This window comes from Nonomuraea sp. NPDC003214, from assembly GCF_053590035.1.
Genome location: NZ_JBSFSX010000032.1, coordinates 1 through 50,490 on the forward strand (window position 1 = coordinate 1; position 50,490 = coordinate 50,490).

The window sequence follows — 50,490 nt, forward strand, 5'->3', positions numbered from 1 at the left end:
TCTCCGCCCAGTCCTCCACCTTGATCACCCTCCAGAGAGTGGAGGGGTCAACATTCATCCGTCGCCTGGGGGTCAGTATTCACGCGTCGTCGACAGAGGCGGCGCGCTACCCAGACGCCCCGTGGGCTCCGACCGTCCAGGCCGCCCATGCAGGACTCCCATCGCGCGTAACGGTCCACCTGCGACTGGGAGATCGGCCACCTCTGCCCGTTGCATCGGCCCCGTACCGAGCGACCCGCCCGCATTGACGTACTCCCCCAGCCGATCACGAGGGTCACCGCCGATGGGCCGCAGCGTCACCAGGGCGAGCTCCCAGGCCTCCAGCACACGAGCAAGCGCGTCCTAAACCGCCCTTTCCCTGCCCTGGATGACGGCCAGAGCACGCTCGAGGCGTACGCACGGGCCGACCGTACGACCTTCCGGTCAGGCCGAGTTGCACGGGCCCGTGCCTCCAACGCGGAGTCGTCCACGTAGAGGCGATCCGGCCGCCGGGTCTGGCCGGCGCAGGAAGCTCACAGCCCCGATGCACGAGCCCGAAGGGGGATCAGCCCCCATGCTCGGCCCGAACGCCCCTTAAGCAGCCGAATGCAGCCGGACCCGAGACAGCGCTCGATGCGGGCGGCAGACGGCACGCACACGTCGAACGTCACTACGGGACGGCCGGAACCCTCGGCACCCACCACCGGCACCCACCGTTTCCGCCCCACCGGCACCCCCGAACGCCCGGAACGGAAGGGAAAGCCGCCACCCCGAAAGGGACAAACCGACATGTATCTCCGACCCCGAAACCCGAACCTGAACGTTCCCTGTGAAGATCAGAGCGAATTAGACGGAGCACACGCCAATCCGGTTCCTGTGATCTGAGTCACATTTGACCGGCCACCCTATGCACATGCCCGTTAACGGAACTTCGGCACCATCTGCCACAACCCCGCCATGCCCTGCAAAAACGCATCCAATCGATCACTCGCCGCATTCAGCCTTGACTGGTAACGGAATGGTAACGCGAGTCGGGGCCCCAACCGATCGGGTCATTTCGGCTTTCACCTGCGGAGATCACCGCGCTATGTTCCTTGCTATCCCTTTACTGACGCATGGGTCGCACGTTGCGGCCCACGACAGACCAAGGAGCAGTTCCCTTGAAGCGCATCCTCATCCCCGCCGGCGGCGCCGTCCTCGCCACCGGCCTTCTCGCTGCCGGCCTCGCCGGCTCGGCGACGGCCACGAGCGACATCGCCAAGGACCCGATGGCGACGAGCGCTGCCAACGCCAAGGCCATCGCGGACTTCTGGGCGGACAACAACAACGCTGCCCTCAAGGCCGCTACCCAGTCCAACATCTGGGACAACGCCGACGTCGCCAAGCTGAAGACCGCTGGCGGCTACAGCGCCGACACCAAGCCCGGCTCCGCCGCGCCGATCGGCGAGGAGAAGAAGAGCTCCTCGAAGTCCCAGAACGTCAACATGCCGAAGACCATCGGCAAGGTGTTCTTCGTCAACAAGAAGGGCGAGAAGAAGTGGTGCTCCGCCACTTCTATCCAGTCCAAGTACCGCAACCTGGTCGCCACGGCCGGTCACTGCGTGTACGACACGGCCAACAACGCCGACACGATGGACAAGTGGGTCTTCGTCCCCGGTTACTACCAGGGCAAGACGCCGTACGGCATCTACGTCGGCAAGCAGGCCTTCACCCACTACGACTTCGCCGTCTACGAGGACTACGACCGCGACTACGCGTTCGTGACCGTCTACAACGGCGTGTACCTGGGTGGCGGCAAGGCCAAGCAGGTCTCGAAGTCGGAGTACGACAAGTTCCAGGGCCTCAAGGAGGCCAAGGACGTCGCCATCACCGCTTCCGAGTACCAGAAGTGCGTCGACCTTCACGGTGGCGAGACCCCGGACTGCTGGGCCAAGACGGACACCAAGGTGGACGTCGTCGGCCCCGACTACCCGGGTGCGGTCAAGGCCTTCACCGAGGTGACCAAGGAGCAGTACGACGCCGCTCCCTCGGGCAAGAAGAACGGCACCAAGGCCCCGAGCCAGGTCAAGACCGACTTCGTGACCGAGTCCGAGTACAAGGCGTACAAGGGCCCGGGCTACCGGAAGATCGACAGCAAGGGCAACTACACGATCACGCACTACTTCATCAAGCACTTCGTGAAGAAGACGGACGTGAAGGGCTACTTCAAGACCGTCTTCACGATCGTGGAGGGCTGGGTCAAGGACGCCGGCCGCCTCGGTGACGTCGTGGGCGGCCAGGGCTTCGCCTGGAACCAGCCCACCGGCAAGTACGTGCGCGTGTTCGGCTACCCGGCCTCCGCGCACCCTGACGGCCACAAGAACTACACCGGCATCACGCCGAAGTGGTGCTACGGCAAGACCACCAAGAAGCTGGTGGGTTCCGCGGCCAAGAAGATCGAAGAGCACGTCGCGCTCAAGTGCGCGATGACCGAGGGCGCCGACGGTGGCCCCTGGCTCTACAACTACAAGAACAGCAAGCGTCTCGGTTACGTGAACGGTGTCACCAGCACCTTCAACGACCAGGACGGCAACAACCGCGTCGACTACATCTCCTCGCCGTACTTCGACGGTGAGACGGCGTCCATCTACAAGGCCGCGGCCAACTCCTGGTCCGGCAAGGTCGTCTAAGTAGTCAGCTCGTCACTGTTCGACACTGTTTGACCCGAAGGGCCCGGCATCCGCCGGGCCCTTCGGCATTCCGGCGGGAAAGTGTTGGGCGTTTGGACGCACGGGAGCCTCAGACGGTGCCATCGAAGCAGTGTGATGTGCGCCACATCGCCTCAGGGGAGGGATCGGCGGCGGCACCGGAGGCCCGGTTGTCACGCCAGTATCGCACGGCAAGTGATCTGCGGTTATGCGCCGTAGACGGCCTTTGCCCAGATGATCCGGCACGCTCGTTCAAACATCACAGAACGGTCACGCCCGCCATGTCCCATCTTTTCCTGTCAGATCAGCTACCGGTTCCCAAGATCGACACTGTATGTTCCTGGCTATCCCTTTACTGACGCATGGGACGCAAGAGGCGTTCCACGACAGCGCAAGGAGTTAAAAGTGAAGCGCATCCTCCTCCCCGCCGGTGGCGCCGTTCTGGCCACCGGTCTGCTGGCCGCCGGCCTCGCCGGTTCCGCCACTGCCGCTGCGCCCGACTGGGCGTACGACACGATGGCCAAGGACGCTCCGGCCGCTGTCGAGGTGGCCAAGTTCTGGCTGGCCGCCAACGGTGCCACCAACAACCTCGCCAAGGCGACTCCCTACACCTGGGAGACCAAGGCCACCTCGAAGCTCAAGGTGAGCGGCGGCTATTCGCCCGACACCAAGGCGACGACGGTCGCGCCGATCGGCGAGGAGAAGAAGACCGCGGCTAAGACCAAGAACATCAACCTGCCGAAGACCATCGGCAAGGTGTTCTTCGTCGACTCCGAGGGCGACCTCAAGTGGTGCTCCGCGACCTCGATCCAGGGTAAGTACAAGAACCTGGTCGCGACCGCCGGTCACTGCGTCTACGACGAGGGCAAGAACGCCTCCGTCATGGACAACTGGGTCTTCGTGCCGGGCTACTACCAGGGCAAGACGCCTTACGGCATCTACGTTGGTAAGACCGCCTACACGCACTACGACTACGCCGTGTACGAGGACAACGACCGCGACTACGCGTTCGTGACCGTCTACAACGGCATCCAGGTCGGCGGCGGCGAGCCCAAGGCTGTCTCCCAGGCTGAGTACGAGAAGTTCAACGGTGCGAAGTTCACCAAGAACTACACGATCTCCAAGGCCGAGTACGACAAGTGCGTCGACCTGCACGGCAAGGAGACCGCCGACTGCCAGGCGAAGACGACCGACCTCGAGGACCTGGCCGGCCCCGGCCACCCCGAGGCCGTGATCGTCCGCAAGGAAGTCACCAAGGAGCAGTGGGACGCCGCGCCCAAGAAGGACGCCGGTAACGTCCAGGGTCGTCAGTCCGCCCTGTACCCGCAGGTCGACTACGTCACCAAGACGGAGTACGAGAACTACAAGGGTCTCGGCTACCGGAAGATCGACGACAAGGGCAACTACACCATCACCCGCTACGGGCTGGTGTACTGGGTGAAGCAGTCGAAGCAGGTCGACTACTTCAAGACCGTGTTCTACGTTGTCGACGGCTTCATCAAGGACGTCGGTCGCCTCGGTGACAACGTCGGTGGCCAGGGCATCGCCTGGAACCAGAAGACCGGTTCCAAGGTGTTCGTCTTCGGTTACCCGGCGGACGCCCACCCCGACGGCCACAAGGCCTACACGGGTGTCACGCCGAAGTGGTGCTACGGCGCCACCTCCGGCAAGACCTACGCCTCCGCTGCGTACAAGGCTGAGGAGCACATCGCTCTGAAGTGCGCCATGACCCCGGGTGCCAACGGCGCTCCGTGGCTCATCAAGTACAGCAACGCGAAGCGTCTGGGCTACGTCAACGGTGTCACCAGCCTGTTCCACGACCAGGACGGCAACAACCGCTACGACTACAGCTCCTCGCCGTACTTCGACGGCGAGACCGGTGCGGTCTACGCGCAGGCCGAGAAGAACTGGTCCGGCTCCCTCAAGTAAGCCTTGAGAGAGTCATGAGGGCGGGGGTCCAAACCCCGCACTCACCTTGCGTCACCCGAAGGGTCCGGCAGCAATGCCGGGCCCTTTCGGCATTTGTCACGGTAAATCACAAGACCCCTTAGCCCTGTGACCAGAGTGACGATAGGGTTCTTACGCCCGTTTTGTAAACTTCGTGGAGCACCCCAGTGAAGCGCCTCCTCATCCCCCTCGCCCTCGCCGGACTGAGCGCGGCCACGCTCAGCGCCCCGGCCAACGCCACCGCACCCACCTGGGCCAAAGACCCGCTCGCCCCCAAGCCCGCCGACGCCTACAGCAACGCCTTCTTCTGGCTGGACGCCAACGGCGCCGCCCTCCGCAAGGCCACCCAGTACCGCTGGGACGCCAAAAAAGTGGAGAAGCTCGTCGCCACCGGCAGCAAGACGCCGGACGACGGCAAGCCCGGCATGGTCGCCCCGCCGACCAAGGCCCCCACGCTCAAGGTCAAGAACGTCAACCTGCCGCGCACGATCGGCAAGGTGTTCTTCATCGACCACAAGGGCGAGTACCGCTGGTGCTCGGCCACGTCGGTCCAGTCCCGCCACCGCAACCTGGTCGCCACCGCCGGCCACTGCGTGTTCGAGAACGGCAAGGACGACGTCTTCGACAAGTGGGTCTTCGTGCCCGCCTACTACCAGGGCAGGGCCCCGTACGGCATCTACGCCGGCGCGTACGCCTTCACCTCCTACGACCTCGACACCTACGACGACTACGACGGTGACTTCGCCTTCGTCGCGGTGCACAACGGCTTCCAGTTCGACGGTGACAAGCAGGTCACCAAGGCCGAGTTCGACAAGTGGGCGGGCGACAAGTGGTCCAAGGACGTCGCCATCGACGAGGCGGCGTACAAGAAGTGTTACGACCTGCACGGCGGTGAGAGCCCCGACTGCTGGGCCAAGCTGACGACGACCACCGACATCGTCGGCCCGGACTACAAGGACAAGAAGCGCGCGTACAAGGAAGTCGACAAGGACGAGTTCCTGAAGGCGCCGAAGGGCGACGGCAACGGCACCCAGGAGCCCGCGAAGACGGTCAAGGACAACGTGACCGAGTCGGAGTACAAGGCGTACAAGGGTCCGGGCTACCGCAAGATCGACGAGGCGGGCAACTACACCATCACCCATTACTTCCTGGGCTACTGGGTGAAGGAGAGCGCCAAGACGGACTACTTCAAGACCGTCTTCTACGTCGGGATCGCGAAGGACACCGGGCGGGTCGGGGACGTCGTCGGCGGTCAGGGCATCGCCTGGAACCAGCCGCTCGGCGGCAAGGTCATGGCCTTCGGCTACCCGGCCGACCCGCACCCCGACGGTGACAAGCCGTTCACCGGCGTGACCCCCAAGTGGTGCTACGGCAACACGGCCAAGAAGACGTACCAGGCCAACATGTTCCGGGTCGAGACGCACCAGGTGCTCAAGTGCTCGATGACCGGTGGCGCGGACGGCGGCCCCTGGCTGCTGCGCTACAGCAACAGCAAGCGCACCGGCTACCTCAACGGCGTGACGAGCATGTTCCACGACCAGGACGAGAACAACCGCGTGGACTACATCAGCTCGGCCTACTTCGACGGTGAGGTCGCCGACGTCTACAACAAGGCGAACTACGCCGAGACGAAGAAGATCGTCGGCCCGAACGGCGAGCTCCTCAGCTAGACCGGCGCCTGAGGGAGCCCGCCGCACGGGGGCTCCCTCAGACCGGCGAACCTCACACCGGCACAATCTCAGGCCGGCAAACCTCAGACCGCCGCCAGCTCCCGCGTCCGCTCGTTCAGCGCCCGGACCGCGGGTTCGTTCTTGTACGGCTCCAGCCGCCGGCGCAGGTCGGCCACGTAGGACCGGGACCGGACGGACTGCAGCTCCCCGGCCAGCGTCATGGCGCCGCTCGCCGCCGTGCACGCCTCCTCCAGCTCGCCGCACTGCAGCAGCCCGGCGGCCAGCAGCGACAGGTTGAACATCCGCCCGCGCACGAACCGCCCGTCCATGTCGAGGGAGCGCCGCGCCTGCCGTACGGTGCGCTCGCCCTCCCCCAGGTCGCGGAAGCAGTGGGCGAACTTGGCCGACAGGTAGGCCTCGTCGAAGTAGCCCAGCCAGCGCGGCTCGTCCCCCGGGTTGCGGGTGTCGAAGGCGCGTTCGGCCTCGTGCAGCGACGCGGCGCAGGCGCGGGCGTCGCCGAGCCCGGCGTGCGCGTGCGCCTCCAGGACGTGGCCCGAGGAGACCAGCGTGGAGACGCCCGCGCGGCGGGCCGAGAGCTGGGCGGCGCGCGCCAGGTCGAGCGCGTGCGCCGGCTGGCCCATGTAGATGGCCTGGTGGGCCATCCCGGCGAGGATCTCGCCGCCGAGCGCGTGGTCGTCGGCGCCCCTGGCCAGGCGTAGCGCCTGGATGAGGTAGCGCTGGGCGAGCCCGTGCTGCTCCATGTCGTAGGCCATCCAGCCGGCCAGCCGGGTGAGCTCGGCGGCGGCCGCGGCGAGCTGCCTGCCGGTGGCGTCGCCGTAGGAGCCGTCCTTCAGCAGCGGCGTGACCGCCGTGTCCAGATATTTGACCACGGAGGAGCGGACCCGGCCGCTCCCGAACCTGTTGTCGAGCTCACCGAATGATCGGGTGACCTCGTGGATGGCGGCGATGTCCGCCCTCCCCACGCGGCGGGGGCCCGAGCTGCTCGGGCGCCCCTCCTGTGGTGAGGTCAGCCACCGCACGGCTCCCACGGAGCCCGCGCCGATCGCGAACGTCGAGTCGATCAGGAATCTTCGTCTCTCCACATCGGCCCGCCACAGCGCCGTCACGGTCGCGACCCCCTCCTGCCACGTGTGCGTGAACTCCTGCCCGAGATCGAGGGGTGTAGTGATGGCCGGCATGCCCAGATCTTCAGAACTGATGGGCCTGCCCAACCGTAGTGCGAATATCTCGGTAAGGAGGCACGGCACCGGGTCGCGCGGGCGCTGGCCACCGATCCAGCGCAGCACGGAGCTGTGGTCGTACTTCAGCCCGGGGGTGCCGCGGGCGGCACCCAGATCGTTGAGACGCCTGGCCAGTCCCTTGTGGGAGAAGCCAGCCTCCGCGATGAGCTGCTGTAGCAGTCGGTTGGGCTCGCGTTCCATCGCTCTCCTCATAACGGGAGCCGGCGCCCGCATCCTTACAGAGAGCTATGTTTATAGCACGCCGAGTAAAGAGAGTTTGGTGTTTCCCGGAGCTCGTTTTGACGGATGCGGGCGCCGCGAGGTCAGGCGCGGGCGACGCCGTCGATTCTGGCCTGGGCGGCGACGGCTGCCGTGACGGCGGGGGCGACCCGGGCGTCGAAGGGGCTGGGGATGACGTACTCGGCGGTGAGGTCGTCGCCGACGACGGCGGCGAGCGCGTCGGCGGCGGCCACCTTCATGTTCTCGGTGATCGCGGTGGCGCGGACGTCGAGTGCGCCGCGGAAGACGCCGGGGAAGGCGAGCACGTTGTTGATCTGGTTGGGGAAGTCGGAGCGGCCGGTGGCGACGACGGCGGCGTGCCGGGCGGCGACCTCCGGCAGGACCTCGGGCGTGGGGTTGGACAGGGCGAAGACGATGGCGCCCGCGGCCATGGAGGCGATGGCCTGCTCGGTGACGGTGGAGCCGGACAGCCCGACGAACACGTCGGCGCCAGCCAGGGCCTCCTCGGTTGAGCCGGTGTGGCCGGCCTTGTTGGTGTCGCGGGCCAGGGCCTGCTTGACGGGGTTGAGGCCGTCGCGGCCGTCGTAGATGAGGCCCTTGGAGTCGGAGACGGCGATGTCGCCGATGCCGGCCTCCAGCAGGATGCGGGTGACGGCGACGCCGGAGGCGCCCGCGCCGGCCACGACGGCGCGCAGGTCGCCGAGCGAGCGGCCGGTGAGGCGGGCGGCGTTCTTCAGCGCGGCGAGGGTGACGATGGCGGTGCCGTGCTGGTCGTCGTGGAAGACCGGGATGTCGAGCAGCTCGCGCAGCCGGTCCTCGACCTCGAAGCAGCGCGGCGCGCTGATGTCCTCCAGGTTGATGCCGCCGAACGAGGGCGCGAGCCGGGCGACGGTCTCGACGAGCTCGTCGACGCCGGTGCAGGCCAGGCAGATGGGCACGGCGTCGACGCCGGCGAACTCCTTGAACAGCAGGGCCTTGCCCTCCATGACGGGCATGGCGGCCGACGGGCCGATGTCGCCGAGGCCGAGGACGGCGGTGCCGTCGCTGACGACGGCGACGACGTTGGAGACCCAGGTGTAGTCGTCGGCGAGCGCGGGCGTCTCGGCGATGGCGGTGCAGACGCGCGCCACGCCGGGCGTGTAGGCGAGCGACAGGTCGCCGGCGTCGCGGACGGGGATGGTGGAACGGATCTCGATCTTGCCTCCGCGGTGCAGGGCGAAGGCGGGATCCTGGTCGAGAGATGTGGGTGTGGCAGTCACTGTGACCCCTGTAAGTCGGCGGACGGAAGTGAACCTTCGGCGGACGTGCACGAGGGCTGGCTTCGGTAGGCGCCAGGATCCCCTCGTCAGATCGTCTCGGTGAGGGGTTACGGGGGTCACCCGTTTCTCCATACTGCCACATGCTGAGACGGACACACCCGGTGATCGTGCCCTGGTATCAGGGCCGACGCCGTTCTGTTGACGCATTGTTGCTCACCAGATGACGGACTGCTGCAAAAGCCCATCTAAACTGCACGAAACCCCAACATTCTTGGCATAAACACTGAGGAGGCCACCCATGGCCCTCTGGCCCTTGAACCGCCGAGCCTCCGCCGCCGGCGCGCTCGCCCTCACCGCCGCCCTGGCGCTGTCCGGCTGCGGCAGCGAGTCGTCGTCGAGCGGCGGCACGACCTCCGCCAGCGCCTCGGCGGCCGGTGGCGCCCAGCTGGTGAAGCCCGGCAAGCTCACCGTCTGCACGAACATCCCCTACGAGCCCTTCCAGTTCAAGCAGGGCGCCGACATCGTCGGCTTCGACGTGGACATCGTCGACCTGGTGGCCAAGAAGCTCGGCGTCGAGCAGGAGATCGTCGACATCGACTTCGCCGTGATCAAGAGCGGCGCCGCCATGGCCACCAACAAGTGCGACCTGGCCGCCGCCGGCATGACCATCACCGAGGAGCGCAAGGCCAACATCACCTTCTCGGACCCGTACTTCGACGCCACGCAGGCGCTGCTGGCCAAGAAGGGCACCGGGGCCGCCTCCCTGGAGGACGTCAAGGCCAAGGGTCTGAAGCTGGGCGCCCAGGCCAGCACCACCGGCCTCACCTACGCCACGGAGAAGGGCTTCAACCCGACCGAGTACGCCGACTCGGCCAAGGAGCTGCTCGCCCTCCAGGCCGGCCAGGCCGACGTCATCATCCAGGACCTCCCGGTCGTGCTCACCTGGCTGAAGAAGCCGGAGATCGCCGAGAAGTTCGAGCTGATCGCCAGCCTCGACACCGGCGAGCAGTACGGCCTCGGTCTGAAGAAGCAGGCGGACCCGGTCCTGCTCAAGACCATCAACGAGGAGCTCGCCAAGGCCAAGTCGGACGGCACGTACGAGAAGATCTTCGTGAAGTGGTTCGACAAGAAGCCCGGCGAGCTGGGCTGACCCCATGGCGGACGAGCCGAAGACGGCTGAGCCGGGACGCGCCCGGCTCAGCCCCCGCAAGAGACAGCGGATCAGCCGCGGCGTCCAGTACGCCGTCCTGACCGTCGCCTTCGTCGCCCTGGTCGTGTACGCCGACTGGGGCAGCCTGGCGCAGAACTTCGCTCAGCCGGACGTGGCCGGGCAGATGCTGCCCGAGCTGTTCACGATCGCGCTCAAGAACACGGTCATCTACTCGGTCGGCGGGTTCGCGTTCGCGTTCGTGTTCGGCCTGATCGTGGCGCTGATGCGGCTGTCCACGGTGGGCCCGTACCGGTGGCTCGCGACCCTGTACATCGAGATCTTCCGCGGCCTGCCGGCGCTGCTGGTCTTCCTGATGATCGTCTTCCTGCCGCTGGCGCTGCCCGGCTTCGAGGTGCCCGGCGGCACGTACGGGCAGGCCATCCTCGGCCTGGGCCTGGTCGGCACCGCCTACCAGGCGGAGATCTTCCGGGCGGGCCTGCAGGCGGTCCCCAAGGGGCAGACCGAGGCCGCCAGGTCGCTCGGCATGTCAGCGGCCCGGGCGCAGATCACCGTGGTGATCCCGCAGGCGATCCGGATCGTCATCCCGCCGACGACCAACCAGTTCGTGGCCCTGCTCAAGGACTCCTCGCTGGTGCTGTTCCTGGGCGTCTCGGGAGAGTTCGTGGAGCTGACGAAGTTCGGCAACGACATGGCGTCCACGCACGCCAACGCCACGCCCATCCTGGTCGCCGGCCTGACGTACCTGATCGTCACCATCCCGCTCGGCTACCTGGCGGGACGGCTGGAGAAGCGCAAGGGGACGGCCCGATGACCGAAGCCATCGAGATCGAGGACCTGCACAAGCACTTCGGCCAGAACGAGGTGCTGCGCGGCATCGACCTGACGGTCGGCACCGGCCAGGTCGTCTGCGTGATCGGGCCGTCCGGCTCGGGCAAGTCGACGCTGCTGCGCTGCGTGAACCTGCTGGAGCAGCCCACCAAGGGCACGGTGCGGGTGCGGGGCGTCGAGGTCACCGACCCGGACGTGGACATCGACGAGGTCCGGCGGACCATCGGCATGGTGTTCCAGCAGTTCAACCTCTTCCCGCACATGACCGCGCTGCAGAACGTGATGATCGCCCAGCAGCGGGTGCTGAAGCGGGGCAAGAAGGAAGCCGAGGTCGTCGCCAGGGAGAACCTGGAGAAGGTCGGCGTCGGGGCCAAGTGCGACGCCTTCCCGGCGCAGTTGTCCGGCGGGCAGCAGCAGCGGGTGGCGATCGCCAGGGCGCTGGCGATGAACCCGGACCTGATGCTGTTCGACGAGCCCACCTCGGCGCTCGACCCGGAGCTGGTCGGCGACGTGCTGGCGGTCATGCGCAAGCTGGCCGAGGAGGGCATGACCATGCTGGTCGTCACCCACGAGATGGGCTTCGCCCGTCAGGTGGCCGACCGGGTGGTGTTCATGGACGGCGGTGTCGTGGTCGAGGACGGGCCGCCGGCCCAGGTGATCGGCGATCCGCAGCACGAGCGGACCCGCGCGTTCCTGCACCGGGTGCTGCATCCGGAGGGCTGAGCGCGGGCGGGGCGTCCGGGGATTCCGGGCGCCCCGCCGTTTCGTGTAATACTCCGGCATGGACCTGACCTCTTACGCCGAGTGGGCGGTCCGCCTCGTCAACGATCCCGCTCCCCCGCCCGAGCTGGTGCGGCTGCGGGACGAGCTGGCGGCCGTGTTCGACGCCGCGGCCGACGCCGAGGAGCTGGCCGCCCTGCTCAACGCGCTGCTCGTGCGCTATCCCGTACGCCCGCAGCTCACCGACCACGACGGCCGGGGCTGGCACCTGCACCTGGCCGACCACTCCGGCGCGGCCGCGGTGATGGGCCTGGCCGCGGTCGTGGCCACGCTGGGCGCCGACCGGCTCGGCCGCTGCCTGGAGCCGCGCTGCTCGCGGGCCTTCCTGGACACCTCCTCCAACCGCTCGCGCCGCTACTGCTCGGCCCGCTGCGCCAGCCGCGCCAACGTCGCCGCCTACCGGGCCCGGCGCCGCAGCGGCCAGTAACGCAGCACGACGCGCCCCACGACGTCCTCGACCGGCCCGAAGTCCCAGCTGTCGCGCCTGCCGCCGGCCCGCTGGTTGTCGCTCTCCAGCCACCAGCCGCCCTCGCCGTGCCACTGCGCCCGCTTCACGATCAGCCGGCTCGGGTCGCCGGGCAGCCTCGCCACCACGACGTCGCCGGGGCGCACCCGCGCGCCCCGCCGCACCAGAAGCCAGTCTCCCGGCTCCAGACCCGGCCGCATCGAATCCCCTTCGACACGCACTCTCATCGCCGAGACCCCCTCCTCCACAGGCGTTTGGACCCGAGTAAGGTCGGTACAGGACCAAGCTGATTCGGCATCAAGGAAGGATTTTCTGATGCTCGCACGACTGCTACGACCCAAGCATGTCGCTTCCGCACACTGCGACCTGCCCTGTGGGGTCTACGACCCCGCCCAGGCCCGGATCGAGGCGGAGTCGGTCAAGGCGATCATGGAGAAGTACGCGGGCAACGAGGACCCGGTGTTCCGCGCCCGCGCCATCAAGATCAAGGAGGAGCGGGCCGAGCTGGTCAAGCACCACCTGTGGGTGCTGTGGACCGACTACTTCAAGCCGCCGCACCTGGAGCAGTACCCGCAGCTGCACCAGCTCTTCTGGGAGGCCACCAAGCTGGCCGGGGCCGCGGGCGCCAAGGGCACCGTCGAGGTGGCCAAGGCTGAGGACCTGCTCGGCAAGATCGACGAAATCTCCAAGATCTTCTGGGAGACCAAGGCCGCCTAAAGCGGCACATAAGGCTCTGTGCGGCTACCGCCCGCACAGAGCCTTTTTCGCTGATGGCGAGTCTGAAACCGCCAAGCACCTCCCGGGGGCGGTAAGTTGCAGTAGGCGTCGTATACGCGAGGAGGAACGTGACCGAGGAAACCGAGACGCGTGCGACAGGCGAGGCCGCCATCCGCGACGTGGTGAGCATCAGGCTCCCCGCCGACAGCGCCTACCTGTCCGTGTTGCGTACGGCCACCGCCGGGCTGGCCGCCCGGCTCGACTTCACGCTGGACGAGATCGAGGATCTGCGGATCGCGGTCGACGAGGCGTGCGCCATGCTGCTCAACGAGGCCGTGCCGGGCACCGACCTGACGGCCGAGTTCGAGCTGACCGGGCAGGAGATGCAGGTTCGCGTCGAGGTGGCCACGGTCGGGAGCTCCGCGCCCAAACGCGATGACTTCGCCTGGATGGTGCTGACCGCCCTGGCCGACGACGTCGACGCGGTGACCGACTCCCCCGATCGCATGGCGATCGTCCTGCGTAAGCGCCGAGGCGCGGCGAGGCCGGCGTGACGGAAAGGACTGGAGCCATGGCCACCAGCGAACACGCCGTGCCCGACAGGGTGCGGGCTCGCATGCTCTTCGCCGAGCTGTCCGAGCTCGGCCCCGACGAGCCCCGGCGCCAGCGCATCAGGGACGAGCTGGTCGAGCTCCACCTTCCGCTGGTCGAATACCTCGCGCGCCGCTTCCGCAACCGCGGCGAATGGCTCGACGACCTGACCCAGGTCGCCACGATCGGCCTGATCAAGTCCATCGACCGGTTCGACCTCAACCGCGGCGTGGAGTTCTCCACCTACGCCACGCCCACCATCGTCGGCGAGATCAAGCGGCACTTCCGCGACAAGGGCTGGGCAGTGCGCGTGCCGCGCCGCCTGCAGGAGCTCAAGCTCTCGCTGACGAAGGCCATCAGCGAGCTGTCGCAGCGCGAGGGCCGCGCGCCCACCGTGGCCGAGCTCGCCGCCTACCTCAAGATGACCGAGGAGGAGGTGCTGGAGGGCCTGGAGTCGGCCAACGCCTACTCCACCGTGTCCCTCGACGCGCCCGACTCCGGCGACGACGACGCCCCCGCGGTGTCCGACTCGCTGGGCATCGTGGACGAGTCGCTGGAGGGGGTCGAATACCGCGAGTCGCTCAAGCCACTGCTGGAGCGGCTGCCGCCGCGCGAGAAGCGCATCCTGCTGCTGCGGTTCTTCGGCAACATGACCCAGTCGCAGATCGCCACCGAGCTCGGCATCTCGCAGATGCACGTCTCGCGGCTGCTGGCCCGCACCCTGGCTCAGCTCCGCGAGGGCCTGACGGCCGACGACTGACCCGCGGGAGCGGCTTCGGCCGCTTCCGTTCTTCTCGCTCCCGCCCGTGCCCTTGCGCCGGACGGCCCACGGCCGCAGGATGGGCGCCGTGGCCGCCGCCCGTACAGGTCAGGACTCGTCGCCGTAGAGCGCGCGGGTGGTGGGCGGGGCGAGCAGGCCGACGAGGCCGACCAGGGCCACCACCAGGAGCGGGATGCCGAGCTCGGGGCGGCCGGAGTCGAAGAGCGTGACGGAGATGGGGATCAGGAAGATCTGCGCGAGCACGGCCGGCGCCCGCCCCCAGCGCTCGGCGGCCAGCAGGCCGCCCCAGGCGACCCAGAGCAGCCCCGCGCCGATCAGCAGCCCGAAGGCGGCCTCGGCGAGCGCGGCGGTCAGGTTGGCCGGGGTCCCGGACACCGTCTCCACCCCGACGTAGACGCCCAGCCCGAGCGCGATCAGCCCTTCGAGGGCGACGACGAGGGCGGCGGCAACCAGGCTCCACGGACGCTTCGACACACCCCGCACCCTATCCGCCGCCACCGGTGCCCCGTTCGCCGCCGTACACACCCGATGAATGGGATTTTTCACGACAATATCGACAGGCACCACCGGTTACGCTGGCCATATGCGCGCGATGCTCCTGGTCAACCCCAAGGCCACCACCACCAACGCCCGCACCCGCGACGTGCTCATCCGGGCGTTCGGCGCGGCCGTGGACCTCAGCGTCGAGGAGACCGCCTACCGGGGGCACGCGGCGATGCTCGCGGCCACCGCGCGGGCCAAGGGGTTCGACATGGTGGCCGTGCTGGGCGGCGACGGGACGATCAACGAGACCGTCAACGGGCTGCTGAACCCGGTCGACGGCGACGACACCGGCCGCCCGGCGCTCGTCGTCATCCCGGGCGGCAGCGCGAACGTGTTCGCCAGGGCGCTCGGGCTGCCCAACGATCCGGTCGAGGCCACGGGCGCGGTGCTGGAGGCGCTGCGCGACGGGCGGCGGCGCGGCGTGGGCCTGGGGCAGGCGCTGTGGGACGGCGAGAGCCGCTACTTCACGTTCTGCTCGGGGATGGGCTACGACGCCGAGGTCGTAAGGGCCGTGGAGGGCCTGCGCGGGGCTGGCCGGAAGGCTACCCCTGGCCGGTATGTGAACACGGCCCTGAGGCACTATCTGGCCACGGACAAGAGGCATCCCGCGATGACGCTGACGGGTCCCGGCATCCCGGCGGCCGAGGGGCTGTTCATGGCGATCGTGTCCAACACCTCGCCGTGGACGTACGTGGGCACGCGGCCGGTCCGGCCGACCCCGTGGGCCTCGTTCGAGACGGGGCTCGACCTGCTCGGGCTGCGCCGGATCGGCCCGCTGACGCTGGCTCCGGTGATCCGTCACATCCTCACGGAGAGTGAGCGCCTTCCGGGCGGCCGGCACCTCGTCCAACTGCACGACGAGGCCGAGTTCACGCTCACCGCGGCCCGCCCGGTGGCCTTCCAACTGGACGGGGACTACCTGGGAGAACGCGAGTCCGTAACGTTCCGGTCTATCCCGAACGCATTACAAGTTCTGGTCTAGCTGGTTACATTCGGTCATTGTGTGACGCATCCGACATCCATTACCGCCAAAACTTCGGCCGTACCCTCTTGCGTGCACTCTCCGTGGCTGAAAAGCTCAACACTGACGTCGGAACGTAGGACCTTTAACAACCCCCAAGGGTCCTCCGCCGTCCGCGGGCATCCCCGGTTCACCTGATCCGGGGTCTTGTTCGCACGGGTTAGTGAAACCTTTCACAAAGGATGCCGCACGGAGCCCATCTCAGGCTCCATCTACTAAGGAGTGGACGCATGGACTGGCGCCACCGAGCTGCCTGCCGTGACGTGGACCCCGAGCTGTTCTTCCCGATCGGGAACACCGGACCGGCACTCATGCAGATCGAAGAGGCCAAGCAGGTCTGCCGTTCCTGTTCGGCCATGGAAGCCTGCCTGAAGTGGGCGCTGGAGTCCGGCCAGGACGCGGGCGTCTGGGGCGGCCTCAGCGAGGACGAGCGTCGCGCGCTCAAGCGCCGCAGTGCCCGTGCCCGCGCCCGCGCGACTGCCTGAGCCCGCCAGAAGGAGACCCGCCTGAAACCCGCAGCGAGCCGAACCGCCTGGTGCGATCGACTGTCCGCCAGGACCACGCCGCGTCCCTGATCGAAGGGACGCGGCGTTCAGCTCATCTGGCGCTCATGAAGCGGGCAGCGGGATCGACAGCGTGACCTCCGTGCCGCCGCCCTCGCGCGGCAGGACCGACAGCTTGCCCGACAGCTCCCCCTCGACGAGCGTGCGCACGATCTGCAGCCCGAGGCTGGTCGAACTGTCGAGGTCGAAGTCCGCGGGCAGCCCCTGACCGTCGTCCCAGACGACCACGTGCAGGCGCTCCGGCCCCGGCTCCACCATCACCTGAAGCCGCTCCGGCCGGCCGTGCTGCAACGCGTTCTGCAACAGCTCGGTGAGCGCCATGGCCAGCGGCGTGGCGATGAGCGACGGCAGCACGCCGAACGCCCCCACCCGGCGCGGCGTCACCGCCGCCTCCGGCGCCGACACCTCGCCCGCCATCGCGATCACCCGGTCGGCGATGTCGTCGAAGTCGACGAACTCCTCGGGCGCGTGCGAGAGCGTCTCGTGCACGATCGCGATCGAGCCGACCCGCCGCACCGCCTCCTCCAGCGCCTCGCGGCCCTCCGGCACCCGCAGCCGCCTGGCCTGCAGCCGCAGCAGCGCGGCCACGGTCTGCAGGTTGTTCTTCACCCGGTGGTGGATCTCGCGGATCGTCGCGTCCTTGGTCATCAGCTCGCGCTCGCGCCGCCGCAGCTCGGTCACGTCGCGGATGAGCACCAGCGCGCCGATCCGGCCGCCGCCGACGATCAGCGGGATCGCCCGGAGCTGCACGATCGTGCCGCCGGACTCCACCTCGGTCTCCTTGGCCGCCCGCCCGCTGGCCACGATCATCAGGTCTTCGTTGATCGGCTCGTCGGAGTAGCACAGCGTCGCGGTCACCCGGCCGAGCTCGGCCCCCACCAGGTCGGCGTGCAGCCCCAGCCGCCGGTAGGCCGACAGCGCGTTGGGCGAGGCGTAGGTCACCCGCCCGGCCCGGTCGAGCCGCAGCAGCCCGTCGCCGACGCGCGGCGAGCGGACCAGGATCGGCTCCTCGCCGGAGAACGGGAACCGCCCCTCGGCCACCATCTGCGCCAGGTCGGAGGCGCTCTGCAGATAGGTCAGCTCCAGCCGCGACGGGGTGCGCGCGGACGACAGGTTCGTCGAGCGCTGGATCACCCCGAGGAACCGGGCCTCGCCGTCGGGGACGGCACGCCGTACGGGAATCGTCTCCTCGCGCACGGGCACGCCCGTGGACCAGTCGGGGTCGCCCTCGCGGCAGATGCGCCGCTCGTCCCAGGCCGTGTCGATCAGCGGGCGCTCGCCCTTGGCCACCACGGTGCCGACGACGTCGTCGTGGTAGACCGTCGGCCCGGTCGTGGGCCGCATCTGCGCGATCGCGATCCAGCCGCCCTCGCCCAGCAGCGGCGCCCACAGGATGAGGTCCGCGAACGACAGATCGGCCAGCAGCTGCCAGTCGGAGACCAGCGAATGCAGCCAGTCGAGATCCGCCCCGTCGAGCGCGGTGTGGCGGACGACGAGGTCGCTGAGAGTCGGCACGAGTGCATCATGCGTGCTGTCGGGGCCAACAGCCAAACCGCCGCCGCCTTTTCGGGCGGGTCAGGGGCTGTGAAGACCATCACAGCGGTTGCGGCCTGGCCTGCCGCAGCGGTTATCCTTCACCATCAGCCTGAGCTGCCCGGATTGGCGCTCGGCAGAAGTGAAGGTGAGAGCGTGACAGACGACGGCCCTCGCGTACCGAAGTACTACGACGTGAAACGGGCCCTGCTCGAGCTGACCAAGACGCTCGCGCCGGGTTCCGCGCTGCCGCCCGAGCGGACGCTCGCCGTACGCTTCGAGACCTCGCGCACCACGGTCAGGCAGGCGCTGACCGAGCTGGTCGTGGAGGGCCGGCTGCTGCGCATCCAGGGCAAGGGCACGTTCGTCGCGCAACCCAAGGTCGCGCAGGTGCTGCAGCTCACCTCCTACATCGGCGACCTGCGCACGGCCGGCCTGGAGCCCGACACCAAGATCCTGGAGATCGGCTACATCACCGCCGACGAGGCGCTGGCCCGCCGCCTGGCGATCAACCCTGGCGGCCGCGTGCTGCGCATCCACCGGCTGCGGCTGGCCAACGGCGAGCCGGTCTCGGTCGACACCACGCACCTGTCGGCGCGGCGCTTCCCGCGCCTGCGCCGCGAGCTCGAGGTGCACTCCTCCCTGTACGAGACGCTGCACAACGCCTACAACGTACGGCTCACCGACGCCGAGGAGATCATCGAGACCGTCCTCGCCACGCCGTACGACGCGAAGCTGCTGGGCGTGGACGTGGGGCTGCCCATGCTGCTGCTGACCCGCCACGCCTTCGACGCCGACGGCAATCCGGTGGAGTGGGCGCAGTCGCTCTACCGGGGCGACCGCTACAAGTTCGTCACCAGGCTGCGCCGCCCCTGACTACGCTTGGCCGCGTGAGCGTGATCGTGGTCAGCGGGACCGACTCCGGGGTGGGCAAGACGGTCGTGTGCGCCGCCCTGGCCGTGCTGGCGCGGGGCCGGGGAGCGAGCGTGGCCGTGGTGAAACCCGCCCAGACCGGTGTCGCCCCCGGCGGGTCCGGCGACGTGGACGAGGTCATCCGGATGTCCGGGGTGACGACCACGTTCGAGTTCGCCCGCTTCGACGCGCCCCTGTCGCCGGCCGCCGCGGCGCGGGCCGCCGGGCTGCCCCCGGTGTCGATGCCGCAGGCCGCCCGCCGGATCCGCGAGCTGGCCGAGAGCAACCGGCTGGTCGTCGTGGAGGGCTCCGGCGGGCTGCTGGTGCGCTACGACGAGGACGGCGCGACGATCGCCGACCTGGCCAGGCTGCTGGGCGCGCCGGTGCTCGTGGTGGCCCCGGCCGGGCGCGGCACGCTCAACCACACCGCGCTGACGCTGGAGGCGCTCGCGCACCGCGGTCTCGACCTTGCGGGCGTGGTCATCGGCGCGTGGCCGGCCGAGCCGGGGATCGCCGAGCGGAGCAACGTGACCGACCTGGAGATGCTGGCCGCCCGGCCGCTGGCCGGCGCGCTGCCCGAAGGGGCCGGGCGGCTGTCCGGCGACGCCTTCGCCGACGCGGCGCGGCGCGGGCTCGCCGTGACGCTCGGCGGCGCCTTCGACCCCGCCGCGTTCCGGGGGACCTTGCGCTGAGCCGCCGGATGTGGCAAGTTCTGTTGCTCTTTCCGGGATGCTGGAGACGTCATGGACAACATCGCCGCGATCGAAGAGGTGCTCGCCCAGGTCGGCCCGCGGCTCAAACGGCTGCGCGCCGAGCGCGGCCTGACGCTGTCGGCGCTGGCCGAGGCCACCGGCATCTCCACGAGCACGCTGTCGCGCCTGGAGTCCGGGCAGCGGCGGCCCAGCCTCGAGCTGCTGCTGCCGGTCGCCCAGGCCTACCAGGTGCCGCTGGAGGAGCTGGTGGGCGCGCCGGAGGTGGGCGACCCGAGGGTGCGCGCCGTGCCGCGCAAGATGCACGGCCGCACCGTCCTGCCGCTGACCCGCCAGCCCGGGGCGCTGCAGGCGTTCAAGATGGTCATCATGCCGGAGCCGGGCGTCCCCGAGCAGCAGACGCACGAGGGCTACGAGTGGATGTACGTGCTGTCCGGGCGGCTGCGGCTGCTGCTGGCCGACCGTGACCTGGTGATGAAGGCGGGCGAGGCCGCCGAGTTCGACACGCGGCTGCCGCACTGGTTCGGCAGCGCCGACGACCAGCCGGTGGAGATCCTCAGCCTGTTCGGCCGCCAGGGCGAGCGGATGCACGTGCGCGCCCGGCCGGCCGGCCGCGCCTAGCGTCGGGGGGTGGGGCTAGCCCCACCCTGGTCGCGCACACCAGGCCCATGTCCGGCAGCTCCCAGGAGTCAATACCGTGGAGGCATGAAACGACCCCGGGTGGCCACGGCGTGGCTCGACACGGCCCACGTGATGACCGGGCTGCCCGTCGCGTTCGCGCTCGCCGTGCTGACGCTCGCGTCGGCCGTGGCCCCGCCCGTGCTGCGGCGCGGCGTGCCCTGGTTCACGCGGGTGCAGCGCTCCCGGTTCGAGGCGTTTCTGGGCGAGCGCATCCCGCCGGTGCCGCCCGCGCGCAGCTGGCGCACCTCCAGCCTGTGGCGGCAGATCGCCTACCATCTGCTGTCGCCGCTGGTCAGCGGGCTGGCGGTGTTCCTGGTCGCGGCGACGTGGGGCGCGGCGCTGGTGGGGCTGCTGGCCTTCCTGCCGCCGCTGATCCAACCGCCGCCGCTGACCTTCCTGTTCGACCTGCGCGACCCGAACGTGGTCACCACCTACATCGTGGCGGGGGCCGTACTCCTGCTGATCGCGCCCGTGCTGGCGCGCGGGATGGCGATGCTGGACCTGTCGGTGGCGCGGGCGCTGCTCGGCCCCAGCCGCGACGAGCTGGGGCGGCGCATCGAGACGCTGACCGAGAGCCGCGCCGGCGTGATCGACGCCGCCGACGCCGAGCGGCGGCGCATCGAGCGGGACCTGCACGACGGCGCCCAGCAGCGGCTGGTGTCGCTGGCGATGAACCTGGGCCTGGCCCGCGCCACGCTCACCGACCTGCCGGAACCTGCCCGCGAGGCCATCGAGCACGCGCACGAGGAGGCCAAGCAGGCGCTCAAGGAGCTGCGCGACTTCGTCCGCGGCCTGCATCCGGCCGTGCTCAACGACCAGGGCCTCGACGCGGCGCTGTCCGGCGTGGCCGCGCGGGCCCCCATCCCGGTGCGGTTGCGCGTCGACATCGAGCGCCGCGCCACTCCGACGATCGAGGCGGTGGCATTCTTCATCGTGTCCGAGGCACTGACCAACATCGCCAAGCACGCCGCGGCCACCAAGGCCGAGGTGAGCGTGCGGCGCGAGCGTGACCGGCTGCACGTGCTCGTCTACGACGACGGCTGCGGCGGGGCCCGCCTCGACAGCGGCACCGGGCTGCGCGGCCTGGCGCAGCGCATCGACGCCGTGGACGGCAGACTGCGGCTGAGCAGCCCGCTCGGCGGCCCGACGACGATCGAGGTGGACCTGCCGTGCGAGTAGTGCTCGCCGAGGACTCCGTGCTGCTGCGCGAGGGGCTCGTCCGGCTGCTGGAGGCGGCCGGGCTGGAGATCGTGGCCGCCGTGGCCGAGGCCGAAGGGCTGCTGCGGGCCGCCGAGGAGCACCGGCCCGACCTGGTGCTCACCGACGTGCGGATGCCGCCCACGCACACCGACGAGGGGCTGCGGGCCGCGCTCGTGCTGCGCCGCCAGCAGCCGTCGCTGGCCGTGCTGGTGCTCTCCCAGTACGTCGAGGAGCGCTACGCCGCTCAGCTTCTCGCCTCGGCCGCCGGCGGCGTCGGCTACCTGCTGAAGGACCGGGTGGCGGACGTGGCCGAGTTCGTCGACGCGCTGCGCCGGGTGGCGGGCGGCGGCACCGCGCTGGACCCCGAGGTGGTCTCCCAGCTCCTGCTGCGCGGCCACAGCGACCCGCTGGACCGGCTGACGCCGCGCGAGCACGAGGTGCTCAAGCTCATGGCCGAGGGCCGCTCCAACGCGGGCATCGGCGCGCAGCTCGTGCTCAGCGAGGGGGCCGTGGGCAAGCACATCGGCAACATCTTCGCCAAGCTCGACCTGCCTCCGGCCGAGGGCGACCACCGTCGGGTGCTGGCCGTGCTCCAGTTCCTCAAGATCAGGAGCATGCCGTGAGAGCGCTCTGGCTGACCCTCGGCTCGGTGCTGACCGTGATCGCGGTGACGGTCTCGACCGCGATCATCTGGCGCGGGTTCGCCACCGCCCGTGAGCCCACCGAGACCACCGAGCGCGTCATCGCGGTCGAGGCGCTGACCACGCTGCGCGTGATCGGGGAGGGGGCCGTGAGCGTGCAGGTCCATCGGGGCGAAGCCGGGCAGATCCTCCTCGTACGGTCGATGCGCTGGTCACAGGAGAAGCCCAGCGTGGCGGAGGACTGGGACGGCCGGACCCTGCGCCTGGACTCATCCTGCCCCGGCGCCGGCTACCTGACGGCGCCGGTCTGCGAGGTCGACTACCAGGTCCTGGTGCCGCAGCACGTCAGCGTGGACGCCAGGACCGCCTCCGGCTTCCTGGCCGTCGACGACATCGCCGGTGACGTGCGCGTCGCCACCGTCTCCGGCGCCGTCCGCCTGGACGACCTGCCCGGCAAGGTGCACGCCAGGAGCGGGTCGGGCAGCGTCCGGGGCGACTCCCTGCGCAGCGAGCAGGTGGACGTGGAGGTGAGCTCGGGCGACCTCGACCTGTCGTTCATGACGCAGCCCAGCGAGGTGCGCGCGATCGTCAAGACCTCCGGCAACATCGACATGGAGCTTCCGCCCGGCGCCTACGACCTGACGACCACCGCGCCACAGGTGATCATGACCCCGGTCAGCGACCCCGCCTCGTCCAGGAAGATCACCGTCTCGACGCCCGACGGCGAGGTGTCCATATGCTGCTGAAGCTCTGTTTACTTTTGTGACTGGTTGGTAAGTTCCCGGCATGGAGTCTGCGAAGCACGCCGGTGACGCCGCTGTCGCCGTGTCCAAGGCCTATGGTGTCGAGACCATGTTCACCCTGTCGGGCGGGCATGTCTTCCCCCTTTACGACGGCGCCCAGCACGAGGGCATGCGTATCCTCGACGTGCGCCACGAGCAGAGCGCGGTCTTCGCCGCGGAGGCCACCGCCCGGCTGACCCGCAACCCCGGACTGGCGGTGCTGACCGCCGGGCCCGGCATCACCAACGGCGTCAGCGGCGTGGCCACCGCGCACTTCAACGGCTCCCCCGTCGTCGTCCTGGGCGGGCGCGCCCCGCAGTCGCGCTGGGGCAGCGGCGCCCTCCAGGAGATGGACCACCCGCCGCTGTTCACGCCGATCACCAAGCTGGCGTTCACCGCCTCCGGCGCCGACTCCGTCGGCCAGGACGTCGAGACCGCCTTCCGCACCGCCGTCGCGCCGCACCGCGGCCCCGTCTTCCTCGACGTCCACATGGACCACCTGTTCTCGCCCGCCCCCGTGCCGGAGCCGAGCACCCAGTCGCCGTCGCCGCTGGAGCCCGACCCCGACGACCTGCGCGCCATCGCCGCCCTGATCGCCGAGGCCGAGCGGCCCGTGCTCGTGTACGGGTCCGACGTGTGGATGGACCGGGCCGAGGAGGCCGCCCGCGACTTCGCCGAGACCTGGCGGCTGCCCGTCATCCCCAACGGCCAGGGCCGCGGCATCCTGCCCGCCGGGCACGACCTGCTCGTCACCCGTGCCCGCGGCCTCGCCTTCGCCCGAGCCGACCTGGTCGTCGTCATCGGCACCCCGCTCGACTTCCGCCTCGGCTACGGCTGGTTCGGCGGCAAGGACGGCGCCCCGCTGGCCAAGGTGGTGCACATCGCCGACGCGCCGTCCGGCATCACCACCCACATGAAGCCCGTCGCCTCCGCCGCCGGCGACCTGTCGGTCGTCCTGTGGAGCCTCGGCACGGCCTGCGGCGAAGCCGGCGTCAAGCCGAGCCGTTACGAGAGCTGGGTCAGCACGCTCGCCGACACCGCCGCGGCCGCCATCGCCGGCGACGCCGCCCTGCTCGCCTCCGACTCCGACCCGATCCACCCCATGCGCATCTACGGCGAGCTCGGCAAGGTCCTCGCCGACGACGCCGTGGTGATCGGCGACGGCGGCGACTTCGTGTCCTACGCGGGCAAGTACGTCGAACCCCGGCGGCCCGGCAACTGGCTCGACCCCGGCCCCTATGGCTGCCTCGGCACCGGGCTCGGCTACAGCATCGCCGCCCGCCTGGCCAGGCCGTCCTCCCAGGTGGTGCTGCTGCTCGGCGACGGCGCGGCGGGCTTCTCCCTCATGGACGTCGACACGCTCGTCCGGCACCGGCTCCCGGTCGTCATGATCTGCGGCAACAACGGCATCTGGGGGCTGGAGAAGCACCCGATGCAGCTCCTGTACGGCTACGACGTGGCCGCCGAGCTGCAGCCGCAGTGCCGCTACGACCAGGTCGTCACCGCGCTGGGCGGCGGCGGCGAGCTGGTCACCAAGGCGTCGGAGATCGGGCCCGCCCTGCGCCGCGCCTTCGACTCCGGCATCCCGTACATGGTCAACATCGCGACCGACCCGCAGGTCGCCTACCCCCGCAACACCACGGGGGTGTGACTACGGCTTGACCGTGGTCGTGGCGGTCACGGTCGGGGTGGGCGTGTTACAGGTCGGGGTGGGGATCAGCACCGCCTCGACCGTCTTGCCCACCTCCAGCATCTCGCCGCCGTTGGGGAAGCTCTGGCCGACCATCTTGCACATGTCGGGCAGGGTGCCGTCGGTCTGGTCGTCGGCCTTGAACCCGAACCCGGCCTGCTTGATCTTGGCCACGGCCTGCGGGTAAGGCATGTTGACGATGTACGGCACCTCCTTCTTCGGCTTGGGCGTCGGCGAGGGCGACTTCGTGGTCGTCTTCGTCGGAGTGGGGGTGGGAGTCGGGGTCGGGGACTCGGTGGGCTCGGTCTCCTCGGGGGTGGGCGTCGTCCTGTTGACGATCGACTCATCCCTCGGCGGCTTGGTCGACGGCCTCGCCCGGGGGGTCTTCGTCGGCTTCTCCGTCGGCTTCTTAGGCTTGGACTCGGTGACCGTCGGCGTCGGGGTCGGCTGGGCGATCGGGTCGCCCTCGGCGCTCATGTTGGTCAGCGCGACCGCGCCCGCGCCCACGCCGAGCACCAGCACGGCGGCGAGCCCGGCCACCAGGCCGCCCCGGCGCGGGGCCTTGGCCGCGCGGCGGCTGCCCTGGCGCTGGCCCGCCACGGTCGTGGCCTCGGGAGGAGCCTGCACCGCGCCCGTCTGATACGCCTCGGGCGGCGGGGCCATGGTGGCGCCGGTGGTCGGCAGGGCCGCCTGGGTCATCGGGATCTCGCCGGTGGCGACCATGCGGGCCGCGTCGCTCATCGCCCTGGCGCTGGGGAAGCGCCGCGCCGGGTCCTTCGACAGGGCCCGCTCGACCAGCGCGCGCACCGGCCCGGGGATGTCGGGCGGCAGCGGCGGCGGCGCCTCGCGGATGTGCTTGAGCGCGATCGTGACCGGGCTGTCGCCGTCGAACGGCCGCTGACCGGCCAGGCACTCGTAGGCGACGACGCCGAGCGCGTAGATGTCGACGGCCGGCGTGACCGGGGCGCCCTCGGCCTGCTCGGGCGCGCAGTAGGCGGCGGTGCCGAGCACCATGCCGGCGTCGGTGAGCCGGTTGGCCAGGTCGGAGCGGGCGATGCCGAAGTCGGTGATGACGAGCGTGCCGTCGCGCTGCACCAGCAGGTTGCCCGGCTTGACGTCGCGGTGGACGATGCCCTGGTCGTGCACGGCCTGGAGCGCCGAGGCGGCCTGGGCGATGAGCTCCATGGCGGGCTGCGGCGAGATCCGGCCGAGCCGGCCCAGCAGGCGGTCGAGCGGTTCGCCGTCGACGAACTTCATCACCAGGTAGACGGTGTCGCCGCTGACCCCGTAGTCGTAGACGTCGACCACACCGGGGTGGTTGATCGTCGCCATCGCGCGCGCTTCCCCCTGGAAGCGGGCGAGGAAACCGGGGTCCTGCATACGGCCCGGGAGCAGCACCTTGACGGCGACGGTCCGCGCGAGGACGGTGTCTTCGCCGCGCCAAACCTCGCCCATTCCTCCGGCGCCGATGCGGGTATCCAGGCGATACCGCCCCGCAAGCGTCGTCCCTTGGGCCACCATGACTCCCCCGCTACCCCCTGCCTCTAGACCCTCTCCCACCCCAGGGTTCTCAACAAAGCGAACTTGTGTCGCGGTGCGGTCACACGGAGGTCACGGAACTCGGAGAGTGTACGACTCACATTCCTCACACGCCACACAAATGCCACAAGTTGTCCCACCCTATCCTGCGGCCTGCGAACCCTGCTTGTCCCCGTTTTCGGACAGATCACCGCGCCACACTAAGCTGACGGCATGACGCTCGCTCCGGGTCTCCGCTCCCAGCTGCTCACCATGGTCGAGCGGAGCGACACCGCCGAGAAGATCGGCAGCGGCGACGTGCCCGTGCTCGCCACGCCGCGCCTGCTGGCGCTGGCCGAGCAGGCCACCCTCCAGGCCGCGGCCCCGCACCTCAAGCCGGGCGAAACGTCGGTCGGCACCCGGGTCGAGCTCGAACACCTGGCGGCCAGCCCCGTCGGCGCCCACGTGAGCATCGGCGTGGAGCTGACCGAGGTCGACGGCAGGCGGCTGGTCTTCGGCTTCCAGGCCAGCGACAAACACGCGCTCGTCGCCAGAGGCGTGATCGAGCGCGTCGTCGTCGACCGCGAGAGGTTCCTGGCGCGCGTCACTCGATGACGGCGATCAGGTCGCCTTCCTGGATCACGTCGCCCTCGGCCACCTTGAGCTGGGCCACCACGCCGTCGTCCTCGGCGAGCACCGGGATCTCCATCTTCATCGACTCCAGGATGACCAGCGTGTCACCGTCGGAGACCTCGTCGCCCTCCTGGACGACGACCTTCCACACGTTCGCCACCATCTCAGCTCGGACCTCAGCCACCGCGACTCCCCTCTTCCAATGATCCAACAGTCTTACGCACGCTTGGCGCGCATCCGCCCTACCAGGCCCGTGTCATAGTCGCCGGTGACGAACTCGTCGTTGTCCAGCAGCTCCGCGCAGAACGGCAGGTTGTTCTTGGGCCCCTCGACGGTGAACCCGGCCACCGCCTCCCGGGCCCGCTCCAGCGCCTCGGCGCGGGTGGCGCCGTGCACGCAGAGCTTGGCCATGAGCGGGTCGTAGAACGGGGTGACCGTGTTGCCCGACTCGTAGCCCGAGTCGACGCGCACGCCGTCGCCCGCGGGCTCGGTCCATGCGGTGATCTTGCCAGGTCCGGGGAAGAACCGCTTGGGGTCCTCGGCGTACACGCGGAACTCGATGGCATGCCCGCTGACCTCGGGCGTGATCTCGGGGCTCTCCCCGGCGGCGACCCGCAGCTGCAGCTCGACCAGGTCGAGGCCGGTGACGAGCTCGGTGACCGGGTGCTCCACCTGGAGCCGGGTGTTCATCTCCAGGAAGACGAAGTCCTGGGCGTCGGCGTCGACCAGGCACTCCACGGTGCCGGCGCCGAGATAGCCAACGGCCTCGCCGGCGCGCACGGCCGCGGCCAGCATGCGCTCGCGCAGCTCGGGCGTGATGCCGGGCGACGGCGTCTCCTCCACGACCTTCTGGTGGCGGCGCTGCACCGAGCAGTCGCGCTCGCCCAGCGCCACGACGGTGCCGTCGGGGCGGCCGAGGATCTGCACCTCGACGTGGCGGGCCCGCTCGATGTAGCGCTCCAGCAGGATGGCCGGACCGGCGAGCACGTCGCCCGCGCCGCCCGCCGCCGCAGCCGCCGCGAACCGCAGCGCCGCCCGGGACGCCTGGTCGAACGCCTTGGCCAGCTCGTCGTCGTCATGCGCGACGCTCATGCCGATCCCGCCGCCGCCTCCGGCGGTCTTGACCATGACGGGATAGCCGATCTCCTTGGCCGCCGTCATGGCCAGGCCCAGGTCGGTGACGGGCTCACGGGTGCCGGCGGCCACCGGGACGCCAGCGTCCTCCATGAGGTTACGGGCGTTGATCTTGTCGCCCATCCGGTCGATGGCCTCGGGGGCGGGGCCGATCCACACCATGCCCGCGGCGATGACGGCCTCGGCGAAGCCCGCGTTCTCGGCCAGGAACCCGTAGCCGGGGTGGATCGACCGGGCGCCCGTGGCGCGGGCCGCCTCCAGCACCTTGACCGGGTCGAGGTAGCTCTGCGCGGGGTTGGCCGGCCCGATCAGCACGGCCTCGTCGGCCTCGCGCACGTACGGCAGGTCGGCGTCGGCCTCGGAGTGGACCGCTATGGCGCGCAGGCCCAGCCGCTGGACCGTGCGGATGATCCGGCGCGCGATCTCCCCTCGGTTGGCGATCAGGACGGGTCCGAGCGTCTCATTAAGCACGTCGCCAACCCTACGACCGCCGGGGCCGCCAGCCCTTTCCCCCGAAACCACCGATCCGGACAATCGGATCTGTAGGTTTCCTACAAATGAGGCAGTGCCGAAACCCGTGGGCGGGCGCGCCGTACTGCGAGGACCTACAGCGCCGCGGCACGTGCGCGAAGAGGCCGTAGTGCGGGAATCTACAGGACCGAAAACCCCGCCGTCAGCGCCGCAGGGCTGCGCGGCCGGTGACGCGGGCCAGCGCCTCGACCGCCTCCGCATCGTACGCGGTGCCGGCGGCGAGCCTGAGCCGCTCCAGCGCGGCGCCCGCGCGGTCGCGGTCGGTCGAGCCGCCGAGCAGGTCGTCGTAGGCGTTGGCCACCTTGATGATGCGGCTCGACAGCGGCGGGTCCTCGCTCACCGGGTCGCACTGGCGGCTGACCAGATCGGCCACCCGGTCGAGCACGCCCGTCTGCCTGATCACCTCGGCGCCCAGCTCGGCGATGCTGCGGGCCTGCTCGGGGTCGGTCAGGACGGTCGCGCCGCCGGGGATCGGGTCGCGCAGCGAGAGCTGGCCGATGTCGTGCATGAGCGCGGCGTACTCCAGCTCCAGCAGCTCCGGCTCGGCCATGCCCAGCTCTCTGCCGATCGCCACGGCCAGGCGGCTGACCCGGCGCGAGTGGCCGGGCTCGACGTAGCCGCCGACCTCGGTGACCCTCGACAGGGCGCGCACGGTCTGCAGGTAGGTGGCGCGGATGCCGGCGTACTTGCGGAAGGCCACCTGGGTGACGAGCAGCGGGGCCGCGAAGACGAGCAGCGCCACCAGGTCCATGCTGTGGGTCGCCAGCGCGAGCAGCACGCCGGAGGAGGCGACGGCGACTCCGAGCGGGAAGGCGACGTTGATCTCGTCGCGCACGGCCACCCGGAACGCGGTGCGCATCTCCTCGGCCCGCAGCATCGCGGCGACCACCACGTCGAGCAGCAGCGAGAGGCTGGTGAGCGCCACCATCAGGCCGAGAGCCGGCCACCACGTGCCCGACTCGCCCTGGGTGAGCCGGTAGAGGGGGTCGGCCAGCGGGCGGAAGGCGAAGGCCAGCAGCGCGGCGGTGAGCAGGCGGCGGGCCATGGCGTCGAGGCGCGGCGGACGCCCGACGGCCAGGTGGGGCAGCGCGCCCGCGATCATGCCGACCGCGATCACGGCCACGACCTGGAGCGCGGAGTGGCGCAGCGGGACCTGGCTGAGGTCGAGCAGCAGCGTGTAGCCGAGCGCGGCGGCGGCACCGATCGGGGCGACCTCGCGGTTGCCCGGCATGGTGAGCCTGGCCAGCTCGCCGACCGCGATCAGCGCGCCGAACCCGACCGCGATCTCCGGCCGGTCGAGCCCGACGGCCGAGGTGTGCGCGATCCCGGCCACGGAGACGAGCCCGGCCGCGCCGACGAGGAGGAGCCGGCCGGTGCCCAGCCGCTGGTAGGTCACTGCCCCGTCACCACTTCGATGGGCATCGTCGGGTCGTCGTGGTCCTTGATGTGCGTCTCGGCGTCCTCGGGCGTCGGCGGGTCGACGCGGCGCGGCGGCTGCCACGGGTTGTGCTCCAGCGCCTTGACGAACGCGGCCACCATGACCGGGTCGAACTGGGTGCCGGCGCCCTTGCGCAGCTCCTCCACCGCCACCTCGACCGGCCGGGCGCCCCGGTAGGAGCGGTCGGAGGTCATCGAGTCGAACGCGTCGGCCACGGCGATGATCCGGGCGAACTCCGGGATCTCGTCGGCGGCCAGCCCCATCGGATAGCCCTTGCCGTCGTGGCGCTCGTGGTGGTGCATGATCCCGGCGAACGCCTCGTCGAGGAAGTCGATGCCCTGCACGATCTCCAGCCCGCGCATCGGATGGAGCTGGATCGCGGCGAACTCCTCCTCGGTCAGCGGCCCGTCCTTCTGCAGCACCTTGGTCGGCACGCCGAGCTTGCCCACGTCGTGCAGCATGCCGGCGTAGCGGATGGCGCGCAGCCGTTCCATGCCCATGCCGACCTCCTGCGCGATCATGGTGGAGGCGAGCGAGACCCGGGTGCAGTGGCCTCTGGTGTAGTAGTCCTTGGTCTCCACGGCCTGGCACAGGGCGGCCATCGTGGCGTCGTAGGAGCGCTGCTGCGCGTGATACTGGCCGAAGGCCCAGCGCGCGACGAACAGCGGCACCAGCACGAGCACGGCCGAGATCGACTGCACGGTGGCCCACAGCCCGGCCACCAGCAGCCCGAACGTGCCGTAGCCCAGGTAGGACAGCAGGAACTGGGCCAGCCCGCGCAGCGGCACCTCCTCGGCCCTGACGTGCGTGGCCAGCCTGATCATGGTGAGCGTGAGCAGGATGTTGAGCGGCACGAACACGGCGGTGGCCGCGGCGTAGGGGCCGATCAGGTCGTCGAAGGCGGCGACCTCGGGCACGCCGACCGCGCCGCCGAGCCACACGTACACGCCGCCGGCCGCGAAGCCGCAGATGGCGAACTGGGCCCCGTTGAACACCCGTTTGATCAGGGGCAGCCCGGGGCGGACGCTGAGCACGGCGGTGAGCCCGACGAGCGCCGCCCCCTCCGGGCCGATCAGCACCACCGCGGCCAGCGCGGCCGAGAAGCTGACCGACACCGCGAACTGCTCCACGTTGAGCAGCGTCGGCATCGACTCGCACACCAGGAACAGCAGCACGAGCACGAGCAGCACGTCGAGATTGTCCGGCGCCACCAGCGCGCCGGAGGTGACCACGCTGCGCCCGATGAGGGCCGCCGCGGCGCCGATGACGCCCAGCAGGTAGACCCTCGCGGGCCACGGCAGATCACGCATTGCGGCCCCCCACGCGCATCAGGTCCAGGAAACCCCTGGCGGCAGCGCTCCGCCCGCGATCACCGCGACCACGGGGGCGATGAGCACGGCGGCCGTGAACAGCCTGGCGACCATTGCCTTCAACATCCACTCGCCTCCACGTCGACTCCTGGGGCTCACGCTACAGAAGAAGGACAGCCCGTACGGGCGGAGTCACGAATCGCAAGCAAAGCGTAACCAAGCCACTACCGGAGGCGACTACGCGCCCACTCCACCGTGAGCTTCACACCAGTGGACAAATCGGTGCGCGGTTCCCAGCCCAGCCCCTCGAACGCGGGCACCGGGTCGACCGCCATCGCCGGCAGGTCACCCACGCGCGGCTGCGCGAACCCGGGCTTGTCGGGCGCGCCGGCCGCATCGGCGATCAGCGAGTGCAGCCGCCGGTCGGTGGTCTGGATGCCGGTGCCGAGGTTGAACCTGCGGCCGTTGCCGTCGGAGCCGCACGCCCGGACGAAGCCGTCGACCACGTCGTCGACGTAGACGTAGTCGCGGGTCTGCGTGCCGTCGCCGTAGAGGACCGTAGGCGTGCCGTTGAGCAGCCCGTCGGTGAAGATCGACACGACCCCGGCCTCGCCCTCGGGCGACTGGCGCGGCCCGTAGACGTTGGACAGCACCAGCGTGGTGTACTCGATCCCGTAAAGGGCGCGGAACGTCGCCAGGTAGGTCTCCCCGCTCAGCTTGGAGGCGGCGTACGGGGAGCGCGGGTCGGTGGGGGCGTCACCCGGCACCGGGATCGTCGCCGGGCGGCCGTAGACCGCGACGGACGAGGCGAACACCACCTTGCGGGTGCTGCCCTCGTGGGCCGCGGTCAGCACCGACGCGGTGCCCTCGACGTTGAGGCTGGCGTCGTGCACCGGGTCGGCGACGCTCTTGCGCACGCTGATCTGCGCGGCCAGATGGCAGATCACCTCCGGCCGGAGGTCGGCGGCCAGCTCCCGCAGCGCGGGGTCGCGCACGTCGAGCTCGTGCAGCGTGAACCGGTCGCTCCGCGCGGCCGAGGCCAGGTTGTCGCGGCTGCCCGAGGACAGGTCGTCGACCACGGCCACCTCGTGCCCGCCCGCGAGCAGACGGTCGACGAGATTGGACCCGATGAACCCGGCACCCCCGGTAACAAGCACGCGCATGGGGGAATCCTAGTCGGCCAGATCCGCCCGTACCTGCTCGATGCGCGCGAGGACCTTGGCGCGCAGGTCTTCCGGGACCGGATCGCAGCCGCACTTCTTGGCCACGATCTGCTTGATCGCCTTGTCCAGGTCGTACTCCTGGAGGCAGGGACCGCACTCGTCGAGGTGGACGCGGATGCCCGCCACGTCGTGCTCGGTCAGCTCGCCGTCGAGGTAGGCGTAGACCTTGTCGAGGACCTCGCGGCAGTCGGTGTCATGCGGGTTGCCACAGCTCATTTCGATCCCTCCGTCGGGACCAGGCCACGCTCGCGAGCATAGTCCTCAAGGAGGCTTCTGAGCTGCCTGCGCCCACGGTGCAGCCTCGACATCACGGTGCCGATCGGAGTCCCCATGATGTCGGCGATCTCCTTGTACGGGAAGCCCTCGACGTCGGCGAGGTAGACCGCGATCCGGAACTCCTCGGGCAGTGCCGCGAGTGCTTGCTTGACGTCACCGTCGGGCAGGTGCTCCAGCGCCTCCACCTCGGCGGACTTCAAGCCGCTCGAAGTGTGGGACTCGGCCCGGGCGAGCTGCCAGTCCTCGATCTCCTCGGTGCCGGACTGCTTCGGCTCACGCTGCTTCTTGCGATAGGTGTTGATGAACGTGTTCGTCAGGATCCGGTAGAGCCACGCCTTGAGGTTGGTGCCCTGCTGGAACTGATGGAACGACGCGAACGCCTTCGCGAAGGTCTCCTGCAGCAGGTCCTCCGCGTCCGCCGGGTTTCGGGTCATCCGGAGGGCGGCCGAGTAGAGCTGCTCGAGATAAGGCATCACGTCGCGTTCGAAACGCTCGCTCCGCTGCTCCAGAGTCTCCGCGCCTGTCGCGGGCACCGGGCCCACCCCCCTAAGATCACCGGTGGCCGGCTGAGGCGGGACACCGTACTCAGGGGAGAATACCCGCTTGTCAGCGACCGGCCGGTCACCGGGGAGGGAGTCGAGCAATGTGAGCATGCTCGTCGCAACACACCCGCGCCTTCGTCTGTTCCCGCAAGATAGAAGGTGACGAACAACCCGGTGCGGGGAAAACCATACGTACCGGCTGGTAGCCAGTTTCCGGAACCCAGGAGTCGCGTGTGCTGCCCATTCCGGCCGAGGAACTCAACGGCTCAGGGACGCTGGGGCCGTACTGGACCTTCTATCACGCCGTCGTCGCCGAACAGCTCACCAGATGGCTCCCTGACGAACCCTCCGTGGTCCTCGACCTGTCCGGCGGGCGTGGCCGCTGGTCCGGGCACGCGGCCAGGGCCGGCCACCGGGTGATCGAGGTGCTCGACTTCCGCCGCACCGCCGAGGGGCACCACCGGCTGCGCGACGCCGATCTCGTCCGTCACGTGCGCGCCGACGACCTGTCCTTCCTGCCCGACGAGAGCGTCGACGCGGTCGTCGCCGAGGAACGGGCGATGTCGATCGAGCTCATGGCCGAGTCGGCGATGAGCGACGTGGCGCGGGTGCTGCGCCCCGGCGGGCGGGCGCTGGTGTGCGTCGACTCGCTCGTGCTCGGCATGGCGATCCTGGCCGAGCAGGGCCAGTGGCAGCACCTGCGGCAGACGGGCGAGGTCATGCTCGTGCCGTGGCCCGACGGCAGCATCACCCGCTGCTTCAGCAGCGGCCAGCTGCGCGAGCTGCTGGCCGGCGCCGGGCTGGAGGTGGAGTGGATGCGCCCGCGCACGGTGCTGTCGCCGTCGACGGTCGACCACGTGCTCGGCGGCGACACGCGGACCCTCGCCTACCTCGTGCGCACCGAGCTGGAGGCCAAGCCCGCCGACGACGACACGGTGGGCATCCACCTGGTGGCCAGCGCCCGCAAGAGCGGAGCGCCCGCGGGCGACGGCTAGCGGCCCCGGCGCTCCCGCTTGCCCTGGCACTGCACGCACCGGGCGGCCTCGGGGCGCGCCTCCAGGCGGCCCTCGGGCACCGGGCTGGCGCAGTCGACGCACTTGCCGTAGGTGCCCGCCTCCAGGCGCTTGAGCGCCTCGACGACCGCCCGGCGCTGCGTGGTGGCCACGGCCACCATGGCCTGCGCGCGGTCGGCGTCGGTCAGGTCCGCGCCCGCGTCGGCCGCCGAACGCTCGCGGATCGCCACCGGATCGCCCTGGAGCACCGCGATCGACCGATCCAGCTCTGCCAGCATCTCTTCCAGCCGCTCACGAGCGGTCGTGACGTCCACGAATCCGCACCTCCGGGAAAGTGAGGGCAACCCGCGGCGGAAAGATCCCCGGTAATCCCGCCCGGTGCTGTTTGTATAGGGGTGACTCCGTGTGAACGGATGTAAAGCTTTCCTCACCGGATGCCCACTACACGCGCTTCTTACACCTTTACGAATCCCCTTCGGGCAAGGGCTTGATGAGGTCCGGGCCATTGTTGCGGACATTGTTGACCTCGGTGCTGACCGGATGCGCGGTCAGCCGCCCGGGATCGGCCGGCACCAGCAGCCCCGAGGCCGCCTTGGTGTCGGTCAGCTTCGGGTCGAGCCATTCGGCCCACCGCTCCGGCTCGATCATCATCGGCATCCGGTCATGGATGCGCCCCAGCTCGTCCTCCGCGTCCGTGGTGATCACCGTGCACGTGACCAGCCACTTCAGCGGATCGTCGTCGTCGCGCGAGGGGTCCTTCCAGAACTCGTACAGCCCCGCCATCGCCAGCACCCCGCCGTCGGCCGGATGGATGAAGTACGGCTGTTTCTTCTTCTTGTCACCCTCGACCGGCATCCACTCGAAGTAGCCGTCGGCCGGGAGCAGGCAGCGCCGCTTGGCGAACGCCTGCCGGTAGGACGGCTTCTCCGCCACGGTCTCGATCCTGGCGTTGATCATCCGTGACCCCACGGACGGATCCTTCGCCCAGGCCGGCACCAGCCCCCACTTCACGACCCGCAACTGCCGCACCGCCCGCTCGGCGTCCTTGGGGACCCGGCTGAGCACGGCGTAGACGTTCTTCGTAGGCGCCACGTTGTAGTCGGGCGCCAGCTCCTTGTCCGGCTCGGCGTCCAGCTCCACCTGGAACTCCTCCAGCAGCTGGTGCTTGTCCCGCGCCGACGCGTATCTCCCGCACATGCCCTCACACTGCCACGTACGCCTTTCGCGTGCATGTGCGAACCCGCGCCGAAGGGCCCTCCGAATCGCTCGTCCACAGGCGCCCCCCGCTTGTCCACAGGGCACCGCTCCCCCGCACGCCGGGCCAGTAGTCTTTGGCCATGCCCAACGCGCACTGGCCCGCCCCGCTCGCCACCGCACCCGTCGTCGCGACCGTCCCGCTGCCCGGGTCCAAGTCGGTGACCAACCGCGCCCTCCTGCTCGCCGCGCTCGCCGACAGCCCCGGTTCCGTACGCCAGGCGCTCCGCAGCCGTGACGCCGATCTGATGGCGGCGGCCCTGCGCGCCCTGGGCGCCACGCTCACGGCCACGGCCGAGACCCCGTCCAGCGTCGACTGGCAGGTGACGCCCGGCCCCGTCCGCGCGGGCGCCTCCATCGACGCCGGTCTCGCGGGCACGGTCATGCGTTTCGTCCCGCCGATGGCCGCGCTCGCCGACGGCCCCGTCTCCTTCGACGGCGACCCGCACGCCCGCAAGCGCCCGATGGGGCCCATCCTCGACGCCCTGCGCGCCCTCGGCGCCCGCGTCGACAACGACGCGCTGCCGTTCACCGTCCACGGCCCCCTGACCGGCGGCGAGGTCACGCTCGACGCCTCGGCCTCCTCGCAGTTCGTCTCCGGGCTGCTGCTGACGGCCGCCCGGTTCGGCAAGGGCGTCACGATCCGCCACGTCGGCCCGCCGGTCCCGTCCCAGCCGCACATCGAGATGACGATCCACATGCTGCGCGAGGCGGGCGTCCGCGTCGACGACAGCGAGCCCGACGTGTGGCGCGTCGAGCCCGGCCCCATCGCGGCCCGCGACTGGGTGGTGGAGCCCGACCTGTCCAACGCGGCCCCGTTCCTGTCGGCCGCCCTCGTCACCGGCGGCACGGTCACCGTCCCGCACTGGCCGCTCAGGACCACGCAGCCAGGCGACGCCCTGCGCACCCTGCTCACCGACATGGGCGCCCGGGTGGCCTGGGGAGGCGCCCCGTCCGGCGGCGTCGACGACCTGGTCGTCACCGGCACCGGCGAGATCCGCGGCATCGACGCCGACCTGCGCGCGGTCGGCGAGCTCACCCCGACGATCGCCGCCCTGGCCGCCCTGGCCGTCTCCCCCACCCGCCTGCGCGGCATCGCCCACCTGCGCGGCCACGAGACCAACCGGCTCGCCGCCCTCGTCACCGAGATCAACGCCCTGGGCGGCGACGCCGAGGAGACCGACGACGGCCTCGTCGTCCGGCCCCGGCCCCTGCACGGCGGCACCTTCCACAGCTACGACGACCACCGCATGGCCACGGCCGGCGCCGTCATCGGCCTCGCGGTCCCGGGCATCGAGGTCGAGAACATCGCCACGACCGCCAAGACCCTGCCGGAGTTCGCCCAGATGTGGACCACCATGCTGGCCCCCCGATGACCGGGCGACCGCCCACGCCCAGCAGCATGCCCGCCTGCCGGGGCCGAGGACGCCCCCGCACGACCACGGCGAGCGACACCCCAGACACGAGGCTGCCTCGACCGTGCCACCGGACCGCCCGCACGGACGGTCCGCGCCGTGCGGGCGGGCACCGTACGGGCGGGTCGCGCCCGCTGGGGCCCTCAGGGGCGGCGCGCGGCCCCCGAGCGGGCGGTTCGCTGCTGGCGGGCGGGGTCCCCGGTGGGCGGGGCTTCCCCGCAGTGGGGGTGGTTACGGTGGGGGATGCCGTTCCCGGGGGATACCGGGTGTGGAGCGGGCATAGGTCCGCAGTGGGCCGGGCGCCCGTGAGGGGCGACGGCGGACGAGGATCGAGCGAGCACATGGGAGTGGACCGCTGAGAAAGCGGGAGTACGACGAGGACGACGTGCGGGTCAGGCCGGGCAAGGGTTCGAGGCCGCGGACCCGGATTCGGCCTGCGCACGAGGATGCCGTTGAGGGGTTCGTGGTCGCCGTGGACCGGGGCCGCTACACGACGCTGGTGGAGCCGGAGCGGGCCAAGGGCTCGGCGGCCAAGCGCAGGCAGCAGGCGTCCCGGCTGGTCGTGGCCATGAAGGCGCGGGAGCTGGGCCGTAAGGGGATCGTGGTCGGCGACCGGGTGGCGCTGGTGGGCGACGTGTCGGGGCAGCCTGACACGCTGGCCCGGGTGGTCCGGGTGGAGCCGCGGACGTCGATGCTGCGGCGTTCGGCGGACGACACGGACGACACGGACGGGATCGAGCGGCCGGTGGTGGCGAACGCCGACCAGCTGGTGATCGTGACGGCGCTGGCCGATCCGCCGCCCCGGCCGCGCATGATCGACCGCATGCTGGTGGCGGCGTTCGACGCGGAGATCGACGCGCTGCTGTGCCTGACGAAGTCGGACCTGGCGCCGCCGGACGAGCTGGTGGCGCTGTACGAGCCGCTGGGGGTCCCGCATGTGGTGGTGCGCAAGGGCGGGGCGCTGGACGAGTTGCGCGAGCTGCTGACGGGCCGGATCAGCGTGCTGGTGGGGCATTCGGGGGTGGGCAAGTCGACGCTGGTCAACAGCCTCGTCCCGGACGCGAACCGCGCGGTGTCGCATGTCAACGCCGTGACGGGCCGGGGGCGGCACACGTCCACGTCGGCCGTGGCGCTGGAGCTGCCGGAGGGCGGCTGGATCATCGACACGCCGGGGGTGCGGAGTTTCGGGCTGGCGCACGTGTCCGTGGAGACGGTGCTGGCGTCGTTCCCCGACCTGGTGGAGGGCACGGTCGACTGCCCGAAGGGGTGCACGCATCTGGCCGACGGCTGTGCGCTGGACGCCTGGGTGTCGCAGGGGCACGCCGATTCGGCGCGGCTGGAGTCGTTGCGCCGTCTGCTCTCCAGCCGCGAGGGCGCTCCGGACGACCCGGCCTGACGGGCGGAGAGCCGGTCAGGCGCGGTTCGGCCGGAGGGTCCAGGTGACGGTGAGGGTGGCGACGGTGGTGCCGCCGGCGTCGCGCACGTCGACCTCGACGCCGAACTCGGCCCGCTCGCCCGCGTCGAGCCGGGCCACGACGTCCGCGCATTCGGCCCGCAGGTGCGCCTCGGCGGTGATCTCGCCCTTGGCGAGCTTGACGTAGCGGACGGCGGAGGTGGCGACGAGCGGGACGGCCCGGTCGAGCTGGTCGCCGAACACCGACAGCATGGCGGCGCCGGACGCCGACTCGGCGAGCGTGAACATGGCTCCGGCGTGCGGTCCGCCGATGTGGTTGTGCAGGTCCGACCGGTCAGGCAGCACGCAGGTGGCGCGGCCGTCGCCGGTCGAGGAGAACGTGATGCCGAGGGTGCGGGCGAAGGGCACCGTCTGGAGCAGCAGGTCGCCGACGTCGAGTGACATACCTCTTACCCTACTGGCCGGTAACCACAAGACCCACGCCTGGAACGGGACTTACCAGAAAAGGCGCGCCCGTCGCCTGATGCTCGGCATACCCGGCACGGTAGCGTGGCTGTCCGTGCAGGGTTACAACGACGATCTACGCCTCGCGCATGTCATGGCGGACGCCGCCGACGACCTGACCATGCGCCGGTTCAAGGCGGTCGACCTCAAGGTCGAGACGAAGCCCGACCTGACTCCGGTCAGCGACGCCGACCAGGCCGTGGAGGAGGCGATCCGGGGCACGCTGCGCCGCGCCAGGCCGCGTGACGCGGTCGTGGGCGAGGAGTACGGCGAGACCGGCTGGGGCGCCAGGTCGTGGATCATCGACCCCATCGACGGCACGAAGAACTACGTGCGCGGCGTCCCGGTGTGGGCGACGCTGATCGCGCTGATGGAGTACGGCAAGGTCGTCGTCGGCCTGGTGTCGGCCCCGGCGCTGGGCCGCAGGTGGTGGGCGGCGTCCGGGGGCGGCGCGTGGACCGGCAAGAGCCTGACCAAGGCGAGCCGGATGCGCGTGTCGCAGGTGTCGACGCTGGAGGACGCCTCGTTCTCCTACTCCAGCTTCGGCGGCTGGGAGAAGATCGGCCGCCTGGACAACTTCCTGGACCTGGGCGGCGCCTGCTGGCGGACGCGGGCGTACGGGGACTTCTGGTCGCACATGATGGTCGCCGAGGGCTCGGTGGACGTGTCGGCCGAGCCGGAGCTGTCGCCGTGGGACATGGCGGCGCTGACGGTGATCGTCGAGGAGGCGGGCGGCCGCTGGACCGACGTGTCGGGCGTGCGCGGCATGGAGGGCGGCAGCCTGGTGTGCACGAACGGCCTGCTGCACGACGAGGTCATCCACCGCCTCACAGCGCCAGCACGTTCCTGACGGCCGCCATCAGCCCGTCGCGGTACGCGCCGCCGTACAGCACGACGTGCACGAGCAGCGGGTGGAGCTGGTGCAGCGGCACCCGCTCCCGCCAGCCGTCGGCCAGCGGCGCCTCCTCGCGGTAGGCGCCGAGGATCCGGTCCAGGTACGGGGCTCCGAACAGGGCGAGCATGGCCAGATCGGTCTCGCGGTGCCCGCCGTGCGCCGCGGGGTCGACGAGCACGCCGGTGCCCGCCGACCACAGCAGGTTGCCGCTCCACAGATCGCCGTGGATGCGCGCGGGCGGCTCGGGCGCACCGGCGACCTCGCCGAACCGCTCGACCGCGCGCTCGATCAGATGAACGTCCCCGTGAAGCGAGCCGCGCCCGCCGTACGAACGGCAGGACGCGGCGGGTGGCGTAGAAGGACGGCCAGTCGGGCGCGGCCGAGTTGTCCATGGGCAGCTCGGCGATGAAGCCCGGCCAGGGCGCGCCGAAGGCGGGCGCCCCGGCGCGGTGCATGCGGGCCAGGTCGCGCCCGAAGCGTTCGGCGGCCCCGGCGGTGGGCGGCTCCTCCTCCACCCATGACAGCACGAGCCGGTCGTCGGCGGCCTCGATCACCTCGGGGACGGTGACGGCCTCGCCGAGCCAGCGCAGCCCGGCCGCCTCGGAGGTGAACACCGGAGAAACGGCCCCGATCTTGGCGAAGACCACGCGCCCGTCGTCGAGCACGCCGCGCCGCAGCCGCCACCCGTGGGACGCGCCGAGGTCCTCAGCCGATCTCATCGGCGATGTGGTCGGCCACGCCCTCGGCGGCCGCCTCGACCAGCGCGAGGACTTCCACGAAGCCCTCGTCGCCGCCGTAGTAGGGGTCGGGGACCTCGGCGCCGTCGGGGGCCGCCGGGTCGAAGGAGCGGAACAGCCGCACCTCCACCCCGGCGGGCGCCATCCGGCTCAGGAACGCCTGGTTGTCGCGGTCCATGGCAAGGACCAGGTCATATCGGTCGAACCAGTCCCGGGTGAACTGCCGGGCGCTGTGGTCGGCGCCGTCGTAGCCGTGCTCGGCCAGGACGCGCAGGGCCCGCTCGTCCATCGGCCCGCCGGCGTGCCAGCCGCCGGTGCCGGCGCTCTCCACGATCACCCGGTCGCCCAGGCCGCGGTCGGCCACGACCTTGCGGAGCACCGACTCGGCCATCGGCGAGCGGCAAATGTTTCCCATGCATACGACACATACGCGGTACGTCAGTGAGGTCATGTCTTCAATCATGAGGTGTTCACCGTCCGTTCACCCTCGTTAGGGGATCGAGTCACCTTGACTGCATAGCTTCGTGGACGTCTAAGGATCGAAGTGGGAGAGGAACCCATCGTGAAGTATGCAGGCCGGCTCGCCGCCGTCGCCGTCGTCGGCGCGCTCTCGCTCGCTGCGTGCGGCACAGATAACAACTCGCCGGCTGGCAGCACCAGCTCGGCCGCCGCCACCTCCGCCGCGAGCGGTGACAGCAGCCTGAGCGGATCGATCAACGCCGCCGGCTCCTCGGCCCAGGCCAACGCGATCGACCAGTGGAAGAAGGACTTCCAGGGCGCCAACTCCGGGGTCAGCATCAACTACCAGCCCAGCGGTTCGGGCGCCGGCATCCAGGCGTTCATCGCCGGCACGGTGGCGTTCGCGGGTTCCGACTCGGCACTGAAGGAGGACGAGCCCGCCCAGGCCGACGCGCGCTGCAAGACCGGCAAGGCCATCAACATCCCGATGGTGACCGGCCCGGTCGCGGTGGTCTACAACCTGCCCGGCGTCGAGGGCGTGCAGCTGTCGCCGAAGACGCTCGCCGGCATCTTCAACAGCAAGATCACCAAGTGGGACGACCCGGCCATCAAGGCCGAGAACCCCGACGCGCAGCTTCCCTCGACCCCGATCCAGGCGTTCCACCGCTCGGACGAGTCGGGCACCAGCGACAACTTCACCAAGTTCCTCAAGGCCACCTCCGACTGGCCGTACGAGCCGGGCAAGGCGTGGCCGGCCGAGGCCAAGGGCCAGGGCGCCAAGGGCTCCGACCAGGTCGCCGCCAGCGTCAAGGGCACCGAGGGCGCGATCGGTTACGTCGAGCTCTCCTACGCCGAGAACTCCGAGCTCCAGAAGGCCAAGGTGGCCAACGGCAGCGGCGAGTTCGTCGAGCTGACCCCGGAGAGCGCGGCCAAGACGGTCGAGACCGCCGAGATCACCGGCACCGGCAACGACCTCAAGCTCTCGATCGACTACGCCACCAAGACGCCGGGCGCCTACCCGATCGTCCTGGTCACGTACGAGATCACCTGCGAGAAGGGCCTGCCCGCCGAGGACGCCAAGCTGGTCAAGGCCTTCCTGACCTACACCGCCAGCGACGCGGGCCAGAAGGCGCTGACCGACCTGGGCTACGCCCCGCTGTCGGGCGACCTGCTGGTCAAGGTCCGCTCCGCCGTCGAGGCCATCTCCTAGTCACCGATGACGACCAAAGTCGAAATTCGCGAGGGCGGACCGGCCACGAGCCGGCCCGCCCCGCGGCGCACCTCCAGTGAGGGCCTGTTCCGCTGGCTGTCCACCGGTTCGGGCATCGTCCTGCTGGGCATCATGGCGGCCATCGCGGTCTTCCTCGTCGCCGAGGCGATCCCCGCGCTGTCCGCCAACAAGGCCAACTTCTTCACGGAGCTGACCTGGGACCCCAACGGCAGCCTGGTGTTCGGCATCGGCGCGCTCGCGTTCGGCACCGTGCTCAGCTCGGCGATCGCGCTGGTCATCGCCACGCCGGTCGCGGTGGGCGTCGCGCTGTTCATCTCCCACTACGCGCCGCGCAAGCTGGCGGCGGGCCTGGGCTACCTGATCGACCTGCTGGCCGCGGTGCCGAGTGTGATCTACGGCCTGTGGGGCGTGGCGTTCCTGGTGCCGCTGCTGAAGACGCCGTCGGAGTGGCTGAACGCCACGTTCGGCTGGTTCCCGCTGTTCGCCGGTGACGGTGCGATCGGCGGCAAGACCATGCTCGCGGGCGGCATCGTCCTGGCGATCATGATCCTGCCGATCATCGCGGCCATCTCCCGCGAGGTCTTCCTCCAGGCTCCCAAGATGAACGAGGAGGCCGCGCTCGCCCTCGGCGCCACCCGCTGGGAGATGATCCGGATGGCCGTGCTGCCGTTCGGCCGTCCCGGCGTGATCAGCGCCGCGATGCTCGGCCTGGGCCGCGCGATGGGCGAGACGATCGCGGTGGCGCTGATCTTCCCGGCGACGTTCGGCATCAGCTTCCAGATCCTCACCCCGCAGGGCAACAGCATCGCCGCCAACATCGCCAACGGCTTCGGCGAGGCGGGCGACATCGGCCGGGGCGCGCTGATCGCCTCCGGTCTCGTGCTGTTCGTCATCACCCTGCTCGTCAACATGGCTGCTCGCATGATCATCAACCGACGCAAAGAGTTCATGAAGGCCGGCACATGACCACCATCCAGCACATCTCGACCGGCCGCCGGGTCAAGGACCGCATCGTCCAGGGCCTGGTCTATCTGGCGTTCGCGCTGGCCGTGGTGCCGCTCGTCTCCGTGCTCTGGCTGGTGATCTCCAACGGCCTGGCGCGCTTCGACATGGAGTTCCTCACCCACTCGATGCGCAACATCGGCGCGCGCGACGCGGGCGGCGGCGCCTACCACGCCATCATCGGCACCCTGGAACAGGTTCTGCTGGCCTCGGTGATCTCGGTCCCGATCGGCCTGCTGACCGCCATCTACCTGGTGGAGTACGGCAACGGCGGCCGGCTCAGCCGGGCCATCAGCTTCTTCGTCGACGTCATGACCGGCATCCCCTCGGTGGTCGCCGGTCTGTTCGTGCTGGCGTTCTGGATCCTGTTCCTGGGCATGCCCTACTCAGGTTTCGCGGGCGCGATGGCGCTGTCGATCCTGATGATGCCGACCGTGGTGCGGTCGGCCGAGGAGATGCTCCGCCTGGTGCCGGGCGACCTGCGCGAGGCCTCGTACGCGCTGGGCGTGCCCAAGTGGCGCACGATCGTCAAGGTCGTGCTGCCGACGGCGCTCACCGGCATCATCACGGGCGTCATGCTGGCCGTGGCCCGGGTGGCCGGCGAGACCGCGCCACTGCTGCTGACCGTCTTCTTCACCGACTCCATCAACAACGACCCGTTCAGCGGGCCGCAGATGGGGCTCCCCCTCTTCGTGTTCGACCAGGCGGCGCGTCCCAACGACACCGCCATCGACCGGGCCTGGACCGGAGCCCTCACGCTCATTCTGATCGTCATGCTGTTCAACCTGGTGGCGCGCCTGATCGCCTGGTGGCGCTCGCCCGCCAGGGGCCGATAGGGGGAACTCCGCGACATGTCCAAGCAAATCCAGGTCTCCGGACTCGACGCCTACTACGGCGGGCACAAGGCCATCGAGGATGTCTCGATGACCATCGAGCCGCGCTCGATCACGGCCTTCATCGGCCCGTCCGGGTGCGGCAAGTCGACGTTCCTGCGCACCCTCAACCGCATGCACGAGGTCATCCCGGGCGCGCGAGTCGAGGGCAAGGTGCTGCTCGACGGCGAGGACCTCTACGCCCCCACGGTCGAGCCCGTCTCGGTGCGCCGCATGATCGGCATGGTCTTCCAGCGGCCCAACCCGTTCCCCACCATGTCCATCTACGAGAACGTGGCCGCCGGCCTGCGCCTCAACGGCCGCGTCTCCAAGTCCGAGACGGACGACGTGGTCGAGGAGTCGCTCAAGGGCGCCAACCTCTGGAACGAGGTCAAGGATCGGCTCAGCAAGCCCGGCGCCGGCCTGTCCGGCGGTCAGCAGCAGCGGCTGTGCATCGCCCGCGCGATCGCGGTCAAGCCGCAGGTGCTGCTCATGGACGAGCCCTGCTCGGCCCTCGACCCGATCTCCACGCTGGCGATCGAGGACCTGATGGCCAAGCTCAAGGACGACTACACGATCGTCATCGTCACCCACAACATGCAGCAGGCCGCCCGGGTGAGCGACCGCACCGCGTTCTTCAACCTGGCCGAGCAGGGCAAGCCCGGCAAGGTCATCGAGATGGACGAGACCTCCCGCATGTTCACCAACCCCTCCGAAAAGGCCACCGAGGACTACATCACCGGGCGCTTCGGCTGATGATCGACCAGGCGGCAAGCACGGTGAACGGGGATACGCGGACGAAACCCGTACTCCTCATCGCCGACCCCGATGCCGAGGTCGTGCAGGATGTCGCCGCCGCCCTCGAACGCGAGGGCGTCGCGGTCACGGGCGCCGCCGACGGCGCCCAGGGGCTGCTCCAGGCAGGCGCGCTGCAGCCCGACGTGGTGCTGGTCTCGGCGACCCTCCCGGTGATCGACGCGGTCGACTTCGTCCAGGCGGTACGGCGCTCGCGGGTCGTGCCCGTCCTTCTCGGCGTCGGTGAGGGGCACGCCGAGCAGGCGGTGCGCGCGCTCGCCGCCGGCGCCGCCGCGTGCGTGGCGCGCCCGTACCGGGTGCCGGAGCTGCTGCCGTTCATCCACGCCGCGTCCCCGGAGGCGCGCAAGGTGCTCGCCGTCGGCGGCGTGGAGCTGGACGTGCACGCCTATCAGGTACGGGTCGACGGGCGGGTCGTGCATCTGCCGTTGCGCGAGTTCGAGCTGCTGCACTACCTGATGCGCAACGCGGACCGGACGGTCACCCGCGAGCAGATCATGCGCCACGTGTGGCACGCGGCGGCCAGCACGTCGACCAACACGATCGCGGTGCACGTCAAGCGGCTGCGGGCGCGGCTGGGCGACGACGACGACCGGCTCATCCAGACCGTGCGCGGCGTCGGCTACCGGCTGGTCACGCCCGGCACTTCCGGAACGACCGCATGATCCGCGTGGCCACCCCTTCGACGGTCGCGATCCCGTAGCCGGCCTCCGGGCTGCCCTCGGTGAGCACCGCGATCGCGTAGTCGTGGCCGCGGGCACGCAGCAGGCCGGCGCTGACGACGGCCCAGCGCTTGGTCGAGACGCGCTTCAGCCAGCCGTTCTTCAGCGCCACGCGGTCGCCCCGGCACCTGGCGGCGCTGATGCCCCAGTTCTGCCCGTCGATCACGCCGCCCATGAGCCTGAGCACCTGATCGCGATCCGCGGCGGGCAGCGCACTGCGCTCCGCGACGAGCGCCCGCATGAGCCGGACCTGGTCCTCGGCCGACGTCCGCGTGATGCCCCAGCAGTAGAGGTCGACGCACGAGCCGGGCACGCCCGCCGTGTGGCGCAGGCCGAGCTTCCGTCCCGCCCGGGTGAAGCCGGGCGGGCCGCCGATGCGCAGCCACAGCCGGTCGGCGGCGTGGTTGTCGCTGTAGCGGATCATCAGGTCGGCGTCGCGCCTGACCTGCGCGGGAAGCTTCTTCCACGGGGTACGCAGCAGCAGCGCGGCGAGGATCTGGACCTTGGCGGTGCTGGCGGTGATGAGCCGCTCGCCGCGGTGATAGCGATACTGCCTCCCGGTGGTCAGGTCCTTGACCATCGCGGTGACGGGCCCCGGCCGACCGGCCAGGAAGCGGTCCAGCAGGGCGGTGACGCGCTTGGCGTCGACGCGTGGCGCCTTGCGGCGGGCCGCCCGCCTGTCGCCGGGCGCGGGGACCGGCGGCCCGAGCGCCTCGGCGGCCCGCCCGGGACCTGTCACCGCGCGCGTCACGCCCTGCCGGGGCGCCGCGGCGGCGGCGCCGGTGGGGAGGCTCGAGACAGCGTGGGGAGTCAGCAGGGCGAACGCCAGGACGATTCGTGACAACGCGCGCCCCCGGCCCGCGATCATTCGAGCATTATCACGAAATGTCAGGCTGGCGCGCTAGGAGCTGGTGGCGACCAGTTTCGCGATCGAGTCGTCGTCGCAGGTCGCCCAGAAGTCGCCCACGACGTCCTCCAGGTGCCCGAGCGAGTCGGCCTGGAACAGCACGTCCTGATATTTCGTGATGTCGTAGTGGGTGGTACCCATCGCCGCCACGTCCAGCGGCCGGATGTCCATCCCCCTGAACTCCTCGATCTCCCCGTACGAGGACAGAATCCCCGCCCCGTACGCCCGCAGCTCGCCGCCCTCCCGCATCACGCCGAACTCCAGCGTGAACCAGAACACCTTCGAGACGAACTCCAGCGCCTCCTCGCCCTCCACCCGGCGCGCCGCCTGACCCGCCAGCCGGTAGAGCGCCGCGTACCGGTCACTGGCCAGCGCGTTGGCGTGCCCGATCACCTCGTGCACCACGTCCGGCTCCGGCGTGTAGAACGGCACGGAATGGTGGCGGATGTACTGCGTCGAGTGGAAGTACCCGTCGGCCAGCACCCCGTAGAAGTCACGCAGCGGCACCAGCCCGGCAGCCGGCAGGTAGCGGAACCCGGTGAGCGGTTCGAGCAGCTCGCTCACCTCCTGGAGCTGCGGGATCCGCTCACGCGGCAGCCCCAGCCGCTCGACCCCGGCCAGATACTCGGCCGTGGCGTAGGCGCGGTGCTTGACGCCCAGTTCCCTGGTGACCAGCGCCCAGACCTCGTGCTCCTGCTCGGTGTACTCGGCGACGGGGATCGGCTCCCCACGCCGATGGTTGACGGCCAGCCCGGCGATCGCGTTGCGCCGCGCCCGATACACCGGATCGGCGAACCCCGGGTGCGACGAGGCCAGCTCGACCACCACTGAGCCGTCGTCCTGAGTAGCGATCGGGGCGAAGTACTGTGCTTCCTCGAACATGTCTCAGATGACAGCAAGTCCCCCGATCCCTGGCAAGAGCGCGCAGTTTCCCTGCGCGATACGCTGGATTTCGTACGACTTTTGCTGATATTTCTAGTCGAATCGCACAGCCTTCGAGGAGGCCGCCGTGGACGATCTCGACGCCCGACTGCTCGTCACCATGCGGGCCCACCCGCGCGTCGGCCTGACCGAGCTCGCCCGCCTGCTCGGCGTCGCCCGCGGCACCGTACAGGCGCGGGTGGACAAGCTCACGGCCCGCGGCGTGATCCAGGACTTCGGCCCCACCGTGTCACCCGCCCACGCGGGACACCCCATCCTGGCGTTCGTGTGGCTGCAGATCGCCCAGGGCCGGCTGGCGGAGGCCGTCGAGTCGTTGCGCGCCGTGCCGCAGATCCTGGAGGCCCACGGCACCAGCGGCCAGCACGACCTGCTCTGCCGCGTGGTCGCCACCAGCACCGACCACCTCCAGGAGATCATCGCGCACATCCTGACTTCCCCCGCCGTGCAGCGCACCGACTCCACGATCGCCCTCTCCACCCAGATCCCGTACCGGATCGAACCCCTGCTCCAAGCCCGCTGATAGCATCCCCCCGGCCCTCGCCGCCGTCGGCCGTGAGCCGCGCGGGGCTGCCCCGGTGCCCGTCACCAGGAGCTCACCGCCCTGGGCGAGGGTCGTGGCCGGACGCCCGCCGCGCACCCGCCACGCCAGGAAGCAGCACACCTGATCGGGGACACCGCATGACCAACCCGCCCACCCCCGCTGGGGACTTCGGAGGGCCCCCGGGGGACGACGCCACCTCGCCACCGGTCCTGGACGCCACCTCGCCACCGGTCCTGAGCGCCGCCTCCCCGCCGGTCCTGGGCGACCCGGGGACCACACCCCCCGCCGGCACCAGGCCACCCACCGACACCACGCCACCGGACACGCCCGCCCCCTGGTCACCACCGGACCAGCCTGGCGAGCCCCCGCAGACACCGTGGTCCGGCCCCTCGTCCGCACCGGCGCCCTTCCCCCCACCCCACGGAACACCACCTCCCCCGCCCCCCGGCCAGCCGTCACCGCCGGGGCACACCGGTCCGCCGCCATCCGGTCAGCCGATGCCGCCCGGGCACATCGGTCCGCCCCTGTCCGGTAAGCCGATGCCGCCACCGCCGGGGCAGTCGTCTCCGCAGCCGTGGAACCCGTACGGGCCGCCACCGTCGCCCAACGCCGGACCGCCTCCACCCCCGCCCCAGCAGGGACCGGCCCCCTACGAGCCAGCCCCGTACGTCGCTGCGCCCGATAGCACCGCCCCGGACGAGCCCGCCCCGGACGGCGCCGCACCCGACAAGCCGACCCCGTACGAGCCCGCTCCATACGAGCCAGCACCGTACGAGCCTGTCCCGTACGGGCCTGTGCCTCCGAACGGCGGTCCGCCCGCGTACCGGCCGCCCGGAGCCCGGGAGACTGCCCCGCGCGGCTCGGCCCCGCAGGCGGAGCTGTACCTCCGGGGGAAGGCGGGAACGGCTCCAGGCCAAGGGCCGTGGGGCGGCCAGCCCCAGAAGCCGCCTCGGCGCAAGGGCACCGCCCTCATCGCAACCGTCAGCGCACTGGCGCTGCTGGGAGCGGGCGGCGGCATCGCCTGGTACGTGACGCAGTCCGGCACCCCGGACCCGGTGGCCGCGACCGGCCCGGACCCCCAGAAGCCCGAGGAGCCGAAGAAGGCCGAGCCCGGGGTGCCCGAATGGTCGGTGCCCCTCGCCGGGCACGGCACGATGGACTTCACCGCCGGCATGGCGTTCGCCAGCTGGCTGACCGACACCACGGTCATCAGAGCCCAGAAGGACGCCGTCCTCGCCTACGCCCTGAACTCCGGCAAACAAGCCTGGAACCTCCCCGCCCCCGGCAAACAGCTCTGCGGCGCCACCCCGGAGCTGTCCGAGAACGCCGCCGCCATCGCGTACATGACCGACAGCCGCTGCGACCAGCTCGCCGGTCTCGACACCACCACCGGCAAGCTCACCTGGAAGACCGGGATCTCCTCCGAGAAGAGCTCCCTGAGCGGATCGCTGACGGTGCCGACCATCATGTCGACGGCGAACATGGCCGTCGTCCAGGTCGACGACACGCTCACCAGCTACCGGCTCTCCGACGGCGGCAAGGCCTGGACCTGGTCCCCCCGGAAGGGCTGCTACCTGAAGGACGCCAACTCCGCCCCCGACCGCGTGGTGGTCCTGCTCGACTGCGATGGCGGCAAGCGCAACAGCGTCCAGGTCCTGCACCCGGCGACCGGCCGCGTCGCCGGCAAATACCCCATCGGCGACATCCCACTGATGAACGGCGTCCTGTCGGCGAAGCCGATCGTCATCCATCGCAAGGCCCGCAGCGGCGACGTGTTCACCGTGTACGCGTCGACGGGCAAGGTGAGCGAGTTCAACGCGGGCAGCGCCGACATGCGCACACTCAACAGCGTCGCGCTTGTGCGGGGCGGCCACGAGCGCCGCTCGTACGCGGTGCACGGCGACCGCCTCTACCTGGCGACCAAGCTGGAGCACCTGCCCAAGGACGGAGGCGGCTACCGCAACAAGGCTCTCGCCTTCGACCTCAAGACCGGCCGCCGCCACTGGCAGTCGACGGGCACCGGCAAGACGACGCTCTCCTTCATCCGCGCCGACGAACAGGGTCTCCTGGCCCTGGAGGTCGGCGACTGGCGCGAGCTCGCCCCCCGCCTCGTCCGCTTCGACCCCGCCACCGGCAAGGCCCAGGAACTCGCGACGCTCCCCCTGAAATACGGCACCGAGGCCGACCGGGGCCAGGTGTACGAGCGCGACGGCGCGGTCATCATCGTCCCCTGGACCTCAGTGGTCAGCAAGAACGCGGTGAGCTACATCGACACGAACCAGTCCTGACCAACCGACTCCGTACGTGGTGACGGGCCGGGCCAGTAGTTACGCCGGGCCCGTCACCACCAGAAGCCGGCCCTGAAAACACGAAAAGGCCCCCAGTCTCCTGGAAGCCTTACCGTGAACGCAGAGAAGGCCCCGACAAACCTGTCGGGGCCCTCTCTGAAAGATTGTCCGGCGGTGACCTACTCTCCCACACCCTCCCGAGTGCAGTACCATCGGCGCAGGGAAGCTTAACTTCCGGGTTCG

At 70.3% G+C, this 50,490-nt stretch carries 51 protein-coding genes, 1 rRNA gene and 1 pseudogene; 31 read left to right on the forward strand and 22 right to left on the reverse strand.

All coding sequences use genetic code 11. The features are described from left to right. Positions 1-1,139 precede the first annotated feature (1,139 nt). The 3 genes from ACWDXC_RS44285 (at position 1,140) to ACWDXC_RS44295 (ending at position 6,283) form a co-directional block, all read left to right on the forward strand. Positions 1,140-2,648, forward strand: a complete 1,509-nt coding sequence (locus ACWDXC_RS44285) for a trypsin-like serine peptidase (protein ID WP_449993011.1) — start codon at positions 1,140-1,142, stop codon at positions 2,646-2,648. A gap of 423 nt (positions 2,649-3,071) precedes the next feature. Next, a complete protein-coding gene (locus ACWDXC_RS44290) occupies positions 3,072-4,595 on the forward strand; it encodes a hypothetical protein (RefSeq protein ID WP_449993013.1) in 1,524 nt (507 codons plus the stop codon). Between the two features lie 185 nt (positions 4,596-4,780). Continuing rightward, positions 4,781-6,283 carry a trypsin-like serine peptidase gene (locus tag ACWDXC_RS44295; protein ID WP_449993015.1) on the forward strand — a complete coding sequence of 501 codons (1,503 nt, stop codon included), beginning with the start codon at positions 4,781-4,783 and terminating at the stop codon, positions 6,281-6,283. 83 nt (positions 6,284-6,366) lie between these two features. On the opposite strand, the gene ACWDXC_RS44300 is transcribed toward ACWDXC_RS44295, so the two are convergent. Both ACWDXC_RS44300 and ACWDXC_RS44305 read right to left on the reverse strand, forming a co-directional pair. After that, positions 6,367-7,482 carry a hypothetical protein gene (locus ACWDXC_RS44300; RefSeq protein ID WP_449993017.1) on the reverse strand — a complete coding sequence of 372 codons (1,116 nt, stop codon included), beginning with the start codon at positions 7,480-7,482 and terminating at the stop codon, positions 6,367-6,369. 365 nt (positions 7,483-7,847) lie between these two features. After that, on the reverse strand, positions 7,848-9,023 hold the full coding sequence (locus tag ACWDXC_RS44305; protein ID WP_449993019.1) for an NAD(P)-dependent malic enzyme: 1,176 nt from the start codon (positions 9,021-9,023) through the stop codon (positions 7,848-7,850). Between the two features lie 298 nt (positions 9,024-9,321). On the opposite strand from ACWDXC_RS44305, the gene ACWDXC_RS44310 reads away from it, so the two are divergent. Genes ACWDXC_RS44310 through ACWDXC_RS44325 form a run of 4 tightly spaced genes read left to right on the forward strand, consistent with a single transcriptional unit; the run spans position 9,322 to position 12,229 of the window. Next, on the forward strand, positions 9,322-10,173 hold the full coding sequence (locus tag ACWDXC_RS44310) for an ABC transporter substrate-binding protein (protein ID WP_219500866.1): 852 nt from the start codon (positions 9,322-9,324) through the stop codon (positions 10,171-10,173). A gap of 4 nt (positions 10,174-10,177) precedes the next feature. Next, positions 10,178-11,005: an amino acid ABC transporter permease gene (locus ACWDXC_RS44315; protein ID WP_364175736.1), complete on the forward strand. Its 828-nt coding sequence runs from the start codon at positions 10,178-10,180 to the stop codon at positions 11,003-11,005. Beyond that, positions 11,002-11,745: an amino acid ABC transporter ATP-binding protein gene (locus tag ACWDXC_RS44320; RefSeq protein ID WP_364175732.1), complete on the forward strand. Its 744-nt coding sequence runs from the start codon at positions 11,002-11,004 to the stop codon at positions 11,743-11,745. The genes ACWDXC_RS44315 and ACWDXC_RS44320 overlap by 4 nt, the downstream gene beginning before the upstream one ends. A gap of 58 nt (positions 11,746-11,803) precedes the next feature. Beyond that, positions 11,804-12,229 (forward strand): CGNR zinc finger domain-containing protein, encoded by a 426-nt coding sequence (locus ACWDXC_RS44325; protein ID WP_219500863.1) that lies wholly within the window; start codon positions 11,804-11,806, stop codon positions 12,227-12,229. Here ACWDXC_RS44325 and ACWDXC_RS44330 read toward each other — a convergent pair. After that, positions 12,199-12,516 carry a S24 family peptidase gene (locus tag ACWDXC_RS44330; protein WP_308125621.1) on the reverse strand — a complete coding sequence of 106 codons (318 nt, stop codon included), beginning with the start codon at positions 12,514-12,516 and terminating at the stop codon, positions 12,199-12,201. The two genes, ACWDXC_RS44325 and ACWDXC_RS44330, sit on opposite strands and share 31 nt — an antisense overlap. Positions 12,517-12,583: 67 nt before the next feature. Between ACWDXC_RS44330 and sodN the strand changes: the two genes are divergently transcribed. The 3 genes from sodN to ACWDXC_RS44345 all read left to right on the forward strand — a co-directional run bounded on the left by sodN (position 12,584) and on the right by ACWDXC_RS44345 (position 14,336). After that, entirely contained in the window at positions 12,584-12,985 is a 402-nt protein-coding gene (sodN, locus tag ACWDXC_RS44335; protein WP_082310527.1) for a superoxide dismutase, Ni, read from the forward strand. Positions 12,986-13,113: 128 nt separating this feature from the next. After that, positions 13,114-13,539 carry an ATP-binding protein gene (locus tag ACWDXC_RS44340; RefSeq protein WP_049569269.1) on the forward strand — a complete coding sequence of 142 codons (426 nt, stop codon included), beginning with the start codon at positions 13,114-13,116 and terminating at the stop codon, positions 13,537-13,539. A gap of 17 nt (positions 13,540-13,556) precedes the next feature. Further along, positions 13,557-14,336, forward strand: coding sequence for an RNA polymerase sigma factor SigF (locus ACWDXC_RS44345; protein WP_197093938.1), 780 nt, complete (start codon positions 13,557-13,559; stop codon positions 14,334-14,336). Positions 14,337-14,444: 108 nt separating this feature from the next. Here the strand turns inward: ACWDXC_RS44345 and ACWDXC_RS44350 are convergent, their stop codons facing one another. After that, the gene (locus ACWDXC_RS44350; protein ID WP_364175726.1) at positions 14,445-14,831 is read right to left on the reverse strand and encodes a hypothetical protein; all 387 of its coding nucleotides are present in this window, start codon (positions 14,829-14,831) and stop codon (positions 14,445-14,447) included. Positions 14,832-14,940: 109 nt separating this feature from the next. Between ACWDXC_RS44350 and ACWDXC_RS44355 the strand changes: the two genes are divergently transcribed. Next, the gene (locus tag ACWDXC_RS44355) at positions 14,941-15,882 is read left to right on the forward strand and encodes a diacylglycerol/lipid kinase family protein (RefSeq protein WP_219500853.1); all 942 of its coding nucleotides are present in this window, start codon (positions 14,941-14,943) and stop codon (positions 15,880-15,882) included. A 269-nt stretch (positions 15,883-16,151) separates the two neighbouring features. After that, positions 16,152-16,406: a WhiB family transcriptional regulator gene (locus ACWDXC_RS44360; protein ID WP_049569263.1), complete on the forward strand. Its 255-nt coding sequence runs from the start codon at positions 16,152-16,154 to the stop codon at positions 16,404-16,406. 123 nt (positions 16,407-16,529) lie between these two features. Here ACWDXC_RS44360 and ACWDXC_RS44365 read toward each other — a convergent pair whose 3' ends face one another. Further along, positions 16,530-17,999, reverse strand: coding sequence for a histidine kinase N-terminal domain-containing protein (locus ACWDXC_RS44365; RefSeq protein WP_357590230.1), 1,470 nt, complete (start codon positions 17,997-17,999; stop codon positions 16,530-16,532). Positions 18,000-18,173: 174 nt separating this feature from the next. Here ACWDXC_RS44365 and ACWDXC_RS44370 point away from each other — a divergent pair, with 174 nt between their 5' ends. The 7 genes from ACWDXC_RS44370 (at position 18,174) to ACWDXC_RS44400 (ending at position 24,594) form a co-directional block, all read left to right on the forward strand. Beyond that, positions 18,174-18,893, forward strand: a complete 720-nt coding sequence (locus ACWDXC_RS44370; protein WP_049569261.1) for a GntR family transcriptional regulator — start codon at positions 18,174-18,176, stop codon at positions 18,891-18,893. Positions 18,894-18,907: 14 nt separating this feature from the next. Next, positions 18,908-19,621, forward strand: a complete 714-nt coding sequence (bioD, locus tag ACWDXC_RS44375; protein WP_449993026.1) for a dethiobiotin synthase — start codon at positions 18,908-18,910, stop codon at positions 19,619-19,621. Positions 19,622-19,672: 51 nt separating this feature from the next. After that, positions 19,673-20,260 carry a helix-turn-helix domain-containing protein gene (locus ACWDXC_RS44380; RefSeq protein WP_449993028.1) on the forward strand — a complete coding sequence of 196 codons (588 nt, stop codon included), beginning with the start codon at positions 19,673-19,675 and terminating at the stop codon, positions 20,258-20,260. 84 nt (positions 20,261-20,344) lie between these two features. Further along, positions 20,345-21,499 carry a sensor histidine kinase gene (locus ACWDXC_RS44385; protein ID WP_219500844.1) on the forward strand — a complete coding sequence of 385 codons (1,155 nt, stop codon included), beginning with the start codon at positions 20,345-20,347 and terminating at the stop codon, positions 21,497-21,499. Continuing rightward, positions 21,490-22,143, forward strand: a complete 654-nt coding sequence (locus ACWDXC_RS44390; RefSeq protein WP_219500842.1) for a response regulator transcription factor — start codon at positions 21,490-21,492, stop codon at positions 22,141-22,143. The genes ACWDXC_RS44385 and ACWDXC_RS44390 overlap by 10 nt, the downstream gene beginning before the upstream one ends. Further along, positions 22,140-22,907 carry a DUF4097 family beta strand repeat-containing protein gene (locus tag ACWDXC_RS44395; RefSeq protein ID WP_449993030.1) on the forward strand — a complete coding sequence of 256 codons (768 nt, stop codon included), beginning with the start codon at positions 22,140-22,142 and terminating at the stop codon, positions 22,905-22,907. The genes ACWDXC_RS44390 and ACWDXC_RS44395 overlap by 4 nt, the downstream gene beginning before the upstream one ends. Positions 22,908-22,947: 40 nt before the next feature. Then, on the forward strand, positions 22,948-24,594 hold the full coding sequence (locus ACWDXC_RS44400) for an acetolactate synthase (protein ID WP_449993032.1): 1,647 nt from the start codon (positions 22,948-22,950) through the stop codon (positions 24,592-24,594). Here the strand turns inward: ACWDXC_RS44400 and ACWDXC_RS44405 are convergent, their stop codons facing one another. After that, a complete protein-coding gene (locus ACWDXC_RS44405; protein ID WP_449993034.1) occupies positions 24,595-26,154 on the reverse strand; it encodes a protein kinase domain-containing protein in 1,560 nt (519 codons plus the stop codon). A 231-nt stretch (positions 26,155-26,385) separates the two neighbouring features. On the opposite strand from ACWDXC_RS44405, the gene ACWDXC_RS44410 reads away from it, so the two are divergent. Beyond that, positions 26,386-26,766, forward strand: coding sequence for a thioesterase family protein (locus ACWDXC_RS44410; RefSeq protein WP_246644102.1), 381 nt, complete (start codon positions 26,386-26,388; stop codon positions 26,764-26,766). Here ACWDXC_RS44410 and ACWDXC_RS44415 read toward each other — a convergent pair. The 7 genes from ACWDXC_RS44415 to ACWDXC_RS44445 all read right to left on the reverse strand — a co-directional run bounded on the left by ACWDXC_RS44415 (position 26,756) and on the right by ACWDXC_RS44445 (position 33,238). Next, the gene (locus ACWDXC_RS44415) at positions 26,756-26,968 is read right to left on the reverse strand and encodes a biotin/lipoyl-binding carrier protein (RefSeq protein WP_449993036.1); all 213 of its coding nucleotides are present in this window, start codon (positions 26,966-26,968) and stop codon (positions 26,756-26,758) included. The two genes, ACWDXC_RS44410 and ACWDXC_RS44415, sit on opposite strands and share 11 nt — an antisense overlap. A gap of 32 nt (positions 26,969-27,000) precedes the next feature. Then, entirely contained in the window at positions 27,001-28,389 is a 1,389-nt protein-coding gene (locus ACWDXC_RS44420; protein ID WP_357590224.1) for an acetyl-CoA carboxylase biotin carboxylase subunit, read from the reverse strand. Positions 28,390-28,591: 202 nt separating this feature from the next. Beyond that, positions 28,592-29,845 (reverse strand): HD-GYP domain-containing protein, encoded by a 1,254-nt coding sequence (locus ACWDXC_RS44425; RefSeq protein WP_449993038.1) that lies wholly within the window; start codon positions 29,843-29,845, stop codon positions 28,592-28,594. Beyond that, positions 29,842-31,197 (reverse strand): HD-GYP domain-containing protein, encoded by a 1,356-nt coding sequence (locus ACWDXC_RS44430; protein ID WP_219500830.1) that lies wholly within the window; start codon positions 31,195-31,197, stop codon positions 29,842-29,844. The genes ACWDXC_RS44425 and ACWDXC_RS44430 overlap by 4 nt, the downstream gene beginning before the upstream one ends. 224 nt (positions 31,198-31,421) lie before the next feature. Further along, positions 31,422-32,360, reverse strand: a complete 939-nt coding sequence (locus ACWDXC_RS44435; RefSeq protein ID WP_219500828.1) for an NAD-dependent epimerase/dehydratase family protein — start codon at positions 32,358-32,360, stop codon at positions 31,422-31,424. A 9-nt stretch (positions 32,361-32,369) separates the two neighbouring features. After that, the gene (rsrA, locus tag ACWDXC_RS44440; RefSeq protein WP_449993041.1) at positions 32,370-32,636 is read right to left on the reverse strand and encodes a mycothiol system anti-sigma-R factor; all 267 of its coding nucleotides are present in this window, start codon (positions 32,634-32,636) and stop codon (positions 32,370-32,372) included. Continuing rightward, positions 32,633-33,238: a sigma-70 family RNA polymerase sigma factor gene (locus tag ACWDXC_RS44445; RefSeq protein WP_219501184.1), complete on the reverse strand. Its 606-nt coding sequence runs from the start codon at positions 33,236-33,238 to the stop codon at positions 32,633-32,635. The genes rsrA and ACWDXC_RS44445 overlap by 4 nt, the downstream gene beginning before the upstream one ends. A gap of 233 nt (positions 33,239-33,471) precedes the next feature. Between ACWDXC_RS44445 and ACWDXC_RS44450 the strand changes: the two genes are divergently transcribed. After that, entirely contained in the window at positions 33,472-34,233 is a 762-nt protein-coding gene (locus ACWDXC_RS44450) for a class I SAM-dependent methyltransferase (protein ID WP_219500824.1), read from the forward strand. On the opposite strand, the gene ACWDXC_RS44455 is transcribed toward ACWDXC_RS44450, so the two are convergent. Continuing rightward, positions 34,230-34,565, reverse strand: a complete 336-nt coding sequence (locus tag ACWDXC_RS44455; RefSeq protein WP_449993044.1) for a TraR/DksA family transcriptional regulator — start codon at positions 34,563-34,565, stop codon at positions 34,230-34,232. The genes ACWDXC_RS44450 and ACWDXC_RS44455 overlap by 4 nt on opposite strands. Before the next feature lie 148 nt (positions 34,566-34,713). After that, positions 34,714-35,448, reverse strand: a complete 735-nt coding sequence (locus ACWDXC_RS44460; protein ID WP_219500820.1) for an SOS response-associated peptidase — start codon at positions 35,446-35,448, stop codon at positions 34,714-34,716. Between the two features lie 140 nt (positions 35,449-35,588). Here ACWDXC_RS44460 and aroA point away from each other — a divergent pair, with 140 nt between their 5' ends. Continuing rightward, positions 35,589-36,881 carry a 3-phosphoshikimate 1-carboxyvinyltransferase gene (aroA, locus tag ACWDXC_RS44465; protein ID WP_364175693.1) on the forward strand — a complete coding sequence of 431 codons (1,293 nt, stop codon included), beginning with the start codon at positions 35,589-35,591 and terminating at the stop codon, positions 36,879-36,881. Between the two features lie 367 nt (positions 36,882-37,248). Continuing rightward, complete coding sequence (gene rsgA / locus ACWDXC_RS44470; RefSeq protein ID WP_449993063.1) at positions 37,249-38,316, forward strand: ribosome small subunit-dependent GTPase A; 1,068 nt, start codon at positions 37,249-37,251, stop codon at positions 38,314-38,316. Between the two features lie 15 nt (positions 38,317-38,331). On the opposite strand, the gene ACWDXC_RS44475 is transcribed toward rsgA, so the two are convergent. Beyond that, positions 38,332-38,778, reverse strand: coding sequence for a YiiD C-terminal domain-containing protein (locus ACWDXC_RS44475; RefSeq protein ID WP_449993047.1), 447 nt, complete (start codon positions 38,776-38,778; stop codon positions 38,332-38,334). A 115-nt stretch (positions 38,779-38,893) separates the two neighbouring features. On the opposite strand from ACWDXC_RS44475, the gene hisN reads away from it, so the two are divergent. Further along, complete coding sequence (hisN, locus tag ACWDXC_RS44480; protein ID WP_449993049.1) at positions 38,894-39,688, forward strand: histidinol-phosphatase; 795 nt, start codon at positions 38,894-38,896, stop codon at positions 39,686-39,688. Here hisN and ACWDXC_RS44485 read toward each other — a convergent pair. The 3 genes and pseudogenes from ACWDXC_RS44485 to ACWDXC_RS44495 all read right to left on the reverse strand — a co-directional run bounded on the left by ACWDXC_RS44485 (position 39,666) and on the right by ACWDXC_RS44495 (position 40,885). After that, entirely contained in the window at positions 39,666-40,025 is a 360-nt protein-coding gene (locus ACWDXC_RS44485) for a fructosamine kinase family protein (RefSeq protein WP_449993065.1), read from the reverse strand. The two genes, hisN and ACWDXC_RS44485, sit on opposite strands and share 23 nt — an antisense overlap. A gap of 82 nt (positions 40,026-40,107) precedes the next feature. Then, a pseudogene (locus ACWDXC_RS44490) lies at positions 40,108-40,452 on the reverse strand (fructosamine kinase family protein); the annotation flags it as partial. Next, complete coding sequence (locus ACWDXC_RS44495) at positions 40,439-40,885, reverse strand: low molecular weight protein-tyrosine-phosphatase (protein WP_449993050.1); 447 nt, start codon at positions 40,883-40,885, stop codon at positions 40,439-40,441. The gene ACWDXC_RS44495 and the pseudogene ACWDXC_RS44490, both read right to left, overlap by 14 nt. Before the next feature lie 147 nt (positions 40,886-41,032). Between ACWDXC_RS44495 and pstS the strand changes: the two genes are divergently transcribed. From pstS to ACWDXC_RS44520, 5 genes are read left to right on the forward strand one after another with little or no spacing between them, the layout of a single operon-like run. Beyond that, positions 41,033-42,139, forward strand: coding sequence for a phosphate ABC transporter substrate-binding protein PstS (gene pstS, locus ACWDXC_RS44500; RefSeq protein WP_449993052.1), 1,107 nt, complete (start codon positions 41,033-41,035; stop codon positions 42,137-42,139). A 6-nt stretch (positions 42,140-42,145) separates the two neighbouring features. Continuing rightward, positions 42,146-43,126: a phosphate ABC transporter permease subunit PstC gene (gene pstC / locus ACWDXC_RS44505; RefSeq protein ID WP_219519810.1), complete on the forward strand. Its 981-nt coding sequence runs from the start codon at positions 42,146-42,148 to the stop codon at positions 43,124-43,126. Further along, the gene (gene pstA / locus ACWDXC_RS44510) at positions 43,123-43,998 is read left to right on the forward strand and encodes a phosphate ABC transporter permease PstA (protein ID WP_219519814.1); all 876 of its coding nucleotides are present in this window, start codon (positions 43,123-43,125) and stop codon (positions 43,996-43,998) included. The genes pstC and pstA overlap by 4 nt, the downstream gene beginning before the upstream one ends. Before the next feature lie 15 nt (positions 43,999-44,013). Then, positions 44,014-44,790, forward strand: a complete 777-nt coding sequence (gene pstB / locus ACWDXC_RS44515; RefSeq protein WP_449993055.1) for a phosphate ABC transporter ATP-binding protein PstB — start codon at positions 44,014-44,016, stop codon at positions 44,788-44,790. Between the two features lie 23 nt (positions 44,791-44,813). Next, positions 44,814-45,512, forward strand: a complete 699-nt coding sequence (locus tag ACWDXC_RS44520; protein WP_449993056.1) for a response regulator transcription factor — start codon at positions 44,814-44,816, stop codon at positions 45,510-45,512. Here ACWDXC_RS44520 and ACWDXC_RS44525 read toward each other — a convergent pair. Together ACWDXC_RS44525 and ACWDXC_RS44530 are read right to left on the reverse strand one after the other, a co-directional pair. Then, complete coding sequence (locus ACWDXC_RS44525) at positions 45,481-46,413, reverse strand: serine hydrolase (protein WP_449993058.1); 933 nt, start codon at positions 46,411-46,413, stop codon at positions 45,481-45,483. The two genes, ACWDXC_RS44520 and ACWDXC_RS44525, sit on opposite strands and share 32 nt — an antisense overlap. Before the next feature lie 57 nt (positions 46,414-46,470). Continuing rightward, a complete protein-coding gene (locus ACWDXC_RS44530; RefSeq protein ID WP_375071669.1) occupies positions 46,471-47,358 on the reverse strand; it encodes a phenylalanine 4-monooxygenase in 888 nt (295 codons plus the stop codon). Between the two features lie 127 nt (positions 47,359-47,485). Between ACWDXC_RS44530 and ACWDXC_RS44535 the strand changes: the two genes are divergently transcribed. Both ACWDXC_RS44535 and ACWDXC_RS44540 read left to right on the forward strand, forming a co-directional pair. Continuing rightward, positions 47,486-47,938 (forward strand): Lrp/AsnC family transcriptional regulator, encoded by a 453-nt coding sequence (locus ACWDXC_RS44535; RefSeq protein WP_219519996.1) that lies wholly within the window; start codon positions 47,486-47,488, stop codon positions 47,936-47,938. Positions 47,939-48,753: 815 nt separating this feature from the next. Next, on the forward strand, positions 48,754-50,247 hold the full coding sequence (locus ACWDXC_RS44540; RefSeq protein WP_449993061.1) for an outer membrane protein assembly factor BamB family protein: 1,494 nt from the start codon (positions 48,754-48,756) through the stop codon (positions 50,245-50,247). 166 nt (positions 50,248-50,413) lie between these two features. Here ACWDXC_RS44540 and rrf read toward each other — a convergent pair. Then, a 5S ribosomal RNA gene (rrf, locus tag ACWDXC_RS44545) occupies positions 50,414-50,490 on the reverse strand; the annotation flags it as partial.

Excerpts from the sequence above, each read along its gene's own strand:
- ACWDXC_RS44360 (WP_049569263.1), top strand. The coding sequence starts at position 16,152 with ATGGACTGGCGCCACCGAGCTGCCTGCCGTGACGTGGACCCCGAGCTG.
- ACWDXC_RS44410 (WP_246644102.1), top strand. The coding sequence starts at position 26,386 with ATGACGCTCGCTCCGGGTCTCCGCTCCCAGCTGCTCACCATGGTCGAG.
- ACWDXC_RS44430 (WP_219500830.1), bottom strand. The coding sequence starts at position 31,197 with ATGCGTGATCTGCCGTGGCCCGCGAGGGTCTACCTGCTGGGCGTCATC.
- ACWDXC_RS44385 (WP_219500844.1), top strand. The coding sequence starts at position 20,345 with ATGAAACGACCCCGGGTGGCCACGGCGTGGCTCGACACGGCCCACGTG.
- ACWDXC_RS44310 (WP_219500866.1), top strand. The coding sequence starts at position 9,322 with ATGGCCCTCTGGCCCTTGAACCGCCGAGCCTCCGCCGCCGGCGCGCTC.
- ACWDXC_RS44495 (WP_449993050.1), bottom strand. The coding sequence starts at position 40,885 with ATGGGAAACATTTGCCGCTCGCCGATGGCCGAGTCGGTGCTCCGCAAG.
- rsrA (WP_449993041.1), bottom strand. The coding sequence starts at position 32,636 with ATGAGCTGTGGCAACCCGCATGACACCGACTGCCGCGAGGTCCTCGAC.
- aroA (WP_364175693.1), top strand. The coding sequence starts at position 35,589 with ATGCCCAACGCGCACTGGCCCGCCCCGCTCGCCACCGCACCCGTCGTC.
- pstC (WP_219519810.1), top strand. The coding sequence starts at position 42,146 with ATGACGACCAAAGTCGAAATTCGCGAGGGCGGACCGGCCACGAGCCGG.
- ACWDXC_RS44475 (WP_449993047.1), bottom strand. The coding sequence starts at position 38,778 with ATGTCACTCGACGTCGGCGACCTGCTGCTCCAGACGGTGCCCTTCGCC.
- sodN (WP_082310527.1), top strand. The coding sequence starts at position 12,584 with ATGCTCGCACGACTGCTACGACCCAAGCATGTCGCTTCCGCACACTGC.
- ACWDXC_RS44325 (WP_219500863.1), top strand. The coding sequence starts at position 11,804 with ATGGACCTGACCTCTTACGCCGAGTGGGCGGTCCGCCTCGTCAACGAT.
- ACWDXC_RS44345 (WP_197093938.1), top strand. The coding sequence starts at position 13,557 with ATGGCCACCAGCGAACACGCCGTGCCCGACAGGGTGCGGGCTCGCATG.
- ACWDXC_RS44460 (WP_219500820.1), bottom strand. The coding sequence starts at position 35,448 with ATGTGCGGGAGATACGCGTCGGCGCGGGACAAGCACCAGCTGCTGGAG.
- ACWDXC_RS44315 (WP_364175736.1), top strand. The coding sequence starts at position 10,178 with ATGGCGGACGAGCCGAAGACGGCTGAGCCGGGACGCGCCCGGCTCAGC.
- ACWDXC_RS44320 (WP_364175732.1), top strand. The coding sequence starts at position 11,002 with ATGACCGAAGCCATCGAGATCGAGGACCTGCACAAGCACTTCGGCCAG.
- ACWDXC_RS44300 (WP_449993017.1), bottom strand. The coding sequence starts at position 7,482 with ATGCCGGCCATCACTACACCCCTCGATCTCGGGCAGGAGTTCACGCAC.
- ACWDXC_RS44355 (WP_219500853.1), top strand. The coding sequence starts at position 14,941 with ATGCGCGCGATGCTCCTGGTCAACCCCAAGGCCACCACCACCAACGCC.
- ACWDXC_RS44400 (WP_449993032.1), top strand. The coding sequence starts at position 22,948 with ATGGAGTCTGCGAAGCACGCCGGTGACGCCGCTGTCGCCGTGTCCAAG.
- ACWDXC_RS44530 (WP_375071669.1), bottom strand. The coding sequence starts at position 47,358 with ATGTTCGAGGAAGCACAGTACTTCGCCCCGATCGCTACTCAGGACGAC.
- ACWDXC_RS44435 (WP_219500828.1), bottom strand. The coding sequence starts at position 32,360 with ATGCGCGTGCTTGTTACCGGGGGTGCCGGGTTCATCGGGTCCAATCTC.
- ACWDXC_RS44380 (WP_449993028.1), top strand. The coding sequence starts at position 19,673 with ATGGACAACATCGCCGCGATCGAAGAGGTGCTCGCCCAGGTCGGCCCG.
- pstB (WP_449993055.1), top strand. The coding sequence starts at position 44,014 with ATGTCCAAGCAAATCCAGGTCTCCGGACTCGACGCCTACTACGGCGGG.
- ACWDXC_RS44405 (WP_449993034.1), bottom strand. The coding sequence starts at position 26,154 with ATGGTGGCCCAAGGGACGACGCTTGCGGGGCGGTATCGCCTGGATACC.
- pstA (WP_219519814.1), top strand. The coding sequence starts at position 43,123 with ATGACCACCATCCAGCACATCTCGACCGGCCGCCGGGTCAAGGACCGC.